The organism is Mycobacterium sp., assembly GCF_035640695.1.
In the GTDB taxonomy this organism is placed as follows: Bacteria; Actinomycetota; Actinomycetes; order Mycobacteriales; family Mycobacteriaceae; genus Mycobacterium.
Genome location: NZ_DASQVQ010000017.1, coordinates 1 through 50240, shown reverse-complemented (window position 1 = coordinate 50240; position 50240 = coordinate 1). Strand labels below are relative to the sequence as shown.

Below are 50240 nucleotides of genomic sequence, written 5' to 3'. Positions count from 1 at the left end.
ATTCCCTCGACTCCCAGCACGGTGGGGACCGACCAGCCGGGCAACGGCCTTGTTCGGGCGCCGGTGTCCATGTAGTTCACCCCAGCAACGCGAAGCCGCACGAGTGCTTCACCGGGGCCGGGCGTCGGATCGGGCATGTCGGTCCAGGTCATCACTTCCGGGCCGCCGTACTCGCCTATATAGATCGCGCGCATGAGGACCTCTCTCACTACGTAAGCAGCAATTCACGGAAATGGACTCGCAAGTCCAGAGAAATCGCACCCTAGATAGCCGACCATCCGCCGTCGATGCTCAAGGTCGCGCCGTGAATGTTGGCGGCGTCGTCGCTGGCCAAAAACACCACGGCTGCCGCGACTTCGGCCGGGGTGCTCGCGCGTCGGGATGGAATGCGCGCCAGTTGTGGAGCCAGGTAATCGGCTATTTGCGCGGTGCGCTCGGTCAGGCTGGGCCCGGGCGCCACGGTGTTGACGCGTACCCCGAGCGGGCCGTACTCGTCGGCCCACGATTTGGTCAATGAGTGCAGCGTGGCCTTGGTGGCGCTGTAGAGCGCCGAGCCGCCCATGCCGATCAGGCCGTTGATCGAGCCGATGTTGACGATGGCACCGGCGCCGCGCTCGGCCATCGCGGGCGCGATGATCCCGGTCAGCAGGAACGGCGCGGTGACGTTGACCGCGAATGCGTCACGCACCAGCTGTTCGGGCACGTCGGCGGTCGGTGTCGGGGCGAGCAGCATCGCGGCGTTATTGATCAGAATGTCGATCCTGTCGCCGGCGGCGGCGCTGGCCTGCGCCGCCAGCCGGTGCACCTCGGCGCTGCCCGCGCCGAGATCGGCCGAAACAAACACCGCGGAGCCGCCGCCGGAGGCGATGCGCGTGACGACATTGTTTCCGCGCGTGTGGTCGCGGCCACTGACCACGACGAACGCGCCCGCGTTGGCCAGTGCGACGGCGAAGGCCTCGCCCAGACCGCTCGTCGAACCCGTCACCAGCGCGGTCCGGCCGGCCAGACGGGTAGCATTTGGACTCATGAGTCCACATAATTCACGCATGAAAATGGACTCGCAAGTCCAAACTCTGACTGCGAAGGGACGCGCGACCCGGCAGCGGATCGTGGAGGGCGCGGCCGCCGAGATCCGCGCCCGCGGCGTCGCCATCGCCACCCTCGACGACGTCCGGTCGCGCACGCACACCAGCAAGAGCCAGCTGTTCCACTACTTCCCGGGCGGCAAGGAGCAGCTGCTGCTGGCGGTGGCCGAGCACGAGGCGCAGCGCGTGCTCAGCGACCAACAGCCCCACCTGTCGGCGTTGACGTCGTGGGCGGCCTGGCAGCGTTGGCGCGACACCGTCGTCGATCGCTACCGCCGGCAGGGTCAGCACTGCCCGCTGGCTGGATTGATGTCGGAGATCGGCCGCACGTCCCCCGCGGCGCAGTCCGTGACCGCGGCACTGATGCGGCAGTGGCACGTTGCCATCGCCACCGGCGTGCGCCAGATGCAACAACAACACAAGATCGCCGCGAGCATCAACGCCGACCGCGCAGCGGCGGCACTGTTAGCCGGAATCCAGGGCGGAGTCGGGATCATGCTGGCCACCGGCGACCTCGGCTATCTCGAAGCCGCGCTGGACCTAGGAATCGAATCCCTGCGACATTAGGAAGCTCTGGAACCCAAGCTGAATCACGGAGGGTAGATCGCGCTCATTGGCCTTAATCCAGGCATCCATCCCTAATTGGTACCCAATCAAACCACCCAATTGGAGCCTATGTACGTCCGATTTGGGTCATAGCGTGGGGTAAGTCAGGTGCCCGTGCCGACCGCCGCGCGTGCACTCCGCCTTGCACCGATTCATTACGCGGACGCGTTCGTGGTGGAAACCGGTCGACAAATCGGCGAACGCAGGCGTGGACTTCTCGAAGGTCAGCGACGTGATCCTCGGCCTCGACTGCCGATCGCTTGAGCGATAAGGCGGCCGCCGCTGGCGACCGCGCGTGCCATCGATTTCGCCGCGGCAGCGATCGACGAGGCCGAGTCGGCGGTGCTCGGCGCGATGTATGCGCGCGCCAACGCGGACGCGCTCGGTTCCTGGACGGGTGAGTGAGGCTGACCCCAACCGGCCAGCCGTTGTAGTGCGGCACCGCGATCGGCGTCGATCGCTGTCATCAAAGACATCGACCCCGGCCGTGAACCCGGCGATAGTGGTCGCAGAGCGTGACGCCACGGCACATACACGGCGCTCGATCACCAGAAGGGACAGACAGGCAAATGGCAGATAAGAAGACCGTGCGCGACGTGACGTACGACCTTCTGCGTTCGCTCGGGTTGACAACGGTGTTCGGCAACCCTGGCTCCACCGAAGAGACGTTCTTGAAGAACTTCCCCGACGACTTCACCTACGTACTGGGATTGCAGGAAGCGTCGGTGCTGGCCATGGCGGACGGGTTCGCGCAGTCGACGGGCAAGCCCGCATTGGTCAATGTGCACACGGCTGCCGGAACCGGCAACGCGATGGGCAGCCTGCTGGCCGCGCACAAGGGCAACACCCCCCTCATCGTCACGGCGGGTCAGCAGACGCGCGAAATGGTCTTGTGCGAACCGTATTTGACCAATCCTGACGAAAACGTATTGCCGCAGCCGTTGGTGAAGTGGGCCTATCAGCCTGCCCGCGCCGAGGATGTGCCCGCAGCGTTCATGCGTGCATACGCGATGGCTCTTCAGCCTCCGGCCGGGCCGGTCTTTCTCTCTATCCCGCTCGACGACTGGGAAAAGCCTGCGTTGGGTCCCGCGGTGGTCAGGACGGTGAGCCACCGGGTCGGCCCGGATAGCGACCGCCTGCACAGTTTTGCCGACCGCATCAACCGTGCGCAACGACCCCTGTTGGTGTTCGGCCCGGAAGTCGATCGCAGCGGCGCTTGGGAGGCCGGCGTGCTGTTCGCGGAAAAGGTCGGGGCGCCTGTGTACGGCAGCGCGCTTCCCGACAGGGTGGCGTTTCCCGAGGATCACCGTCTGTATCAGGGACCGCTGCCGATGACGATCGCCGGTGTCACGGAGATCTTGCGGGGTCACGACCTTGTCGTCGTGATTGGGGCGCAGGTCTTCCGGTACTACCCGTATGTTGCCGGCGAGTACTTGCCCGAGGGCACCGAATTGGTGCAGATCACGGCCGATCCGGCGGTGGCGGGAGCCGCGCCGGTCGGCGACAGCTTGCTCGGTGATGCCCTGTTGGCTTTGGAACAGCTCGTGGGCATGGTCGACGACCACGGTGACCGGTCAGTCCCAGCCAGGCAGGTGAGTAACTCTGCAGTTGACTCGGCGGTGTCGCCACCGCTGACGCCGGATGCGGTGTGGTCGGCGTTGAGCACCGTCAAACCTGCCGAGTCGCCCCTAGTCACCGAGTCGACATCGACGATGGCCCAACAGCTGCGCTGGCTGCCCACGACCCGCCCGGCCTCGTTTTTCGCCACCGCCAGTGGTGGTATCGGCTGGGGTGTGCCCGCGGCGGTGGGTATCGCGATGGGAGACCGCGCCCGCGGGGTCAAGCGCACGGTGGTGGCGACCATCGGCGACGGGTCGTTCCAATACTCGGTGCAGGCGATCTGGACCGCCGCCCAACATCGCCTGCCGGTCGTGTTCGTCGTGATGCGCAACGAGGAGTACTCGATCCTGAAATCGTTCGCGGTACTGGAGGAAACCCCAGGTGTGCCTGGCCTCGATCTGCCCGGACTCGATATCGCCACTATCGCGACGGGTTTCGGGTGCCGGGCAGTCAATGTCGACAGCACCGAGAAGCTGGCCCGCGAGTTCACCGCCGCGCTGGACGCCGACGGACCCACCGTGATCGTGGTGCCGACCAAACCGCAGCCAGCGCACCTGGGATGACCATCGGCCGGGGACATTTGGATTCGGCGTGGAGCTAGGCGACGTGCCAACCTCCTGGTCGTCGTCTTGTCGGGCCACCATGCCGTCACCAACGTCCGTGGTCGGTACACCTGGCGCAGCGGTCGAAGATGGAACCATCCTTCGTCGTGACCGCCGCTCGTTCAGTACCACCGCGACCGCGGTCGACAAGCCGGAGGAAGCCGCCGACGACCACCACGGCCATTCGCGCACCACTTAAGACTTGACTTATATAAGCCGTAGCTTTAGTTTGGCTGGGTGCATGCGTTCGACGTCCTGGGGGACCCGGTGCGCCGTCGGATTCTCGAACTGCTCGCCGACGGGGAGCTGTCCGCTGGCGCCGTCGCCGGCACCATCCAGGATGAGTTCGCGATCACCCAACCGGCAGTATCGCAACATCTGAAAGTGCTGCGGGACAACGGTTTCACCTCAGTGCGCCCGGAGGGACAGCGTCGGCTCTACGCCGTCAACGGCGCGGCGCTGCGCGATGTGGAGGAGTGGCTCAACGCGTTCCGCCGCTTCTGGACGCCACACCTCGACGCGCTCGGCACCGAAATCGCGCGCGGAAAACGACAACGACGAGGGGAGACAAGATGACCGAGATCGACGTCGATCATCAGATCAAGGCGGTTGCGCGAAACGTCGGAGCGCGCGTAATCAGCGCAGGGCACGCGCACGTCGTCACCATCAGCCAGTCGTACAACACCGACGCGGAAGACCTCTGGGATGCCGTCACCAACATCGAACGGATCCCGCGCTGGTTCCTACCAGTCACCGGTGACCTGAATGTCGGCGGCTCCTACCAGTTGGAGGGCCACGCACACGGCACGATCTTGACGTGCGACCCGCCGAAGAAATTCACCGCCACGTGGGAGTACGGCGGCAACGTCAGTTGGATCGACGTCAGCATCAGCGGTGAGGGTCTCGACCGGGTGCGGTTGGTAATCGAGCACACCATCGGCTCCGATGACGAGAACTGGCGCGAGTTCGGGCCGGGAGCGGTCGGGATCGGCTGGGATTCGATGGTTCTCGGGCTGGCCATTCACCTGGAGACCGGCGAGTCCATCGACCCGTCCTTCGGGCCGCAATGGACGGCCACCGACGACGGTCGTCGTTTCCTGAGGCTGTCCGGGGAGGCGTGGCACATGGCGAACGTCGATCGTGGCGAGGATCCGTCGCGGGCACGTGCGTTGACCGATGCATGCATCAAGGCGTACCTCGGTGAACCGATTAGCGCCGAATCTGCGCCGGGCACCTCGTAGCCGTGCGGTGTCCGCTATCGCTGTAATCCAACACCACCGGAACCGCGTCGGTGGACAAGCCCGAATACGAAGCCGACCACGACCACCACGGTCATCTGCGCTGAAGTTCGCGCAACGTTCGCGGGACAGCGGGACAGCGGGACGTTCCCGGGACCAGACGCAGAAGCCCCGAAATCGTTGGGGGCTTCTGCGTCCGCTCGGCAGGACGAGTCAGGCCGTGCGACGGATACCGCGCTTGAGCAACAGTTCCCGTTCCGATTCCGACAGGCCGCCCCAGATGCCGTAGGGCTCGGCGACAGCAAGGGCGTGCGCGCGGCATTGGGCCATCACCGGGCAGCGCCGGCACATTTCCTTCGCCCGCCTCTCGCGGGCCGCGCGGGCACGGCCGCGCTCGCCGTCGGGATGGAAGAACATCGCCGAGTCGACGCCCCGGCAAAGGCCGTGCATCTGCCAATCCCAGATGTCTGCGTTGGGGCCGGGTAGCTGTTGCGGCTGTGGCACTGGAAAACCCCTCTCTACGCGCCTATCTGGAGACCCAAGTGGGCGGTGAGTCGTGGAACCTATCCGAGAACATGTCGCCGATGACTACTCGTGCAGACAAGGTAGGGGTGTGGCGGAAATTGAGTCAATAGGGACGTTGTGTGCGGAACCGCATAACCGCAGTTCGAGAATTAACGTCACGTTCATTGTTTGGTCCCCGCCGCAGCGCTAAGCGTGGTATCTACCGAGTCGCCTCCGGTATTTCCGCAGTTCGCACCCGCCTGTGTCGCGGCCGTGTTTTCTCGCGTTCAGTAGGCAGTTGACGTCGCCTTAACGCAAGGACCACAAACTGTTAACGAATGTTCGTGGACCGGGCGTGGCGTGTCGGGCTGATAGCGTCGCGCGTGACATGAGCGGGTGGCTCGGCATGCCCGTTGACCGGAGACTCGCCGCGGCCGCGTTCGGCGACGATCCCGGCCGTTGGCCGCTGCCGGCCGCGTTCACGCCGATCGACACCTGGCTGCGCGCGGTCGCGGCCGGCGGGCAAGGCCAATACGGCTGCGCTCGCAGCGATTTGACCGTCCTGCGCCGACACGTCAGCTCTGGGCCGTTGGCGTCGCTGGCGCACAGCACCCATGCCTCGTTGCTGCGTCAGCTCGGCGGGCACGCCGTTGCCCGGGGCTGGGACGGGCGCGCGCGGGCGTTGGCGGCGGACGCGCAGTCGGTGGTCGACGCACTGGTCGGCTTGGCGGCCGATGCGTTGGGAATGATGCGGTTCGCGGCATCGGCGGCGTTGCTGGACCGGGCGCGCGCGGCGCTGGACGAAGCGCAGAACCCGCCGGATCGGCTGCCGATACGGCTGCAGTGGGTGACGGCCGAGCTGGCGATGGGCAGCGGCGACGGCGGCGCCGCCGTGCGCCATGCCGAGCGGGCATGCGAGCTGGCCGACGCGTCGGCCTCGGTGCGCCACCGCGTCAAGTCGGACGCAATACTGGCGGCCGCGCTCTGTGCCGCCGGCCGGGTGCAGCGGGCGCGCGCCGTGGCCGATGACGCGTTGCTCGTGACGGAGCGACTCGGCTTGCTCCCACTGCGGTGGGCGGTAGCCAGCTTGCTAGCCGACCTAGGCAGTGACACTATGCCCACCGATCGGCTCCGGGCCATCCGCGACGAATGCGCGGCGGAGCTGCGGCGGCGCGGCGGTGTTTGGTACCGCTGACCGCGGGCCGGTTGACATGGACTTCGACCGGCGATCGTTATTGTCAGGTGACCGCCGAGAGGCACTCGGCTACGTAACGTTGAGGACGCTTTCTTCGATGACAGTTTCGGGAGATCGACTCGATGCTGTCGTTGCTGGAGCAGTGGCCGGCGATCGGGAAGCGCTCCGCGAAGTGCTGGAGACCATTCGTCCAATCGTGGTTCGGTACTGCCGCGCAAGGGTCGGGACGGCGGAACGGAGCGGTCTGTCGGCTGACGATATTGCGCAGGAGGTTTGCTTGGCCGCCATGACGGCGTTGCCGCGCTACAAGGACCAGGGACGACCCTTCCTGGCCTTCGTATACGGCATCGCGGCCCACAAGGTCGCCGACGCCCATCGTGCGCTGGCCCGAAACCGCTCGGAGCCCACCGACGAAGTGCCCGAGCGCTTCGCTGCCGGTCCGGGGCCCGAGCAGATGGCCGTCGATGCCGAATCGAACGCCCGGATGGCCGCACTTCTCGAGGTGCTTCCGGAGAAGCAGCGCGAAATCCTGATCCTGCGCGTGGTCGTCGGACTGAGCGCCGAGGAGACCGCCGAGGCCACCGGCAGCACGCCCGGCGCCGTCCGCGTCGCCCAGCATCGTGCGCTGGCCCGACTGCGTGCCGAGCTCATCGGGGAGGGGCGTGGACATGCCTGACTTCCCCGATTTCGAATCGGGTCTGGACGCCGTGAGGCGTGCCGACCGCATCGTCGACGCGCTCGCCAGCGGGCGACGTGTCCCATCGTCAGATCCCGGAGACCTCGCCGTCGCGTCGCTGTTGGCGCACTGGCGTGACGACATCCGGCGTGGGCCGGTTCCTGAGCTGGTGTCCACCCGGGAGGCCGCCGCGGCGCTGCGTCGCGCTCAGCCGGTACAGGGGCGAACCAGATTCCTTTCGACCGTGGTCGGTGCGGTTGCCGCGGCGTTGTTGTCCGTCGGCGGCTTCGGCGCCATCGTCTACGATGCCCATCCGGGCGACACGCTGTACGGACTGCGCACCATGGTGTTCGGCGAGGCGCCCATGATGCGCAACGACCACGTCACGCTCGCCGCGCAGACCGAACTCGCCGAAGCTCAGCAGCTGATCACCGAGGGCAAGTGGCAGCAGGCCCAAGACAAGCTCGTTGCCGCCAGCACGACGGTGCAGGGCGTCGACGACGCCCAACGCAAGCAGCAACTCGTCGACCAGATGAACCAGCTCGCCGCCAAAGTCGAAGCGCGCGACCCGAATGCGACGCTGGCGCCCGGCGCGGCGCCGCCGGCCTTCCTGCCGGCGCCCGCGGTGATTCCGGGGCCGGCGGTCGTGCCAGGAGCACCCGCGTCGCCCGAAGCCACGACCCCGTCGAGCTCGACGACGACCACCGCCACCACGACGACTTCGCCGGTGCAGAGTCCGCCCCAGAGTCCGGCTCCGCCGGTGCAGGGGCCGGCGCTGCAGGGTCCCCCGGTGCAGGGTCCCCCGCCGCAGGGCCAACCCCCGGCGCAGGGTCCCCCGCAGCAGGGCCAACCCCCGGCGCAGGGTCCCCCCGCGCAGGGTCAGCCCCCCGCGCAGGGTCAGCCCCCGGGGCAGGGTGGATCGCCGCAGTCGAACACTCCCACGTCGACGTCGACCACGCCGCCGAAACCGCCGCCTCCGCCGGCCGATGTCGGGACCGCCGGCGTCGCCCCGGCGCCAGGCAACGCGGCAAATCCGCCAGGCAACGCGGCTAATCCGCCAGGCAACGCGGCTAATCCGCCCGGCGGCCAGGCTCCCGCCCTGGCCCCGCAGCGGGGGCATGGCCCGGCGAACGCCCTGCAGCCGGGCCAGGGCCCGGCGAACGCCCCGCCACCGGAGCAGCCCACCATGAGCACCCCGCCTGCTGCACCACGGATCAAGCAGCAAGGGGGCCCAAACGAAGTGATCACCAGCTCGGTGCCGAAACCGGGCTCGCGCGGCGACTAGTCAGCCGTTAGCGACCCTCAGCGGTAGTCCGGGTCCGATGTGGCCTCGTTCAGCGAAGCGTCGGCATAACCGCGGCAGTAATCCCAGGTCACGTACGCGTCGGGTTCCGGGTCGTATGCGGGCTCATGGGGGCGCACCGTCCCGTCGACCAACAGTTGCAACAGGTTCGCGCGCAGCATGTCCCAGTCGTGGTAGTGGTCCCGCTGGCACTCGTCGCAACACACCACCAGACCGCGGATACCCTTGTGCGCCAACAACGCCTCGTAGACCGCCAAGTCGGCCAGGTCGGCCTCTACCGCTGCCCGTTCCTGCGGGTCCAGCGGCTGGCCCGGCTCGATCTCATCGAGCGCCGCCGACGGGTCCAGCGGATCTTCCGCAAACGGGTCAGGTGGCAGACCCGGGGGGAGTTGGTCGCGCACGTCTCCACACTACGCAGCCGCACTGACATCTCGCCAGCGGTTGGCGGGCGTCCCGGCGGGTGGCGGAACGGCCGCGCGAGCGGCCCCGCAGGTTCGAAGAAATCGGTGTCGAAGCCGATAGGATGGTTTTAGATCTGCGCCGATGGAGGCCCCACCCATGTCGATTGCGGAAAGCGCCGCGCCGGTCAGCATTCCCGTGCCCACCGGCGGTGACGACCCGAACAAGATCGCAATGCTGGGCCTGACCTTCGACGATGTGCTGCTGCTTCCGGCGGCCTCCGACGTGGTGCCCGCCGCGGCCGACACCTCGAGCCAATTGACGAAGAAGATCCGGCTGCAGGTGCCGCTGGTGAGCTCGGCGATGGACACCGTGACCGAGGCCCGGATGGCGATCGCGATGGCCCGCGCAGGCGGCATGGGCGTGCTGCACCGCAACCTGCCCGTCGCCGATCAGGCCGGCCAGATCGAGATGGTGAAGCGGTCCGAAGCCGGCATGGTGACCGACCCGGTTACCTGCTCGCCGGACAACACGCTGGCCGAGGTCGACGCCATGTGTGCCCGCTTCCGAATTTCCGGCCTGCCCGTCGTCGACGACTCCGGCCAGCTCGTCGGCATCATCACCAACCGTGACATGCGCTTCGAGGTGGACCAGGCCAAGCGAGTCTCCGAGGTGATGACGAAGGCGCCGCTGATCACCGCCCGCGAAGGTGTGACCGCCGACGCGGCGCTGGGACTGTTGCGGCGCCACAAGATCGAGAAGCTGCCGATCGTCGACGGCCACGGCAAACTGACCGGGCTGATCACCGTCAAGGACTTCGTCAAGACGGAGCAGCATCCGAACGCCACCAAGGACAGCGACGGCCGGTTGCTTGTCGGCGCCGCCGTCGGCGTCGGCGACGACGCGTGGGACCGCGCGATGACGTTGGTCGACGCCGGTGTCGACGTGCTCATCGTGGACACCGCGCACGCGCACAACCGCCGGGTGCTCGACATGGTCGGCAAGCTCAAGGCCGAGGTCGGCGAGCGGGTGGAGGTGGTCGGCGGCAACGTCGCCACCCGCGCTGCGGCCGCCGCGCTGGTCGGGGCCGGCGCCGACGCGGTGAAGGTCGGCGTGGGCCCGGGATCCATTTGCACCACACGGGTGGTGGCCGGGGTGGGGGCGCCGCAGATCACCGCGATCCTCGAGGCCGTAGCGGTCTGTGCGCCCAAGGGTGTGCCCGTGATCGCCGACGGCGGCCTGCAATATTCCGGCGACATCGCCAAGGCCCTGGCCGCCGGCGCGTCGACGACGATGCTGGGTTCGCTGCTGGCCGGCACCGCGGAGGCTCCCGGCGAGCTGATCTTCGTCAACGGGAAGCAGTTCAAGAGCTACCGGGGCATGGGATCGCTGGGCGCGATGCAGGGCCGAGGCGGCGGCAAGTCCTATTCCAAGGACCGCTACTTCCAGGACGACGCGCTGTCGGAGGACAAGCTGGTGCCCGAGGGCATCGAGGGCCGGGTGCCGTTCCGCGGCCCGCTCTCGACGGTCATCCGCCAACTGACCGGCGGCCTGCGCGCGGCGATGGGCTACACCGGGTCGGCCACCATAGCGCAGCTGCAGCAGGCGCAGTTCGTCCGCATCACGCCGGCGGGTCTGAAGGAGAGTCACCCGCATGACATCACGATGACCGTCGAAGCCCCGAACTACTACACCCACTAGCGGAGGCGGGCCGTCGTGCGTGACATGGTCGAAATCGGCATGGGCCGCTCGGCGCGGCGCACCTATGAGCTCGACGACGTCAACATCGTGCCGTCCCGGCGCACCCGCTCGTCGCAGGACGTGTCGACGGCCTGGCAGCTCGACGCCTACCGGTTCGAGATCCCGGTGCTCGCGCATCCCACCGATGCGCTGGTGTCGCCGGAGTTCGCGATCGAGCTCGGCCGCGTCGGCGGCCTCGGGGTGCTCAACGGCGAAGGGCTGATCGGCCGGCACACCGATGTCGAGGGCAAGATCGCTCAGGTCATCGAGGCCGCCGAAAAGGAACCGGAGCCGTCGGCGGCGATCCGGCTGCTGCAGCAGCTGCACGCCGCGCCGCTCGATCCGGACCTGCTCGGCGCCGCCGTGGCCCGCATCCGCGACGCAGGTGTGGTCACGGCCGTGCGGGTCAGCCCGCAGAATGCGCGCTCGCTGACCCCGGCGCTGATCGCGGCAGGCATCGATCTGCTCGTCATCCAGGGCACGATCGTCTCGGCCGAGCGCGTTGCTCGCGACGGCGAACCACTCAACCTCAAGACCTTCATCTCCGAGCTCGATGTTCCCGTGGTCGCCGGCGGCGTGCTCGACCACCGCACCGCGCTGCACCTGATGCGCACCGGCGCCGCGGGCGTCATCGTCGGCTACGGCTCCACCACCGGCGTCACCACCACCGACGAGGTGCTGGGCATCAGCGTGCCGATGGCCACCGCGATCGCCGACGCCGCCGCGGCCCGCCGCGAATACCTCGACGAGACCGGCGGCCGGTATGTGCACGTGCTGGCCGACGGCGACATCCATACCTCCGGCGACCTGGCCAAGGCGATCGCGTGCGGGGCCGACGCGGCGGTGCTCGGCACGCCGCTGGCCGCCGCGGCCGAGGCGCTCGGCGGCGGCTGGTTCTGGCCCGCCGCGGCCGCGCACCCGTCGCTGCCGCGCGGCGCGCTGCTGCAGGTCGCGACCGGCGAGCGGCCGTCACTGCGCCAGGTGCTGACCGGACCGTCCGACGACCCGTTCGGCGCGCTGAACCTGGTCGGAGGGCTGCGCCGGTCGATGGCCAAGGCCGGCTACTGCGACCTCAAGGAGTTCCAGAAGGTCGGCCTGACCGTCGGCTCCTGACCCCGGCCCGTCGGCTCCTGACCCCGGCCCGACCCTCGGACCCCCGGCCCAACCGTCGACTCCCGACGACCCCGCGAGGTTAGCCGACCCTGTCTAGCAACTTACCCACCGGTAAGTTCATACTGGTTGGGTGGAGCCTGACTACGACGTCTTGATCATCGGTTCGGGTTTTGGGGGCAGCGTCACCGCGCTCCGGTTGACCGAGAAGGGTTATCGAGTCGGGGTCCTTGAAGCCGGTCGTCGATTCGAAGACCACGAGTTCGCCAAGACCTCGTGGAACCTGCGCAAATTCTTGTGGGCGCCGAGGCTCGGCATGTACGGCATCCAGCGTATTCACCTGCTGCGCAACGTGATGATCCTCGCCGGTGCCGGCGTGGGCGGCGGGTCGCTGAACTACGCCAATACGCTCTACGTGCCGCCGGAGCCGTTTTTCGCCGACCGGCAGTGGTCGCACATCACCAATTGGCGCGACGAGCTGATGCCGCACTACGACCAGGCGCAGCGCATGCTCGGCGTGGTGCGCAACCCGACGTTCACCGACGCCGACCGCATCGTCAAGGAAGTCGCCGATGAGATGGGTGTAGGCGACACGTTCGTGTCGACGCCCGTCGGGGTGTTTTTCGGGCCCGAGGGCCAGAAGACGCCCGGCAAGCGGGTGGCCGACCCGTACTTCGGCGGCGTCGGGCCGCAGCGCACCGGGTGCCTGGAATGCGGATCGTGCATGACCGGCTGCCGGTACGGCGCCAAGAACACGCTGGTGAAGAACTATCTTGGGTTGGCGGAAGCGTCTGGCGCACAGGTACTTCCGATGCGGACGGTCACGGGCTTCGAGCAGCGGCCCGACGGCAGCTGGCTCGTGCACACCGTGCGCACCGGACGCTGGCTTCGCAAGCAGAAGAAGTCGTACACGGCAACGCATTTGGTGCTGGCCGCGGGCACCTGGGGCACGCAGCGGCTGCTGTTCAAGATGCGCGACAACGGCAAGCTGCCCAAGCTCTCCGACCGGCTCGGCGTGCTGACCCGCACCAACTCCGAATCCATCGTCGGTGCCGGAAAGCTCGAGGTGTCACCGGATTTGGATCTGACGCACGGCGTGGCCATCACGTCGTCGATCCACCCCACATCCGACACGCACATTGAACCGGTGCGCTACGGCAAGGGCTCCAACGCGATGGGGCTGTTGCAGACGCTGATGACCGACGGTGAGGGCCCCGAGGGCACCGATGTGCCGCGCTGGAAGCAGCTTTTCATCAACGCCCGCAAGGATCCGCGCGGCACTCTGCGGCTGCTCAACGTGCACCGGTGGAGCGAGCGGACATTGATCGCGCTGGTGATGCAGCACCTGGACAACTCGATCACGACATTCACCAAGCGCGGGTCGTTCGGCCGGCGCCGGTATTCCAGCAAGCAAGGCCACGGCAAACCGAATCCGACCTGGATCCCGGTCGGCAACGAGGTGACCCGCCGCATCGCCAAGAAGATCGACGGCGTGGCGGGCGGCACCTGGGGTGAATTGTTCAACATCCCGCTGACCGCTCACTTCCTCGGCGGGGCGGCGATCGGCGACAGCCCCGAAACCGGCGTCATCGACCCGTATCAGCGGGTCTACGGCTACCCGACCCTTTCGGTGATGGACGGCGCTGCGATCTCGGCCAATCTGGGCGTCAACCCGTCGCTGTCGATCACGGCGCAGGCCGAGCGGGCGGCGTCGCTGTGGCCCAACAAGGGCGAGGCCGACCACCGGCCCGAGCAGGGCGAGGCCTACCGCAGGCTGGCTCCGATCGAGCCGAAGCATCCGGTGGTGCCCGCGGGCGCGCCGGGCGCGCTGCGCTGGCTGCCGATCGAACCGGTCAGCTCGGCGGGGTAGCCACCGCGATTACCCCGCGGGAGCCACCGCAATTACCCCGCGGGTAATCGACGCTCGCCACGACGCCGTCGAGTATTGACCCATGCCGACCCTTACCACGCACGATGGCACTAGCCTCTTTTTCACCGATCAGGGCGCGGGCCCCGGTGTGGTGTTCACCCATGCCTGGGCGCTGAACTCCGATCAGTGGCACTACGTCGTCGCCGGCCTGCTCGACGCGGGTTTACGCTGCGTCACCTATGACCGGCGCGGTCACGGCCGCTCGGATCGGCACGGCGGCGGCTGGGACATGGATCTGCTCGCCGATGATCTGGCCCGGCTCATCGAGCACCTGGACCTGAAAGACGTGCTACTGCTGGGTCATTCGACCGGATGCAGCGAGATCGTTCGGTACCTGACCCGGCACGGACGCGGCCGCGTAGCGCGTGCGGTGTTCCTCGCACCGATCTTGCCGCTGATGGTGAAGACGGCCGACAACCCGGACGGCATCGATCCTGCGCATGTCGACGCAGCCGTCGATCTGCTCAAGCGCGACGTGCCACAGTGGTGCGCCGACAACGCGCCGCGGTATTTCGGTGTGGGGCAGACGGTGTCGGCCGGCATGGCTGACTGGACCATGCGTCAGATCGTTGACACTCCGGTAAAGACTCTCGTCGACACGCTGAGAATGGGCTTTCAAACCGACTTTCGGGATGAGCTTCGCGCGGTCGACGTCCCCACTCTGCTGATACACGGCGACGCGGATGCGTCGGCGCCGATCGAGATCACCGGGCGCAAGACCGCGGCATTGCTACCCGACGCGAAGCTCATCGAACTGCCCGGCGTCGGTCACGGACTGTACATCACCCACGCGCAACAGATTGCCGACGAAGTCCGCCGCTTGACGCGCTAGCGCGGCCGACACGGGCTGGCGCTAGCCAGCCGACTCGGCACCCCCGGCGAGAACCCAGCCGTCAGCGCTGACCCAGCAGTTGCGCGGTTTCGCGGTGCAGCCGGCCGAAGTTGTAGTACGCGGCGCAGGCGCCCTCGGGCGACACCATGCACGTGCCGATCGGCGTTTCCGGTGTGCACGCCGTGCCGAAAACCTTGCATTCCCAAGGCTTTATGACGCCCTTGAGCACCTCGCCGCACTGGCACGCCTTGGGGTCGGCCACCCGCACGCCCGGCATTTCGAACTTCAGTTCCGCGTCGAAGTCGGCGTAATCGGGGTGAACCTTGAGCGCGCTTTGCGAGATGAACCCAAGGCCGCGCCATTCGAAATGCGGTCTCAGCTCGAACGTCTCGGCCATCAGTTTGAGCGCCGCAGTGTTGCCCTCCGGGCGCACCACCCGCGTGTACTGGTTTTCCACCACGCAGCGCCCGTCCCGGATCTGCCGCAGCAGCATATGCACCGACGCGAGGATGTCGAGCGGTTCGAATCCCGCTACCACCATGGGCTTTCCGTACACGTCGGGAACGAAGCGGTAGGGGCGCAGGCCGACGACCGTGGACACGTGGCCGGGCCCGAGGAACCCCGACAGCCGCAGATCGGGGGATTCCAGAATTGCCTTGATCGGCGGAACGATGGTGACGTGGTTGCAGAACACGCTGAAGTTCGTGACGCCGAGTGCGCGCGCCCGCACGAGGGTGACGGCAGTGGACGGCGCAGTGGTCTCGAAACCAACGGCGAAGAACACGACATGACGGTCGGGATTGTCGAGTGCAACCTTGAGCGCGTCGAGCGGCGAATACACGAACCGGACGTCCGCGCCGCGGGCCTTGGCCTCGATCAGGTTGCCGTTGGAACCCGGCACCCGCATCATGTCGCCGAACGTCGTGAAGATGATGCCCGGCTGCTCGGCCAGATACATCGCGTCGTCGACGCGGCCCATCGGGATCACGCAAACCGGACAACCCGGGCCGTGCACCAGCTCGACCGCTTCCGGCAGCAAGTGCTCGATGCCGTGGCGGTAGATGGTGTGCGTGTGCCCGCCGCACACCTCCATGAATTTGAACTCGTCGTCGCCGGCCAGCTCGGTGATCGATTTGACCAACGCGCGAGCCGCCGCGGGATCCCGGAATTCGTCGACGAACTTCATGCTTTCAACCTCGCTGCCTTTCAGGCGATTTCGGATGAATTGAATGCTTCGATCTCATTGACGTAGTCGGCGCCCATCTTCTGCACTTGATCCAGCGTCATTTGCGCTTCCATCTCGTCGATCTTGGCCATCGCGAAACCGACGTGTACGAGCACCCAGTCACCGACCCTGAGGTTGTCGTCGGCAAGCAGCCTCACGCTGATGTTTCGGCGTACGCCGTTGACGTCGACCTTGGCCAGATGCTGTTCGGCGTCGACGATGCCGACCACCTGACCCGGTATACCCAGGCACATCGTCGTTCTCCTTCCGATGATTGGCGGCTTGAGTCAACAGATCCGTGGCAGCGGGTCCCCGACGAGCATGTCGACGATGCGGCTGCCGCCGAATGACGTTCGAAGCGCTACGATTCCGTGCGGTTCGCGCACGATCTCGCCGACTATCGTGGCCCGCGATCCTTGCGGGTGGGCTCGCATCGCCTCGATCGCGGCATCGGCTTCGTCGGCGGCAACGATGGCCACGAACTTGCCCTCGTTGGCGACGTACAGCGGGTCGATGCCGAGCATGTCGGAGGCGCCAAGCACCTGCGGCAACACCGGCAGTTTGTCTTCGTCCAGGATCACCGCGAACGGCCTGGGCTTGGCGAGCTCGTTGCACACCGTGCCGACTCCGCCGCGAGTGGCATCGCGCATCCACCGGGTGGACGGCGCCGCCTCAAGCAGCGTCTCGACCAGCGAATTGACCGGCGCGGTGTCGGAGGAGATGTCGGCGTCGATGGCAAGATCGCCGCGGGCCAGCATCACCGCCATGCCGTGTTCGCCGATCGTGCCCGAGAGCAACACCTTGTCACCGGGCCGCACCGAATCCGGTGACAGCCGCCGGCCGTCGGGTACCACGCCGACGCCGGTGGTGCAGATGTAGACGCCGTCGGCGGCGCCCTTGCCGACGACCTTGGTGTCGCCGGTGACGATCTGGACGCCCGCGCGCAGCGCCGCTTCGCTCATGTCTGCGACTATCTCGCGCAACTCGGCGATCGGGAACCCCTCCTCGATCACGAAGCCCGCCGACAACCACCGCGCGCGAGCCCCCGAGACCGCGAGGTCGTTGACCGTGCCGTGTACCGCAAGGTGACCGATCGAACCGCCCGGAAAGCGCAGCGGCTGAACGACATACGAATCGGTGGAGAACGCCAGCCGATCGCCGGAGGGCGTCGCGAGCGCCGCTGCGTCGCCGAGCTGTTCGAGTTCTTCGTTACGGAACGCCTCGACGAACACCGCGTCAACGAGGGCGGCCGAGGACTTCCCGCCCGCGCCGTGGGCAAGCGTCACCACGTCCTCGAGCAGGCGCGGGCGCCGTTGCCTGAACTTGTCGATCCGCTCGAGCACGCGGTCTTCGCGTTCGGCGGCCGTGGCGGCATCGGTGGTACTCATGAAGCTCGCGCACCGTTGACCGGCCGGGTCATGTGTTCCTGCGCCACCGACCACAGCCGGTAGCCGAGCATCGCGTGACTCTCCTGGATGCGGTGGATGCTTTGCGAATGCACGGTGAAGCAGTAGTCGAGGTCTTCGGCGACGGCCATCCGTCCGCCGTCATGACCGGAGAACCCGATCGTCAGCAGCCCCCGCTGCTTGGCCTCGGTGATCGCTGTCATCAGGTCCTCGGAGTTGCCCGACGTCGACAGCGCGATCGCGACGTCTCGGTCTCGGGCGTGGGCGATGATCTGCCGTTTGAAGATCAGGTCGAACCCGACGTCGTTGCCCAGCGCGGTCACTACCGCATTGTCGGCGGCCAGCGACCACGCCGCGACCGGGCGTCCGCGCGCCGGACGGCTGAACAGCGACGCCAGCGTCGCGGCGTCGGTGGAACTGCCGCCGTTGCCCAGCGTGTAGAGCCTGCCGCCGCGCAGGAACCGTTCGGCCATCTTTGTTCCGGCTTCGGTGATTGCCGGCCCGTACTCGTCGAGGGACTCGCGCTGCAGCCGTGCGCTTTCGGCGGCCTTTCCGCGCGCCGACGCGGCGAGATCCTCCAGCAGGCTCGTGGCGTCGGTTTCCTCGGATTCGATGAACGGATACAGAAAGCCGGTGCTTTCCGACTCATGAGTGGTCATCGGTTCGCCTCTTCCGTTATGTCGTCCAGGCGCGTGATCGCCGCCCCCGCGTGCACCACCACGAGATCGTTCGGCGCTATTGGTCTGTCGGGGTCACCGAGGATGCTGACGTCCACCCACTCCTCGCCGTTGGCGGTGCGCACCAGTGCGGGGCCCATCGCCTCCGTCGGCGCGAGCACCACCTCGCCCAGCCGGCCCTCGTCACCGCACGTGACGCAGACGTCCTCGGCGCAGTCCTCCGCGGCGGGCTTCAACAGCCCGGGATGCTCGAAGCAGACGTGGGTGAGCTCCCACAGCAGGTGATAGAGCAGCACGAATCTGCCGGTCGCCGGCACCATCGGGTCGTCAGAGTCAATCCATAAGATGTGGTTCGCCGCGCCGGCGGGCGGCCGGGCCCCGGAGCCGATCCACAAGGTCAGCGCCCCCCACGCCGCTGCCCGGCGCATCGCATCGACCACTGCGGGCTGGTCCGCCGAGGCCACCGCCATCAGCAGATCGCCCGGTTGGGCGGCGACCCTGGCCTGCGCGACCGGGTCGGGTTCGACGAGCGCCACCGAGGGCAACGCCCGCTTGCCCATGATGACCGGATGCACGAATTCGACCGCGACGTGATGGGCGTGCGGCTCCCACTGCGGGGAAATCACCCAGAGTGTGGCGCCGTCATGAAATCGGCGGGCAAGATCCAGTGCCGCGGCCGCGAGGTCCGCGGACAGGTCGCGGTTGACGAACGGGGTTCCGACGTCTGCCGTAATCGTCATGCTCGAAACCTCCCTCCCGGGGCCGGTCGGTCGGGCCGGCCGACGCGGCACCGCTCTGGCGCGCGGCACCGATGCCCGGTCCATCGAGCGAAAGTCCCCCCGGTCGAGACCAAGCCGGTGGCGGACTCGATACCGCTGCTTTCTCCAGTCTGCTCCGGTTGCGGCGCGGAGTACACCATTTTGATCAAGCCAGATGGTTGACTTCTGAACATCAAAGATTGCGCGTAGACACGTAATCTCGGGGCGGCCTTGCCGCAAACCCGTCGCGCTTTAACGGATCGGCTCCCCGATCCCCAGCATGTTGCCCTCGCTGTCCCGGAACCAGGCAGCCTTCTCGCCGCGGCCCTTGCTTGGGTAGTTGCCCGCAACCTCGGCGATGCCGTCGATCGTTGTCAGCCCGACAAGATCGACGTCTTCGAACACGACGCCGCGCTTGCGCAATTCCGCCACGGCAGCCTCGACGTCGTCCACTTCGAAAGCCATTTGAGTGAACGTGCCCGTCGAAGCGCCGGCGGACTCGAACAACGCGAACTCACCGCTGGCGCAGCGGTAGCGGAGACCGCCGGGCCGCTGCTCGACGGGATCCAGCCCCAGCTTCTCGGCGTAGAAAGCGCGGGCGCGCTGCAAGTCGCGCGCCGGGAGTCTGGTTGCGACGCGGGCTGATTCAAGCATTCGTCAGTATCACCCTGGTGTTCGCTAGCTGTACTCGTAGCTGGCGATGGCCGTCACCTCGGCGCGGATTGACCCGTTAGGTGTTGTGGTAACGGTGTGGGAATGACTGATCCCGGAGAGCCGAAACGTCTCTAGGCTGGACTCCGCTTCGCGGACCTGTTCGTCGAGCAGTCTGGTTGCCGTCGCCAGCGCGGCATTCAGCGCCCCCGCCGGATCCGGGCCTGCCTTGATCGACACCGCGTGGAAGCTGGCGTGCGCCACCGTGTGTTCTCCTTGTTTCTGGTACCGCTGTGCTGGTCGCCATCACACCACAAGAGCGTCCATCACAGCACCTGATCGGCGGAGTCCGGTAGGCGGCGACAACTGCTGCGACAACTGGATTAACGAAGCGCGGTCAACTTTCTGATTCCATCTTAGGGTGCCGTCGTGCCCACCGCCGAGCGACCGCCGAGCGGTGGACGTGCGACGGCCCGATGTCGCGTTCACGGCAATGGTTGTTTGTGCGCAACCGATGCAGGATGATCCGATGATGGCTCCCGCGACGCGCCGGAATGCGCGGGTCGCGGCCGCCCACGTCGACGCGGTGATGCGTGCCTCTCGTGCCCTCGTCGGTATCGCCGCGGAATCGATCGCCGAGGTCGACGGTCAGGTCACCCTCCCGCAGCTGCGCGTCCTGGTAATGGTGTCAACAAGAGGTCCGCTGAACCTGGTCGCGGTGGCTTCCGGTCTGGGGGTCAGCGCGTCGAATGCCAGCCGAATTTGTGACCGGCTGCGCAATGCCGGGCTTCTCGACCGGCGTGATCTGCCGACCGATCGCCGCAATGTCACGCTGACTCTTACCGATGCCGGTCGATCGCTGGTCGACAAGGTGATGCGGCACCGGCGCACCGCGATCACCCGGGTGCTTCGCAACATGGACGCGGGCGAACGCGAACAACTCGCCGCTGCGCTCGGCAATTTTGCGGCGGCGGCCGGGGAAACGCTCGATGAACAGCCGCTCAGCCTGATCTAACCTCGAGGTCTTTGACACCAGGCCGAGTATGAAGCCCGGCACCGTTGGGTACTTCCTGCAGATGAATAGGATTCGGAAATGGGCCGTCCTGCTGGCCGTGGTGGCGGCTATGTCGGCGTGCTCCAACAACGCGACGCAAACAGGCAATTCGTCGCAGGCGAAGACTACTCCGCAAACGGCGCCGGCCCAGGCCGACGCCGCCAGAGGTTATGCCGACATCGTGGAACGACTCAGCCCGAGCGTCGTGACGGTGCAGACCGACAGCGGTCTCGGCAGCGGAGTGGTGTTGCGGCCCGACATCGTGGTCACCAATGAGCACGTCGTGGGGCGCCAACCCGACGTCGCGGTGGTCTTCGCCGACGGGGTCGGCACGCGCGGCCACGTAATGGCCACCGATACCGTGACCGATCTGGCCGTCGTGCGCACGGACCGCAAGAATCTGCCCGTGCCGGAGTATCGAAGCGAGCTGCCCAGACCGGGCGAAACCGCTCTGGCGATCGGCAGCCCGCTGGGCTTCCAGAACTCTGTCACCGCCGGCGTCATCTCCGGACTGCACCGCGACATCCCCGGTTCGGCGGCGCAGTCATCATCGTTGGTGGACCTGATCCAGACCGACGCCTCGATCTCGCCGGGAAACTCCGGTGGTGCGTTGCTGGACGCAAGCGGTCGGACCGTCGGCATCAGTGAGGCCTATATCCCACCCGCCGCGGGAGCAGTGTCGCTCGGCTTCGCGATCCCCTCGGCCACCGTGCTGGACGTGGCAAATCAACTGATCACGACCGGCAAGGCCACCCATCCTTACCTCGGCATCTCGACAAGTCAGGTCACCGCGGCGATTCAGCAGGCGCTCGGCGTGAACGTCGACCATGGCGCGCTGGTGCTCGGCGTGGATCAGGGGGCGCCGGCCGCGGCGGCCGGCTTGCGGCCGGGCGATGTAATCGTAGAGTTCGCCGGGAAACCCGTGCGCACCGTGGAGGACCTGTTGGGAACATTGCGGCAGGCCCAGCCCGGATCACAGCAGCCACTCGTCTTCGTGCGGGGGGGCCAGCAGCAACAGGTGTCGGTGACAGTCGGCTCGCATTCGAGCTGACCGCGCCGCGTCGTCACCCGATCCGGTCACTACCCGGCACGCACCCGCAACACCGGTGGCGTTCAACGCCCGCAATTGCCTTGGCATATAAGGCCTGCGGCGAGCATGAGCAGATTTTGCCAACCGGAATTGCTCAACGAGGTTCATCGGTAGCCGATATGGACCCGGTGCGGTGTAGTGTCCATCAGGATCCGCTATTTCGGGGGATAGGTAGGACTGCATGATGAGTTCACGTCGGTTGGCCCGTCGAATCGCGCTTGGTGTCGGCGCCAGTGCGCTCGTCGCGATGGGCTTGTTCACCGCGTCCTGCGGCAAACAGGGCCAGCCCGCCCCGTCGACAACCACGACCACCACGACGACAACGACCACTCCACCGCCCCCGCCGCCGCCGTCGCCGACGGAAAAGTCCATCAACCCCACAGGGGGGAACTTGTTCACCCCGACCCCGGTCCCGATCGAGCCGGCCCCCAGCCAGAACCCCCATCGCCGGGGTTCGCCCGTCGGCTAACGGTATAACGCGACGTCGGCTCCCGGCCGGTAAGCGGTGCACAGGCGTGATCGGTCTGCGGTTTCTGGTGCTGATCGTCGCCGGCGTCTTGATGCTCGCTTCGGACCTGCGGGCGGCGCAATCTCCGCACCGACCCCCGTCGGTGGGCGGTCCGCTGGCGTGGTTGTTGGCGAGCTCAACGGATCTCGGTCCGTCACGCGCCGGCCACGCACAGCTCACGGTGACCATGCGGGACTCGGCTCGCCCAGAGGCGCTGATGGGGTGGGCCAGTAGCCGAGGATTGTCGGTGCGCTGGCGGCCCGGCGAGGAGTGGGCGATCGTCGAGGGCGCGGCGCCGGATGTGGCCGACGCGTTCGGCGTGGCGGTGCACGACTACCGCGGCCGGCGGGGGCAGGTGTTCTACGCATCGCCGCAGCAGCCGGCGATCCCGGCGCCGGTGCGCGGCGCGGTCACCGACCTCGGACGGATTCTCGGCTACACCCCGCATCATCTGGCGCGCCCCGCGATCCATCCGCTCGACGTGCCGCCCCGAGGGCTGACCCCCGACGCGGTGCTGACCACCTACGACGCGAGTCCCCTTGCCGCCGCAGGCTTCACCGGCAAGGGACAGACCATGGTGTTCTTCGAGTTCGACGGCTACGACCAAGCCGACCTCGACCTGTACACCACCAAGGCCGGGCTGCCGCCGCTGAAACCGGTACTCGTCGGCGGCCAACCCGGCGATCCGCGCGGTGAGACGGTGATGGATCTCGAAGTTGCCCATGCGATCGCACCCGACGCGCAGAAAGTGGTCGTCAACGCGCTCACCACTGTCCAAGGCGATGGTTCCTACGAGAAGGTTGCCCGCCTGTTCGATTCCGTGGATCGCCAGTTTCCCGGCGCCGTCTGGAGTTTCTCGATCGGCTGGGGGTGCGACAAGCTGCTGACCGCCGCCGACCTCGCCCCGGTGCAGTCGGCGCTGAAATCCGCACAGGCTCACGGCGCTTCGGCGTTCGACGCGAGTGGAGACCTGGCCGGCCTGGAATGCAAGGGCGGCCAGGATTGGTCGTCGCCGCCGGGGGCGTCCGACGTGGGCCTGGATTCGGTTGCGTCGGTGCCGGGGATGACCAACGTCGGCGGGACGACCCTCTCGACCGATGCGCGCGGGCGGTGGCTGGCCGAGCAGGCCTGGTTCGACGTGCCGTTGTCCCAAGGCAGCGGCGGTGGTGTGTCGGCGCTGTTTTCCCGGCCGCAGTGGCAGAGCGGCGTTTCCATGGCGCGGGATTCCGCACACCGGTTGGCTCCCGATGTCTCCGCGGTCGCCGATCCGTTCACCGGTGTGCGGATCGTGTTCAACCAGCGCGTGGTCAGCGGTGGCGGCACGTCGCAAGCAGCGCCGATCTGGGCGGCGCTCACGGCGGTGATGAATCAGTTCCTGGCGGCCAACGGCGGCCACGCCATCGGAGACCTCAACCCGCTGCTGTATCGAGTGGCCGCGGGTGCGGCACGGCCCGCCTTCCACGACGTCGTCCTCGGCGCGAATGCCGTGGACTCCGCCGGTCCCGGTTACGACGCGGTCACCGGTCTGGGCACCCCCAGCACCGACAACCTTGTTCGCAATCTGCTCGACATCCAAAGGGGTTCCGGATGACCGACACCAACGCCGGATCCGAGAGTTGGGGCGACGTACCGACCATGGAATGCCGGGTGTGCGAGGTCGACGTTCCCGCCGGCGCATTCTGCGGGCTGTGCGGAGCACACCTGTCCCACCAGCGCGGAGACGGGCCGCAGTGGCTGCGGATCCGGGCCTACGGAGCGGCACCGGGTGAGCACGTGCTGCGACTCTCGGTGGTGAGTTCGCTGTTTCCGCACTTGCCGCAGCGTTCGCGCACGCCGTTCCGGGTGGGCCTGGCCATTGTGCTGTTGGCACTGGTCGTTTTCGCGCTGCTGCGGTGGCAGGCACCACTGATCGCGGTCAGCGCGCTCGGCTTGCCGCTGTTGTTCCAGCTGTACCTGCAAGAATCCGACGTCTATCACGACCTTCCGGTCCGCCTGTTGGCGCTCACCGCGGCGTTGGGTGTCGGGTTCGGTGTCGGCTGGGCACTGCTGACCGGCGGGATGGTCGCCCGCTCCTACGGGCTGGCGCTCGACGCCGGCATGACGTGGGAACGGGTGCTGCGTGACGGGCTGGCCATCCCGTTGGGCGGCGCGATCCTGATGCTGCTTCCCGCGGTGTTGGTGCGGGCGTTTCGTCCGCCGACGCGAGAGTCGCTGGACGGCTTCCTGATTGGCGGATTGAGTGCGATCAGCTTCACCACCGCAGCCACCCTGACCCGGTTGGCCCCGCAGTTCGCGACCGGGATGGTGGCGAGCGGCCGACCCGTGAGCCATCTCCTCGTGGAGGCGGGCATCCGAGGCGTCGCGGTGCCGTTGACCTCGGCGGCGGTGGGCGGCTTGATCGGGGCGGCGCTGTGGTTCACCGGTCGAGCCGACCCGTCTCACAATCACCGCCGCCGCGCGCTGGCCGCCCTTGGCGTTGGAGTCGTGGTCGTGTTGGCCGTGTACGTTGGGTTGGGCTTCATCGATCTCGTCCGGCTTCCCCAAGGACTTCAGCTGGGTCTACACCTGGTTGTCACGGTAATTGCATTGTTCGCCTTGCGAATTGGGTTGCACTTGGCCCTGATGCACGAAGCCCACGAACCGAGCACGGGTGAACCGTTGTTGTGTCCGCATTGTGGCCACGTCGTCCCGGACATGGCATTCTGCCCGAATTGCGGTGTGGCAACCCGCGCCTCATCGCGATCGTCACGAACCGCGCGTCGCCTCGCCCGCCCGACACCGACCGACACGCCGCCGGAGGGAGCATGACCGCGACCGCGTCGCCGGCTGCGACCGCGTTTCCCGGATATGCCGTACCAGCCGGGTCGTATGCGGCGCCGCCCGTGCGCCACACCTCCCACACCCGGATGTTCCTGATCCTGGGTACGGGTTTGGCCCTGGTGGTCGTCGCGATGGTCGCCGTTTCGGCGTTGGTCACTCCGCGGTCCACGCGGTACGTGTGCCCGCCGAACTGCGGGAGCCCACCGGTCGGCGAACCGGTGCAAACGAATCCACGCTTCACCGCGGGCAACGGCGACTTCTCGGTGTCCTACCCCGGCGAGGGATCGGCGTACAAGGCCACGATGAATCCGAACGGCGTGACCCTGGATTTTCTCCGCGGCGACAAGGGCACCCTGCAACTGTTCGGCGAGCCGGCAGGCAACCGGACACCACAACAGATCGCCGCGGACTTGATCAAGCGGAATTACCCCGACGCGACCACCGCCTATCAGATTCCCAACGCGATGGTCGGTTATCAAGCCGGGTACGGGGAAGCCGCGGACGCCTATCCGCAAGGTGCGTCAACCAAGTACGCGCACACCCGCGTGCTGGTCATGGTCGCGGTGAAGAACGGGCTCGCGCTGATCGCCGCCGCCACCGGGCCGTATCACCAGTTCGGCCCGGACTTCGGCAGCGGTCGGCCGTCGGCGGCCAACCTCCAACTCGCATTGGACATGGGCAAGTACGTCAACAGTTTTGCGTGGCGCGGCGATCCGCCCCGGTGACCACTCGCACCCAGCGGCTCACGCGACAATGACGCCCGGCCGAAAGGTCAAGCGTTACCGGCCGTGGCCGCCGCCACCGTGGCCGCCGTGGTCGCCGCCACCGTGGAAGCCGTAGCCGCCGAAGTAATCGCCCTCCGCGTAAGGGTATTGAGGACCGAAGCCGACCGGAGGGCTCGAGTCGAGCTGCGCATTGTCGCACACCGTCGCGGTGCCGGTGTTTGTGCAGCCCGGCGCGGAAGCAGCCGCCATGGCGGCGGGCGCCGTGGCGATCGCCGCAGCAGCAGCCGCGCCGACCACCGCTGCAACCAAGCGAATCTTGATGGTCATTGGATTCTCATTAAATAGTTGGGTTGCTTACTATTTAAGAATCGCTCGGCAAACATGACGCGTCATCGATGCTGACACCCGTTGACAGGTGTCGTTACCTGGTGCTCGTGTGTACCTGCCAGCGGGCAGCGGCGCGAGTCAGGCCGTCCCCGATTGAGTGGTGACCATCCAGGGCACGCCGAAGCGATCGGTGAGGATGCCCAGGCGCGAAGCGAACGGCGTTGCCGCCATCGGCACCTGGATCTGGCCGCCGTCGCCCAACGCGGCGAATAGCTTCTCGGCTTGCGCGTCGTCGGACGCCGTCAGCGACAGCGAGAACCCAGCGAACTGGGGCTGACCCTGCACCGGACCGTCGGAGGCCAGCACCACCGTGTCGCCGATGCGAAGTACCGCGTGCGCGACTTTCCCCGCGGCCGCCGGCGGCGACGGTGAACCGGGTATGTCGCCGAAGCGCGCGACGACCATGGCGTCCGCTGCGATCGCATCCCGGTAGTAATTCAGTGCCTCTTCGCAGCGTCCCTGGAAATACAGGTAGGGCTCAACCCGCACCACAACACCTCCTCGGTGAGGGCAGCGTAGCGTCAGGGATCACGGCCTGTTTTGTACAGAAACGACAGCTGCGCATCGCCGCGCGCGATTTGCGCCGGCGTCTGACCGATGAGCATCTTCACCGATCGGCTCAAATGCGCCTGATCGAAGTAGCCGGCCTCATGCACCGCATCCAGGATGGGCATGCCGGCACGGAGCAGATTGGTTGCCTGACGGGCACGTTCGATGCGCCGCAACATCCCGTGGGTCATGCCGGTGGCCCGTTGGAAGTGGCGCTGGACCGACCGCGACGTCAACCCCGCAGGCTCGTCCCGCACGATCGCCGTCACCGCGGGATCCTTCGCAATCACCCCACGCCCGGCCAGGCCGGCCACCAGGGCCTCCGCGTTGTCGAAATCCAGCAATTCCCAAGAGGAATCGCCCAGGTGAAACCAGCCGTCGGTCACCGGCAGAGTCACGTCGGCATGGTCCAACATTCGCCCGGTGGGCAGCATCGGCAGATAGACGCCGAGCCGGAAACGGACCGCGACCCACTCGCCACCCGCCGGGCAAAATATCGGCGTGGCCCGCGTCTCCGGTCCTCGCAGCGTCACCACGCTCATGCCGGCAAGGCGGGTGAGAACCAACTCCAGATTCGCCGCGGCGACCGAAAGAAACGGGCCGCCCTGATTGCCGCGACAGCGCCAAACCCGCTCGATGAACGGCGAGTCCGACTGCCGGTCCTGGAAAGTCATGAACATTCTCAGCGCCCCCACCAAGGGGCTCAGGTCCGCGCCCCGTCCACAGCGTAGTGCGATGCGTGCCGACTGCTACCGGTCGCGCTGCTTGCTTCGCGCTTCCGCACCGGTCTCGCCGGCATCGATGGCATCGTCGGGTTCGGTCTCGCCGACGTAGGTGCCCTCGTCGCCGCCCTTGCCCGCGCGCGATGCGGCGACGCTGGAGTCGTCCATGCCCTCGAGATCTTCGTCCTTAGGTACGCTCACTTTTCTGCCTCCTGCGAGCCGTCTACCCATGACGGCAGCGCCGAAACACGGCCAAAGCCCAGGCTCGCCGGCGGCCACTAGACTCGAGGGCCGTGGCCGAACCTGCAGACCTTGATGTGGCCGGGGCCCCGCCCGCGCGTCCTGTGCTGGTGGTCGACTTCGGCGCACAGTACGCACAACTGATCGCCCGCCGGGTCCGTGAGGCCAGGGTGTACTCGGAGGTCATCCCGCATTCGGCCACCCTCGAAGAGATCAAGGCGAAGGATCCGCAGGCCATCGTGCTGTCCGGCGGGCCGGCCAGCGTGTACGAGGACGGTGCGCCACAGCTCGACCCTGCCCTGTTCGACCTCGGGGTGCCGGTGTTCGGCATCTGCTATGGCTTCCAGGCGATGGCCCAGGCCCTCGGCGGCACCGTGGCGCATACCGGCACCAGCGAGTACGGCCGCACAGAACTGAAAGTGGTTGGCGGCGAACTACATTCGGGCTTGCCGACGAGGCAGCAGGTGTGGATGAGCCACGGTGACGCGGTGACCTCGGCGCCGCACGGGTTCGACGTCGTTGCCGGCAGCTCGGGCGCCCCGGTGGCCGCTTTCGAGGACCGCGCCCGCCGCTTGGCCGGCGTGCAGTATCACCCCGAGGTGCTGCACTCGCCGCACGGCCAGCAGGTGCTGAGCCGCTTTTTGCATGAGTTCGCCGGTATCGGGTCGACGTGGACACCGGCCAACATCGCCGACGCGCTCGTCGAGCAGGTGCGTGAGCAGATCGGCGACGGCCGGGCGATCTGCGGCTTGTCGGGTGGGGTGGACTCGGCCGTTGCCGCCGCGCTCGTGCAGCGCGCGATCGGGGACCGGCTGACGTGCGTGTTCGTCGACCACGGCCTGCTGCGGGCCGGTGAACGCGCCCAAGTGGAGCGCGATTTCGTCGCGGCCACCGGCGCACGGCTGGTCACCGTCGATGTGGCCGACAGGTTCCTCGAGGCGCTTTCGGGGGTGACTTATCCGGAGGGCAAACGCAAGATCATCGGCCGCGAGTTCATCCGCGCCTTTGAGGGCGCGGTGCGAGACTTGATGGGCGACAACGCTTCCGGGGCCGACTCCGAGATCAAATTCCTGGTGCAGGGCACGCTGTACCCGGACGTGGTGGAATCCGGTGGCGGCGCGGGCGCCGCGAACATCAAGAGTCACCACAACGTCGGTGGTCTGCCCGCCGACCTGAACTTCACCCTGGTCGAGCCGCTGCGGCTGCTGTTCAAGGACGAGGTGCGCGCCGTCGGCCGCGAGCTCGGGCTGCCCGAGGAAATCGTTTCCCGCCAACCGTTTCCGGGACCCGGGCTGGGAATCCGAATCGTCGGGGAAGTCACTGCGCAGCGGCTGGAAATATTGCGGCGGGCGGACTGGATCGTCCGCGAGGAGCTCACCGCGGCCGGGCTCGACAACCAGATCTGGCAATGCCCGGTCGTGCTGCTGGCCGATATCCGTTCGGTGGGTGTGCAGGGCGACGGACGAACCTACGGCCACCCGATAGTGCTGCGGCCGGTGTCGAGCGAGGACGCAATGACCGCCGACTGGACGCGGGTGCCCTACGACGTGTTGGAACGCATCTCGACCCGGATAACCAACGACGTGCCCGAGGTCAACCGGGTCGTGCTGGACGTCACCAGCAAGCCGCCCGGCACCATCGAGTGGGAGTGACGCCCCACCTTCTGAGACCTTCTGACCGTCTTGACGATGTCGGTGGGTGGGTGTTTACTCGGCGTATCGAACATACGTTCGTATGGAGGTACGACGATGACGGCAGCGGTGGCCATGGACAAGCACCGGGGAAATCACCGGCTTGACCGCGCTGAGCAGCTGAAAGTGCTGCGCCGCAAGATCGCGGCGGTGTCCGGGAAGACTAGCCGTGGGCACTCGGCGCCGCACCGCGCCGAGGCGCTGCTGCCCGCGTCGGAATCTTTGCTGCCGATCCCCGAATCGGTCGCTGAGCAGCTGCCGGTCGGGTTGCCACGCGGCGCGGTCGTGGTCGCATCCGGGGCCAGATCGCTGCCGCTGGGTGTGGTGGCGGCGGTGACGGCCGCAGGCGGACACGCCGCCGTCGTCGGGCAGCCCGATGCCGGCCTGCTGGCCGCTGTGGAAATGGGCGCCGACCTGACCCGGCTGGCCTTGGTCCCCGATCCCGGCACCGATCCGGTCGAGGTGGCCGCGGTGCTGCTGGACGGGATGGATCTTGTCGTGCTCGACCTGGCCGGCAGGTCGGTGCCGCTGTCCCGGGCCAGGGCCGTGACGGCGCGCGCCCGTAACAAGAGCTGCACCCTGCTGATCACCGGCGGCGACTGGCAGGGGGCGGCGATGCGATTGGCGGCCGAGGTCAGCGGCTACGAGATCACCGGTGGTCCCGGGCTCGGCCGTATCAGCAAGGTTCGGCTGACCATCAGAAGCGGCCGTTCGCGACTGGCGATTGCCCTCTGATGTCATGGCTTCCCGCGTATTGGCCCTTTGGTGCATGGATTGGCCCGCGGTCGCCGCGGCCACCGCCGCCGACCTGCCCGCCACCGCACCGGTCGCGGTCACGCTGGCCAACCGGGTGATCGCCTGCTCGGCGGCTGCCCGGGCGGCCGGGGTGCGGCGTGGCCTGCGCCGGCGCGAATCGCAGGCACGCTGCCCCGAGCTCCACGTCGTGACCGCCGATACCGGTCGCGATGCGCGGTTCTTCGAGGCGGTGACGGCCGCGGTGGACGACATCGTGCCGCGCGCCGAGGTGTTGCGGCCGGGGCTGCTGGCCTTGCCGGTCCGCGGGGCGGCCCGCTATTTCGGATCCGAGGCTGCCGCGACCGAGCGGCTGATCGACGCGGTCTCGTCGACGGGGGCCGAATGCCAGGCCGGGATCGCCGACCAATTGCCCACGGCCGTCTATGCCGCCCGGGCCGGCCGCATCGTCGATCCCGGCCAGGACGCGGCGTTTCTGTCGAATCTGTCGATCCGAGAACTGGCCAGCGAGCCGAGCCTCTCCGGCGATGGCCGTGTCGACCTAGCGGATCTTTTGTGGCGCTTGGGGATTCGAACCGTCGGCCAGTTCGCGGCGTTGTCGCGCACCGACGTGGCTTCGCGGTTCGGCGCCGACGCGGTGGTCGCGCATCGGTTCGCCCGCGGCGAGCCGGAACGCGCGCCGTCCGGGCGTGAACCGCCACCGGAACTCGACGCCGTGCTGCGCTGCGATCCGCCGATCGATCGGGTGGACGCCGCAGCGTTCGCCGGCCGCTCGCTGGCCGGCCAGTTGCATCAGACGCTGATGTCGGCAGGCGTCGGCTGTACTCGACTGGCGATCCACGCTGTCACCGCCAACGGCGAAGAGCTGAGCCGAGTTTGGCGCTGCGCCGAACCTCTGACCGAGGACGCCACCGCCGACCGGGTGCGCTGGCAGCTGGACGGTTGGCTGAACAAGCGGGTCGGGCGGGGGAGAGCGAAGCGACCCGGGGAAATCTCGGTCGACGACAGGCCCACCGCGCCGGTGACAATGCTACGACTGCAGCCGGTGGAGCTGGCGTCGGCGGAGGCGCTGCAATTGCCGCTGTGGGGCGGCCTCGGCGAGGAAGACCGGTTGCGGGCACGCCGCGCCCTGGTGCGGGTGCAGGGTCTGCTCGGGCCCGAGGCGGTGCAGGTGCCCTTGCTCAGCGGCGGCCGGGGCCCCGCCGAGCGCATCACATTGACCCCGCTCGGCGACGAACCGGTCCCGCACGCCGATCCGCGACAACCGTGGCCCGGCCAACTGCCCGAACCGTCGCCGACGGTGTTGCTCGACGATCCCGTGGAAGTCCTTGATGCCCAAGGCAACCCGGTGCGGATCACGAGCAGAGGACTGTTTTCTGCCGATCCGGCGCGACTGGTCGCCTCGAATCGTGACGGGGTATTGCGGTGGTGGGCGGGTCCGTGGCCGGTCGACGAGCGATGGTGGGACTCCGGGCAGGCGACGGGCCGCACCGCCAGGGTGCAGGTGCTGGTGGACGGGGATCCCGGCCAGGCGCTGCTGCTGTGTTATCGCCGCAGCCGCTGGTACCTGGAAGGCGTCTACGAATAATCAAGGCCCGGCGTCACCAACCCGGGCGGATAAGTGCGGCTAGCGGGGGCCGCTGATTGATGTTGGCGGTAAGGCCCCGGGCCAGCCGCGCTGGCAGTCTTGCTTTGGTGCCGGATAAAACCCAGTCTTCGAGTTGGCAAGACCGCGCATCGTGATGTCAATCGCAACCCAACAATTCCCAAACCCAAGGAGTTCGGCCGTGAGCAACGTTCCTGCGATCCAACTCAATGACGGCGCGCGCATCCCGCAGCTGGGCTTCGGCGTGTTTCAGATCGACCCCGGCGACACCGCCGACGCGGTCAAGACCGCGCTGGAGATCGGTTACCGCCATATCGACACAGCCCAGATGTACCGCAACGAGCGCGGCGTCGGGCAGGGCATTCGCGACGCCGGCCTCGACCGCGGTGAGGTGTACATCACCAGCAAGCTCAACAACGGCTTCCACCGGCCCGACGACGCACGCCGCGCGTTCGACGAAACACTGAAGGCGCTGGGCTCCGACTACGTCGACTTGTTCCTCATCCACTGGCCACTGCCGACCCGCTACGGCGGTGACTTTGTGTCAACCTGGCAGACGCTCGAGGAGTTCAACAAGGACGGCCGGGCCCGCAGCATCGGCGTGTCGAACTTCCAGATCGCCCACCTGCAGCAGCTGGCGGCCGAAACCGACACCACCCCGGCGGTCAACCAGATCGAGGTGCACCCCTACTTCACCAATGACGAGGTCCGTGCGTACGGCTCCGAACACGGCATCGCGACCGAGGCCTGGTCTCCGATCGCGCAGGGCGCGGTGCTCGATGACCCGGTCGTGCGGCGCATCGCCGATGCGGTCGGTCGCACACCGGCCCAGGTGGTGCTGCGCTGGCACATCCAACGTGGCGACATCGTCTTCCCGAAATCGGTTACGCCCCAGCGCATGGGGGAGAACTTCGCGCTCTTCGACTTCGAACTGGGTGGTTCGGATATGGACGCGTTGACCTCGCTGGACAAGGGTGAGGTCGGTCGTCGCGGCCCGAATCCCGACGAGTTCGACCACATCCCAGGCTAGTTCAGGCCTCGCCGACGTCGCGCATCACCGACGGCATCGCGATCGCGGTGAGTGCGCCGGCCCAATAGTCTGCAACGTACAAGCGTTCACCGTCGCTGCTGAGGGCCAGCGCTTCCGGATGGCCACCAACGTCGACGGTGGTCACTACCGAGTTGGTGATCGTGTCGACAACCGCGACGGCGTGCCGACCGAAGTCCGTTACATAGGCGAGCTTTGCGTCGTCGCTGAAATGCAGGCGCCGCGGCAGGTCTCCGACCGCAATCGTGTCGGTCGCGCTGACGTCGAATTCGACAACGGCCAGCGAGTGCAGCCCGGTGACGTACACCTGCCGGCAGTCCGGCGTCACCGCGGCCGCCAGCGGAGCATCCGACAGGAAGAGCGACGTGACGTTTCGTCGCACGGGGTCCAGCGCCGTGATTGCGTTGGTGTCGTAGTGCGTGATGAAGATGCGCGAACCATCCGGACTGACCGTTACGCCGCTCGGCGACCGGGGCACGGCGATGGTGTCCACGACGGTGTTACTGGCCGTGTCGATCACCGAAACCCAGCCCGAGTAGTACTGGCTGTAGGAGCTGTGCGCCGATGTCGCAACGTACAGACGGCTTCCGTCGGGACTGAGGTCCATGCCGGTGGGATAGTTTTGCACCGGCGCGGTCGTCACCGTTGCGTCGTTCGCGTCGATCACCGAAATCCAGCTGTCGCGACCGTCGCTCAGCTCCTGGTGCGCCGAATACATGCGCTTTCCGTCGGGGCTGACCACTTCGGCAATGCTCGGGCTGTTCGCCACGATCCGGCAGGTGTTGTCGGTCGTGTTGATGATGGACACCGATCCGTCATAGCCGGTGACGTACAGGAATGACCCATCGGCGCTGAGGATCATTCGTTTCGGGTCGTGGCCGACGCCGATGGTGGCAACGATGTGGTGCATGCCGGAGATCACCATGACCGACTCGCCTGCGGCTACGTAGACATTGCGGGGGCCGACCACCAGGTCGCACACGCGGGCTCCCAGCGGGATCGTCGTAACGGCCGCACCGTCGCCGGCGGCCGGGTCAATGGGCGACATGATTCACCATTCCGTAATAGTCTGCGTTCCGAGCGCCGGCCCACTTGCCTTGACCATCAACAACACTCGGTGTCGAACGTCTGCACCGCTATGCGATTACCTTTGCACTTTCTGTGCCGGCAGTCGTCGATGCTGGCGCCCAAACGCGGTTGGGGGCAGCTTCAATCGGTCATGCCCGCTAGCCCGAAAAACACGTCGGTCAGCACGTTCCCCGGGCCCGCGATGACCGGTGCCGGCGATGTGTCTCAGCGGTTGACGGGGATGGTGATATGCAGCGAAGTTCCGCTGCCCGGCGGACTCACCATCTCGATTTGGCCGCCGAGGGACTCGACCCGGTCCTTGAGTCCGATCAGCCCCGATCCCTTGCCGGCATCGGCTCCTCCGATGCCGTCGTCGCGTATCGAGAGGTATAGGTTGTCATCGTCGCTCCACGCGGACGCGGTCACCTCGGCGGCCTGGGAATGTTTGGCGGCGTTGGTCAGCGCCTCGGCGACGACGTAGTAGGCCGCCACCTCGACGGGATCAGCGAATCGTCCGCTGATCCTGACATCGAGGCTTACCGGGACGGGGCAGCGGCGGGCCAACGTCTTCAGTGCGGGACCGAGGCCGCCCTTGGACAGAATCGCGGGATGGATCCCGCGCGAAATCTTGTGCAGATCGTCTGAAACGGCGGTTAACCCGGCCATGATCTCGGTCAGCTGCCGCTTGTGGTCCGACAGTTCCGGCGGCACCGAGTCCTCGGCCATGCGCAGTTGCAACCCGAGCGAAACCAGTCGTTGTTGTGCCCCGTCGTGCAGGTCGCGTTCCAGCCGGCGTCGTGCCTCGTCCGCCGCCGCCACGATCCGCGCGCGTGACGCAATCAGCGCTGCGCGGGTCGTCGCCGCGGCGATCCCGGTCGCCACCAAGTCGGCGAACTCGGCGACGCGTTCCTCGATGTCGGCAGGCAACCGCTGCGGTTGCGATGACCCGACGACTGCCATTCCCCATAACTGCTCGTCGACCACGATCGGGGCGCCGGCCCGGCTACGCACGCCCATCGCGCTCAGGCGTGCCGCCAGCGAGCCCGTGGCGGCGCCGTAGTCATCCATGCGCGCTGGGCGTCCGGTATGCAACACCATCGCGGCGACGTTCTCGCCCTCCAGTGTGACGTGCTCGCCAACCGGAAGGTGTGGCTCTCCAGGTTCGGCATAGCACGACACGATCACCGCGCCGCCGTCGGGCTTGTACCGAAACACCTCCGCGTTCTCGACGTTCATGCACCGGGCCATCTCCTCGGCGACCGCAGATAACACCACCGATTGACTGACTCCGCGCGCGACCAGCGTCGCCACCCGCCGCAGTGCGGACTGCTGGGTTGCCAGCACGCCGAGGCTGTCCCGGCTGTCCTGCAATTGAGCGCGCGCATCCGCGTTGGCGATCGCGGTGGCGACCAGATCGGCGAAGTCGCCGACGCGTACCTCGGTGTCCGGCGGCACCGGCTGGCCTGTCGAGGAACCTATCGCGGCCATTCCCCAAACCCGGCCGTCGACGATGATCGGTGCTCCGATCGTGCAACCCAGACCCATCTCCCGTAGTCGCGCCGCGATCGACCCGCCGGCGTTTTCCATGTCGAAGCTGTCGAGCCGGGCCGGACGACCGGTTTTGAGTACCCTTGTCGCGATGTTGTCGCCTTCCAAGGTGTGTCGCTCGCCGACGACCGGCTTGAACGGCATCTCGGGGTCGACGTCAGAGAGCGCGACCACGACCACCTCGTCGCCTTCGAACCGGTTGACGGACGCATTGTGGGCGTCGAGGCATCGAGGCATTTCATCGGCGACGGCGGAAAACACCTCTGTCGGGCTGGCCCCGCGAGCGACCAACGTGGCGACCCGCCGCAAGGCGGTCTGCTGCCCCGCGAGCGCGGCCAGTTCGTCTCGGCTGTCCTGCAATTCGGCTCGGATGGCCCGGGCGAGGCCGGCGAACAGGTTCACGCACAGCGCCACCACCAAGAAGATGCCGACCGCCACGGCGTCTTGCAGACGAAACGACGTCAACCCACCAGCGGGCCAATTGCGGCAGTAGGCGAAGGCCAACGCGCTGGCCACCGACACGGTAGCCGAGACCCGTGGCCCCCACACCGACGAAACCGCCAACACGCCGAGCAGATAAATGGTGCCGAATGTTTCATTGGGATCAATCCGCATGAGCAGCAGCACCAGAAGCGTTTCGATGGCAATGGCCGCCGCGCCAACCGCGAGCCCGGCGGCCGGCGCGGGGCCGGCAGGCCGCAGCAACAGCTTGTGCACAGCGGCGCGATCGGCCGCCGCGCCTACCCTCGCATCGGAGGCGTAGCCGCCATTGGCTGGCCGCCGGATCGACGCCCAGCCCGCCAGGCGTGACCGATTCATCGCTAAAGGAAAGCTCACATCAAACCCGGGGCAACACGCAACCTGCTAAATCTGTCGCCGACAACGGCAGATCAAAGTTCGATCAGACCTGGCGCCATGAGGGCTTGGTCGGGTCGACCAACTGGATGTCGACCGGGCCGAGACCCGAGATCGCGATCACCGCCGGATCGGCTTGTCCTTGTGGTACGCCGTCGTAATGCGGCGTGTGCGCGGTGCGTTTGACGTATCCTCCCGGTCCCACCGCCACCGCGTCCTGCGGCCGGAAGTCGGGCCCGCTGTTGACCCACCACGTGCCGAAGACGACAACGCAAATGCGATCGGTTGCATACATGTGCGGCGCGCTGAACCAGCCTGGGCGCCATCGCATCATGACGAGGTACGGGCCGGGCTTGTTGAGATCCCCATAAAGCGTCGCCATTTCGCCACTTGCTGGCGGAATGTCGCCCCACGGTGCGAAGGCAATGTGCTCGTAGGGCAGTACGAAGGTTTCGTTGGGATCGGGTCCGCCGCCGTTTCCGGACACGGGTCCGGTGCTGGACACGGGTCTGTTGCCGGGCTGTTGGGCGTGAGACATACACCCGGCCGCGGCCAACACGAGCGGAGCCCACAGCACCGAGCGCCGGCTCAGGTCCAACTCGCTCATGCGATCCCCTTCCGTAACTCACCCGTGCGGGCGGCCGCACCCCTGCGTTCACAGGATGACTTGTCGGCCAACCGATGTCTGCACGGCTGGCCTCCACGACTCGCGGGTGCCAGTTTCAATCTCTGCTTGCTGCCAGCAGGAGTCCCCGGGTCCGCAATGATTTCCCGCTAGCGTGGATGCGGGCGGCTGTCGGCGTGGCCGACACTGGGCTCGTGCTGGTGAATGAGCGATTGCGCTGCGTAATCGTCGACGACAACGCAGATTTCCTTGACGCGGCTGTACGGCTGCTCGAGTGTCAAGGAATCAGTGTCGTCGCCGTGGCGCGGTCGACCTCGGACGCGGTGCACGATGTTGAAGCACTGCAGCCCGACGTCACACTGGTCGACATCAACCTCGGCGAGGAGGATGGCTTCGACCTCATCGAGCAACTTCACCGCAACTTGCCGACCGCGGCCGCGGCGGCGATATTGATCTCCACTCATGCCGAGCAAGACGTCGCCGAATTGGTCAAGACCAGTTCGGCGGTGGCATATCTGCCCAAATCCGCTTTGTGCGGTAGCGCCATCCGCGAGATCCTCGCACTGGTCGGATAGCGCGCGCCCGACACGGCTGGCGCCCAAATTCCCGGACACGACGTTGCGGCAGCAGGCCGTACGCCCAACTCACGGTCATAATAGTGAACGTTGAGTTTAATATTTAACGGGATGGTGGTCGTGTGGGAACGGATCAGGCTCGGGGCCGCCCTGGCCGGCCGCGCAGCCAGCAGTCCCGGGCGGCCGTGTTGCGCGCGACGTCGGAATTGATCGATGAGGTCGGCCTGCGCGCGATGACCACCGACGAGATCGCAAACCGTGGTCGGGTCAGTAAGGCGACCATCTACAAGTGGTGGCCGAACAAGTACGCCGTCGCGCTGGAAGCCCTCCTGTCCCAGATGGCGATCGAATCGGCCGATCCGGACACCGGCAGCGCCCGGCAGGACTTCCGCCTGGCGCTGCGGGGTCTGGTCCACTTCTACCGCCGCAAGAGCGGGCAGGCCTTCGCCCAACTCATCGGCGAGGCGCAGTTCGATCGGCAGATACGTGCCGAGTTGCGTGACCGCCTCATTGGTGCCCGCCGCCAACTCGTGCGGGCCATCTGGGATCGTGGCGTCGCGCGCGGGGAGTTGCGCGCCGACGTCGATGCCGAGGTAGCGATAGACCTCATATTCGGTCCGGCGATTTACCGGTTGATCGCAGGTCACGGGCCGCTCGATGACGACAGCGCCGACCAGATCGTGGACGCCGCGATGCGTGGCCTCGGCCGCTGAGACCGAACTCACATCATCGGCCGGGATAAACCGGGATCAAAAGCGCGCGATCCAGCGCTAGCTTATTCGGAAACTAGACGTTCAGTTTTGGATAGGAGTAACACATGACCACTGGCACCGTCCCGCTTACCGGCGCACCCGAGGCGACCGCGCGAGCGACTCGCCACCCGACGACCCGCAAGCTGGTCGTCGAGTTCGTCGGGACGTTTTTCCTCGTCTTGACCGTCGGCGCCAGTGTGCGCAGCGGCGCCGCGCTGGCCCCGCTCGCCATCGGGGCCGCGCTCATGGTGATGGTCTATGCCGGCGGGCACATCTCCGGGGGGCACTACAACCCGGCGGTAACCGTGGCCGCGCTCGTCCGCGGCCGCATCGGCATGGCCGACGCGGTGGGGTACTGGATCAGCCAACTCGCGGCCGGACTAGTCGCGGCGCTGGTGGTGCGCGCAACCGTGACCGCATCGAACGCCGCCGCCGTGTCGCCGCAGGGTCACACGCTGGCGAGTGCGTTGCTGCTGGAACTGTTGTTCACCTTCGCGTTGGCCTATGTCGTGCTCAACGTCGCTACCAGCAAGGACCACCCGGACAACTCGTTCTACGGACTGGCCATCGGTTTCACCGTGCTGGTCGGTGCCGTTGCCGTGGGCGGTATCTCGGGCGGCGTGTTCAATCCAGCCGTCCTGATCGGAGGTGGCGTCATGGGCCTGTTCGCCTGGTCGACGCTGACCTACCTGGTGCCGCAGCTGGTCGCCGGCGTGGCGGCAGGCCTGGTGTTTCGGGCGCTCAACCCCGACGACAAGTGACAAGGTAGAGATCGCGGCGCATACTCCGCGGCGAGGCGCACGGAACCCCTCTCCGGCGCTTCGCCGCGGTCCGGGCCGGAAAGAAGCTGAACATGCAGAGTTACCAGGGGTTCCATCCCGATCTGGCCAACAACCAGGTGCACCACGTCCGGGTTCTGAGTTCAGACACCGCCCAAACCGAGGGCATGCGCCGATTCGCCGCGATCAGCGGCGCCTCGGTAGGCGCGGAGAAACTGTGGATGGGTGAGACCCATGTCGCGCCAATGACCGTGTCGGGCGATCACCACCACGGCGAGTCCGAGACCGCCATCTATGTTCGACGTGGGCACCCGGTGTTCGTTTTTCACAACGGCGAGCGTGAAGTGCGGGTCGCCGCCGGCCCCGGCGACTACGTCTTCGTCCCCCCGTACGTGCCGCACCGGGAGGAAAATCCCGACCCGGATGAGACCGCCGAGATAGTGATCGCCCGCAGCACGCAGGAAGCGATCGTGGTGAATCTCCCACGGCTGTATCCGACCTAATCGCACCGGTTGGCCCGCCCGCGGCCCACCGCGGTCCACGAGAGCTACCCAAGCCGGCTGGCGAATGGGCCGACCCGCGCGATGTAGCGATCGAAGAACTCCGCCGGGTCTGCGTCTATCCCGACGTGCGCGTTGGGTTTTCGGGCCCAGCGCCGGCCCGACCAGTCGGCGATCGTCATGCCCCGGGTCAGCGTGCCCGCCAGTTCCACGTCGACGGTCGCCGTGCGCGTCCGCACTAGATCGGGGTCAAGCGCCACCGCCGCGGCAAACGGGTCGTGCAGATGCGCCTGATACCCCTCGCCCTCGTCGAAGTGGAATTCGAAGTAGAACCGCATCGCGTCCTCCAGCACCCTGATCAGCGGATTGGACGCCGTCGATCTGGTGCCCCGCGGGTCGAGCGCGTTCATCGGCGATGTCGACGAGTTCGCTGCGGCCGCCAACCGCCCGAGGATGGCCGGCGTCAGTACGATGGTCTCGGTCAAGTTCAGCCCGCATACGATCGGGAAGTCTTGCGCCCCTTCCGAACTCCACGCGGTGAAAACCTCGGTCGCCGCCTCTGGGTCAACGCTGATGTTCCACTCGGCCACCGGCGTGGTATTGCCGCGGTAGTCGAACGAGCCGCCCATGATCACCAGCCGCCGCAGCAGCGACGGCAGCTCCGGTTCGGCGCGAAGCGCCAGCGCCAGGTTGGTCAGCGGCCCGGTCACCAAGCCGATCAACTCTCCCGGGTGGCCGCGTGCCGCCCTGACCCACGCCTGGGCGGCATCGTGGGCGGTGAGCCGCCGGTCGCTGGGCGGCAGCTGCGCGTACCCCAGTCCCGCGGGGCCGTGGGTGTCCTCCGCGGTGCGCAGCGTTCCGGCAAGCGGTTGCTCGGCACCCTTGGACACCGGAACACGTGTCACCCGGCACAACTCCAGCAGTCCCAGGTTGTTCTCGCAAACCTGTTGTACCGGAACATTTCCCGCGGTTGACGCGATGCCGACCAGATTGGCGTCCGTGCTGGCGAACAGGTACAACAGCGCGAAGGCGTCGTCGACGCCGGTGTCCACGTCGGCGAAGATCGGCAGCGGCGTGGACTGGTCGGCCGCCGCGGTCACGCTGTCACCCTACGATCGCGGGCCTACCAGTGCACGCCCGGAAGCAGCCGCACCGCGCACTTGACCGGCCGCGGCACGCGAAGCGGGCGAACGGCGCGAGCCGGGCGGCGCACCGGACGTCGGCGCGCGGCCGACCGTCGGAAAGCCGTGTCCGCAGGCGGTAATCCACGGGCGGCCGCCGAATCCGGGTAACCCAGATACAGCTGATGCAGAATCCGCCGGGACAGCTTAGGGGCGAAGTAGTTGCCGGCCTCGGCCAGCGTGCCCATCGGAGTGTCGATGCGGGCCGGTTTCTCGACGAGCGCGCGGACCACCATCGCCGCGGCGTGCTCGGCACTGATCGGCGGCATCGGGTTCAGCCGCCGCGACGGCGCGATCATCGGCGTCTTTACCAGCGGCATGTGGATGGTCGTGAAACTAATGTGGTCCGAAAGGGTTTCGGTCGAGACAACGTCGGCGAACGCGTCCAGCGCGGCCTTCGTCGGAATGTAGGCACTGTATTTGGGATTGCGCGCCAGCGAGCCGGCGCTCGACACGTTCACCACGTGGCCGAAGCGGCGCTGCCGCCAGTGCGGCAGCAGCGCGAGCACCATGCGCACCGCCCCGAAGTAGTTGACCGCCATCGTGCGCTCGTAATCGTGCAGCCGATCGGTGGAGTTGGCCACCGAACGCCGGATCGACCGGCCGGCGCTGTTCACCAGGTAGTCGACGTGGTCGAACCGGCCGAGGATGTCCTTGACGGTGTGTTCGACCGACGCGGAATCGGTCACGTCGCAGCTGAATGCGTGCGCGTCGCCGCCGCGAGCGCGGATCTCGGCGACCAGCTCGTCGAGCGCTTCGGCGCTGCGGGCCAGCGCGAACACGGTGGCGCCCCGTCGGGCGACGGCCAGTGCCGCCGCACGTCCGATGCCGCTGGACGCGCCGGTGATGATGACATGCCGGCCGACCAGCGGCCCGGTGGGATCGTCCCGACGGGCCCGGTCCGGATTCAGGTGCTCGGCCCAGTACCGCCACAGCCTCGGTGCGTAGGCCGCGAAATCCGGTACCGCGATTCCGCTGCCGCCCAACGCGGCTCGGGTCTCGTCTGCGACGAGCGTCGGTGCCAGGTCCACGACGTCGAAGATCTCGGCGGGAATGCCGAGTTGGGTCGCCACCATGTTGCGCAACACCTTTGCCCGACCGGTGGCCTGCAACACCGGAGTGGCCATCGTTCGGGGCAACGCGGCGCGCAGCGGCGGTAGGCCCGCCGCCCCGGAGATCCCGCGATAGATGCCCCGCAGCCCGATGTTGCGCGGCGCGGTCAGGTGGAATGTCTGGCCGTCGCGGCCCGGCGCGTGCATCAGCTCGACGATCGCGTCGACGACATAGTCCGCCGGAACGATGTTGGTGCGGCCGCTGTCGGGTAGCACGATTGGCGTGACCGACGGAAGCTTGGCCAGCTTGGCGAAGACTCCGAAGAAGAAGTACGGGCCATCGATCTTGTCCATCTCGCCGGTGCGCGAATCGCCGACGACGACCGCGGGCCGGTAGATCCGGTAGCGCAGTCCCGGCCGCGAGCGCACCAGCAATTCGGCCTCGAACTTGGTCTGGTGATACGGCGTGGGCAGGCTCTGGCCGACGTCGAAATCGGCCTCGGTGTATTCGCCGCGGAAGTCGCCGGCCACCGCGATCGACGACACGTGATGCATGGTGGCGTCCAGTCGCAGCGCCAGCCCGATCACCGCGCGGGTGCCCCCCACGTTGGTTTTCCGCTGCTCGGCGTCGCCGGCGGTGATGTCGTAGACGGCGCCGCAGTGCACCACATGCTCGACGCCCGCGAGCTCGGCCAGCGCGTCGGCGGGCAACCCCAGGTTCGGCTCGGTGAGGTCGCCGACCAGCGGCTTGACCCGCGGTCCCCAGTCGGCGGCCAGGCGCTCGAACCGGTGCAGCGACCGCCGTCGCACCAACACGCCGATCTCGTCGTCCGGCCGCGATGCCAGCAGCGCGGCGACGATGCGACGGCCGATAAACCCGGTACCGCCGGTAACGACATAGCGCATGCCGTCATGCTCGTCGCTCACCGGACGAAGGTCAACCGAATCGCTTCCCTACCCGACGGCGGCGCCGACGAGATGGCCGATGCCGAAGGTGATTGCCATCGCCAGCGCGCCGCCGACCGTCACACGCAGCGCTGCCCGCCGCGGGTTGGCGCCACCGAGTCGGGCACTGACCCAACCGGCGATGGCCAACGCGATCAGGACCGCGACCACGGTGACCGGTATCCGGGCCGGTGCGGGCGGCAGCAGTATCGCAAGCAGCGGCAGCAGTGCGCCAAGCGTGAATGACACCGCCGAGGAGAGGGCCGCTTGCCATGGGTTGGTCAGCTCGCCGGGGTCGATCCCGTACTCCACCTCCGCGTGTGCGGCGATGGGATCGTGGGCGCTGAGTTCCTCGGCCACCTTTCGGGCGGTTTGTGGTGACAGTCCCCTCGATTGCAAGCTGGCGGTCAATTCTTCGAGCGCGGCGTCCGGCTCCCGGGTGAGCTGGGTGCGTTCCTTGTCCAGCAGCGCCCGCTCGGAGTCGCGTTGGGTACTCACCGATACGTACTCGCCGACGGCCATCGACAGGGCGCCGGCCGCGAGCCCGGCGATGCCCGCGGTGAAGATCGGGCCTCTTGCCGCGCTGGCTGCCGCGACGCCGACCACGATGCCGGCAACCGACACGATGCCGTCGTCGGCACCCAGGACGCCGGCGCGAAGCCAATTCAGCTTGTTGGCGAGGGATCCGATCTCTGCTGGTGGCGGCGTGGACACAGTCGCGAGGCTAGCCGTCGATCGGCACCGCCACGCCCCCTTCCGCCGTCGAACTTGTGTTCGATAAGCTGGTCCGGTGAGTTGGTTCACCGGACCGCCGAGCTGGGGCGAGTTGGAGCGGGTGCTCGACGGCAAGCCTCGCCGCGCCGGCATGCCGCTGTCGGAACCACCGATCGATGGCGGCGACAGCCCGGCTTTCTCGCGTAAGCGCGGTGCGTACCTTCCGCCCGATGACCGACGGCCGACGGGCACCTCGGTCCCGTACGCCGAACTGCACGCGCATTCGGCGTACAGCTTCCTCGACGGCGCCAGCACGCCGGAGGAACTGGTCGAGGAGGCCGTGCGGCTGGACCTGCGCGCGATCGCGCTGACCGACCACGACGGTCTGTACGGCGTGGTGCGCTTCGCCGAGGCGGCCCAGGAGCTCGACATGCACACGGTGTTCGGCGCCGAGCTGTCGCTGGGCGGCGGCGCTGCCCGCACCGAGGAGGCCGACCCACCGGGACCGCATCTTTTGGTATTGGCCCGCGGCGCCGAGGGCTACCGCCGGCTGTCGCGGCAACTGTCAGCCGCGCACCTGGCCGGCGGTGCGAAGGGCAAGCCGCGCTACGACTACGACGCACTGACCGAAGCCGGCGGCGGACACTGGCACATCCTCACCGGATGCCGCAAAGGTCACGTGCGCCTGGCTCTCGCCGACGGCGGACCCGATGCGGCCGCCGACGCGCTGGCCGACCTGGTGGACCGGTTCGGCCGTGACCGGGTCAACATCGAGCTGACCCATCATGGGCATCCGCTCGACGACGAACACAACGCCGCGCTGGCCCAGCTGGCCCCCCGCTTCGGCGTCGGCGTCGTCGCCACCACGGCCGCTCACTTCGCGGAGCCGTCAAGAGGCCGGCTGGCCATGGCGATGGGCGCGATCCGGGCCAGGCACTCGCTGGACGAGGCCGCCGGATACCTCGCGCCGCTGGGTGGTTCGCATCTGCGTTCCGGCGCGGAGATGACGCGGCTGTTCGCGCACTGCCCCGAGGTGGTGACGGCCTCGGCCGAGCTCGGCGAGCAGTGCGCGTTCGGCTTGGCGCTCATCGCGCCGCAACTGCCGCCGTTCGACGTGCCCAGCGGGCACACCGAGGACAGCTGGCTGCGGCAACTGGTGTTGCAAGGCGCGCGGAACCGCTACGGGCCGCCCGAGGGGGCGCCCCGTGCCTACCAGCAGATCGAGCATGAGCTGAAAGTCATTGAGCAGCTGCAGTTTCCGGGCTATTTCCTAGTGGTTCACGACATCACTCGGTTCTGCAACCAGAACGGCATCCTGGCCCAGGGCAGGGGATCGGCGGCCAACTCGGCGGTCTGCTACGCCCTCGGGGTGACCAACGTCGATCCGATCGCCAACGAGCTGTTGTTCGAGCGGTTCCTGTCACCTGCCCGCGATGGGCCGCCCGACATCGACATCGACATCGAGTCGGATCTGCGCGAGAAGGTCATCCAGTACGTCTATGACCGCTATGGCCGTGACTACGCCGCGCAAGTGGCCAATGTCATCACCTACCGCGGCCGCAGCGCGGTGCGCGACATGGCTCGCGCGCTCGGGTTTTCCCAGGGGCAGCAGGACGCCTGGAGCAAGCAGATCAGCCAGTGGAATGGGCTGGCCGATTCGGCCGACGTGGAGGGCATTCCCGAGCAGGTGATCGACCTGGCCAATCAGATCCACAACCTGCCTCGGCATCTGGGCATTCACTCGGGCGGCATGGTGATCTGCGACCGGCCCATCGCCGACGTGTGCCCGGTGGAATGGGCCCGCATGGAAAACCGCAGCGTGCTGCAATGGGATAAAGACGACTGCGCCGCAATAGGTTTGGTGAAGTTCGACCTGCTGGGCCTTGGCATGCTCTCGGCGCTGCACTACGCGATCGACCTGGTGGCCGAGCACAAGGGCATCGACGTCGACCTGGCCAAGCTCAACCTCTCCGAACCCGCGGTCTACGAAATGCTGCAACGCGCCGATTCGGTGGGAGTGTTCCAGGTCGAATCGCGCGCGCAGATGGCCACGCTGCCCCGGCTGCGGCCACGCGAGTTCTACGACCTCGTGGTGGAGGTCGCGATCATCCGGCCCGGCCCGATCCAGGGCGGCTCGGTGCACCCGTACATCCGGCGGCGCAACGACGTCGACGAGGTGGTCTACGAACACCCGTCGATGAAGCCCGCCTTGCGAAAGACCTTGGGAGTTCCGCTGTTCCAGGAACAACTGATGCAGTTGGCCGTCGACTGCGCCGGGTTTTCCGCCGCCGAGGCCGATCAGCTGCGCCGCGCGATGGGATCCAAGCGGTCCACCCAGCGGATGCGACGGCTAAAGGGCCGGTTTTACGACGGCATGCGCGAACTGCACGGTATCACCGGCGAGGTCGCCGACCGGATCTACGAAAAGCTGGAAGCATTCGCCAATTTCGGTTTCCCGGAAAGCCATGCCCTTAGCTTCGCGTCGCTGGTGTTCTACTCGTCGTGGTTCAAGCTGCACCACCCGGCGGCCTTCTGCGCCGCGCTGCTGCGGGCGCAGCCGATGGGCTTCTATTCGCCGCAGTCGCTGGTGGCCGACGCCCGCAGGCACGGCGTCACCGTGCACGGGCCAGACGTCAACGCCAGCCTGGCGCACGCCACGCTGGAAAACGCCGGGGAAGAGGTGCGGCTGGGCTTGGGCGCCGTCCGCCACATCGGCGACGAGCTGGCCGAGCGGATCGTCGAGGAGCGAAAGACCAACGGCGCCTACACTTCTCTGCTTGACCTGACCGGCAGGATGCAACTGAGTGTGCCGCAGACCGAGGCACTGGCCACCGCCGGGGCACTGGGCTGCTTCGGGATCACCCGCCGTGAGGCGCTGTGGGCCGCGGGTGCGGCCGCCACCCAGCGGCCCGACCGGCTGCCGGGCGTGGGCTCGTCGTCGCACGTCCCCGCGCTGCCCGGGATGAGCGAGCTGGAACTGACCGCCGCCGACGTGTGGGCAACCGGCATCTCCCCGGACACCTACCCGACCCAGTTCATCCGCGGCGACCTCGACTCGCTCGGTGTCATTCCGGCCGACCAGCTGCTGTCGGTGCCCGACGGAACCCGGGTGCTCGTCGCCGGTGCGGTGACCCATCGGCAGCGGCCCGGAACCGCGGGCGGGGTGACGTTCATCAACCTCGAGGACGAGACCGGGATGGTCAACGTCCTGTGCACGCCCGGAGTGTGGGCCCGGCACCGCAGGCTGGCCCAGACGGCGCCCGCCCTGCTGATTCGCGGTCAGCTGCAGAACGCCAGCGGGGCCGTCACCGTGGTCGCCGAGCGGCTCGGCCGGGTCACGCTCAGCGTCGCCTCGCGCTCGCGCGACTTCCGATAGTCATCGCGACTCCCGATGGCTATTCGGCGGCAGGCGTCGTCCACACCCTGTCGATGCTGATCTTCAGCCGGGTGCTGTACGCGGCCAGAAACTCCTCGCTGAACCCCAAGCTCAGGGCGTAGTCGTGGTACTTGGCCCGCTGCTGCTCGTCGCCGAGCGGATCCGTATCGACCGCGTCGACCCTTGCCTCACCGCCGACGACGACGATGCCGGAGCCGTTGCCGTCGGAGTCCAGGTTCAGGCTCACCCGCGGCCGGGCCCGAATATGCCTCACTTTCGCGGCATCCGGCATCGAATACACCGTCACCTCCTTGCCGTCGAAGTAGAACCACACCAGGCGGGGGACGGGCTGGCCCGATTTCGCCACCGTGGTCAGCCACGCGTAGCGGTCGGATTCGAGCCGGCTGGAAACCTCTTGCGTGAATTCGGTTGTCATAGCGCCGAATGTAGTCTCGATTCATGACGCTGAACCTGTCCGTCGACGAAGTCCTCACCACCACCCGATCGGTGCGCAAGCGCCTCGATTTCGAGCGGCCGGTGCCCAAAGAGGTACTGCTCGAATGTCTGGAGCTGGCGATCCAGGCGCCGACGGGTTCCAACCAGCAGGGCTGGCAGTGGGTTTTCGTCGACGACCCTGACAAGAAGAAGGCGCTCGCCGACATTTACCGCAAAAACTTCACCGGCTACCGCGGGATGCCCGCGCCGGAGTACGCCGAGGACGACCCGCGCGCCGAGCAGCGGGCCCGCGTGGTCTCGTCGGCCGAATATCTCGCCGAGCACATGCACGAGGCGCCGTGGCTGCTGGTGCCCTGCCTGGAAGGACGAGTCGACGAGGCGCCGCAGCTGTCCGCGTCGTTCTGGGGATCGCTGATCCCCGCGGCCTGGAGTTACATGCTGGCGCTGCGCTCGCGCGGACTGGGATCGGCTTACACCACGCTGCACCTGCTCGGCGACGGCGAAAAGCAGGCCGCGGAAATCCTCGGTATCCCGTTCGAGAAGTACAGCCAGGCCGGCCTGTTCCCGATCGCCTACACCAAGGGCACCGATTTTCGTCCGGCCAAGCGGCTGCGGGTCGACCAGATCGTGCACTGGAACAGCTGGTAAATCGCGGCACAGCGGACCGACCCCGGAGTCCACGAAACAGGGTCAAGCAAACAACGGATACGGTACGTTGGCCACGCACCGAAATCTGAGGTCACCCAATGTCGCCATCTGCATCCGCTACCCGCGCAAACCGAACGACCCGGACGCCGACCGGGAGATTCACCGCGGATCTCCTCAAGGTCGGTGTCGACAGTCTCGGCGGCGTCGTTCAGGACACAGTCATTGAGCGCGTTCGACGTCGTAATGGGGCGGCTGACCCCGTCACGCGCTTCAATCCCTTCAAGCGGCAAACGATTGTCGACCCCTATCCGGAATATGAGCAACTTCTCGCTGGACCACCCGTGCGCTACAACCCCCGGTTGGGAATATGGATCGTCCCACGATTCGCCGACGTGCGTGCTGGGCTGCGCGACCATGAGCGACTGTCCTCCGGGCAAAGCCAGAGCCGCTTCCGCGTCGCGTTGCCGATGATGATCGCCAAGGACCCACCCGACCACACGCGGCTGCGCCAACTGGTTTCTCGCGCCTTCACACCGCGGGCACTCGCGGTCTGGCAGGCGTTGGTCGAGCAGATCGCCGACCATCTCGTCGAGCGCATGATCACCATGCCGGATCCAGACGGGGTACGCGACCTGGCTCAGCTGTTGCCCACCCGCCTTATCGCCGAGATGTTCGCAATTCCCGAAGCCGACCACGCGCGGTTCCGCGACTGGTCCACCGCCCTGATCGACGGCTCATTCGTGGAGGTCGGCCGACGAACCGTCGGCGTGGTACAGCGGATGGTCCGGGCCACGTTTGCTATGCGCCAGTATGTGCGGCCGCTCATCGAGCAACGGCGCCGGGACCCCGGCAGTGACCTGATCTCGCTGATGACGCTGTCCGAGGACGACGACAGCCTCGGCAACGACGAAGTGTTCTGGGGCGTCGTCATGCTCATCGTGGCCGGTAACGAGACCACCACAAACCTGCTCGCCGGGCTCCTGCATACGTTCGCTCTCCGGCCCGACATATACGAGACCCTCCGCGATCAGCCCGGGCTCATTCCGGCGGCCATTGAGGAGCAGCTGCGTATGGAGTCACCAGTCCAAGGCTTCTACCGCACCGCGACGGTTGACTATCCCGTCGAGCACTACGTCATTCCGCGACAGTCGCGAGTGCTGCTTCTGTTCGGCGCCGCAAATCGCGACCCCCGCCACTTCGATCAACCGAATTCGTTCCGCCTCGATCGGGATCCGGCCGAACACCTCTCGTTTGGCGGCGGCATCCACTATTGCCTCGGCGCTCACCTGTCACGCCTGGAAGCGCGGCAGGTCGTCAGCCATCTCACCCAGCGAGTCGCCGCGGTCGAACTCGCGGGACCGCCACGTCGGCTCCACAACGCCACCATGCACGGCTTCACCCGGCTTCCGCTCCGCCTCGTGCCTGCCTAACTGTTTGGACCCTTAGTTGGCAGGCGCGTTTTCCGGCTCGTCCGCCGGCGCATTCGCTCGACTACAGTCAAGACAATGCCGTCAGTTCTAGTCACCGGTGCGTCGCGCGGCATCGGCCGATCGATCAGCACACGCCTGGCCGACCGCGGCTGGACGGTGGTCGCCGGCGTGCGTAGGGAGCAGGACGGCGCCGAAGTCGTCGCGCACAATCCCGAGCGCATATCGTCGGTGATCCTCGATATAACTGACGCCAAACAAATTGCAGCACTGGATGATTCACTCAACGAGCGGCTCGACGCGGTAGTCAACAACGCTGGTGTCGTAGTCCCTGGACCCCTGGAAGCGGTCCGCCCGGAAGAATTCCGCCGCCAATTCGAGGTCAATGTGACCGGTCACTTCGCGGTGACCCAGGCTCTTTTGCCGCGACTACGCCAATCGCACGGCCGTATCGTGTTCATTTCCAGTCTCAATGGCCGGATATCCGTCCCGCTCTTGGGCGCATATTGCGCGTCGAAGTTCGCGCTCGAAGCGGCCGCCGACGCGCTGCGAATGGAGCTTGCGCCGTGGCACATTCCCGTCATCGTCGTGCAACCCACGCAGACCGACACCGACATGTTGCGCACCGCCGACGAGATGGTCGAGCAGACCGTGGCCACGATGACGCCGGAATATCGTGATCTGTACGCCAAACACATTGTCGGCATGAAGAAGTTTCTTCGGCGTTTCCGACCATCCGCGGTGCCGGCCGATGACGTCGCCGCAGCCGTAGAGGAGGCGCTCACCGTACGCAAACCCCGCGCCCGCTACGTCATCGGGTTCGGATTTCCAAAGCTCCAGGCGGCGGCCGTCCCGAACCTGCCGTCCGCGGCGCGCGACCGGCTACTCCGGCGATTGGGCAGCCAGCCGTGACGAGTTCGTCTGGTGTCGTGAGTCGTTAATTCGTTGGCAGTAATTGCCGATGCTGGCGAGGATTTGATCGGCGGTTT

Annotated in this window: 49 protein-coding genes and 1 pseudogene; 28 read left to right on the top strand and 22 right to left on the bottom strand. The window is 67.2% G+C overall.

All coding sequences use genetic code 11. The features are described from left to right. Positions 1 to 194 (bottom strand): annotated as a pseudogene (locus VE759_RS02460) (quinone oxidoreductase); the annotation flags it as partial. Between the two features lie 68 nt (positions 195 to 262). Next, positions 263 to 1027 (bottom strand): SDR family NAD(P)-dependent oxidoreductase, encoded by a 765-nt coding sequence (locus VE759_RS02455; RefSeq protein ID WP_324927888.1) that lies wholly within the window; start codon positions 1025 to 1027, stop codon positions 263 to 265. Positions 1028 to 1052: 25 nt separating this feature from the next. On the opposite strand from VE759_RS02455, the gene VE759_RS02450 reads away from it, so the two are divergent. From VE759_RS02450 to VE759_RS02435, 4 genes are all read left to right on the top strand, one after another. Continuing rightward, positions 1053 to 1652, top strand: coding sequence for a helix-turn-helix domain-containing protein (locus tag VE759_RS02450; protein ID WP_324927896.1), 600 nt, complete (start codon positions 1053 to 1055; stop codon positions 1650 to 1652). Between the two features lie 608 nt (positions 1653 to 2260). Next, entirely contained in the window at positions 2261 to 3874 is a 1614-nt protein-coding gene (gene mdlC, locus VE759_RS02445) for a benzoylformate decarboxylase (RefSeq protein ID WP_324927886.1), read from the top strand. 276 nt (positions 3875 to 4150) lie between these two features. Beyond that, positions 4151 to 4489, top strand: coding sequence for a metalloregulator ArsR/SmtB family transcription factor (locus tag VE759_RS02440; protein ID WP_324927884.1), 339 nt, complete (start codon positions 4151 to 4153; stop codon positions 4487 to 4489). After that, on the top strand, positions 4486 to 5154 hold the full coding sequence (locus tag VE759_RS02435) for an SRPBCC family protein (protein WP_324927882.1): 669 nt from the start codon (positions 4486 to 4488) through the stop codon (positions 5152 to 5154). The genes VE759_RS02440 and VE759_RS02435 overlap by 4 nt, the downstream gene beginning before the upstream one ends. A gap of 210 nt (positions 5155 to 5364) precedes the next feature. Here the strand turns inward: VE759_RS02435 and VE759_RS02430 are convergent, their stop codons facing one another. Continuing rightward, positions 5365 to 5655 (bottom strand): WhiB family transcriptional regulator, encoded by a 291-nt coding sequence (locus tag VE759_RS02430; RefSeq protein ID WP_324927880.1) that lies wholly within the window; start codon positions 5653 to 5655, stop codon positions 5365 to 5367. Positions 5656 to 6061: 406 nt separating this feature from the next. Between VE759_RS02430 and VE759_RS02425 the strand changes: the two genes are divergently transcribed. The 3 genes from VE759_RS02425 to VE759_RS02415 all read left to right on the top strand — a co-directional run bounded on the left by VE759_RS02425 (position 6062) and on the right by VE759_RS02415 (position 8811). Continuing rightward, positions 6062 to 6850 carry a hypothetical protein gene (locus tag VE759_RS02425; protein WP_324927878.1) on the top strand — a complete coding sequence of 263 codons (789 nt, stop codon included), beginning with the start codon at positions 6062 to 6064 and terminating at the stop codon, positions 6848 to 6850. Between the two features lie 97 nt (positions 6851 to 6947). Further along, positions 6948 to 7526, top strand: a complete 579-nt coding sequence (locus VE759_RS02420; protein ID WP_324927876.1) for a sigma-70 family RNA polymerase sigma factor — start codon at positions 6948 to 6950, stop codon at positions 7524 to 7526. Continuing rightward, positions 7519 to 8811, top strand: a complete 1293-nt coding sequence (locus tag VE759_RS02415; protein WP_324927874.1) for an anti-sigma-D factor RsdA — start codon at positions 7519 to 7521, stop codon at positions 8809 to 8811. Before VE759_RS02420 ends, VE759_RS02415 begins: the two co-directional genes overlap by 8 nt. A 17-nt stretch (positions 8812 to 8828) precedes the next feature. Here the strand turns inward: VE759_RS02415 and VE759_RS02410 are convergent, their stop codons facing one another. Further along, positions 8829 to 9230, bottom strand: coding sequence for a DUF5319 domain-containing protein (locus VE759_RS02410; RefSeq protein ID WP_324927873.1), 402 nt, complete (start codon positions 9228 to 9230; stop codon positions 8829 to 8831). A gap of 157 nt (positions 9231 to 9387) precedes the next feature. Here VE759_RS02410 and guaB point away from each other — a divergent pair, with 157 nt between their 5' ends. The 4 genes from guaB to VE759_RS02390 all read left to right on the top strand — a co-directional run bounded on the left by guaB (position 9388) and on the right by VE759_RS02390 (position 14840). Next, entirely contained in the window at positions 9388 to 10929 is a 1542-nt protein-coding gene (guaB, locus tag VE759_RS02405; RefSeq protein ID WP_324927871.1) for an IMP dehydrogenase, read from the top strand. A 24-nt stretch (positions 10930 to 10953) separates the two neighbouring features. Continuing rightward, the gene (locus tag VE759_RS02400) at positions 10954 to 12081 is read left to right on the top strand and encodes a GuaB3 family IMP dehydrogenase-related protein (protein WP_324927894.1); all 1128 of its coding nucleotides are present in this window, start codon (positions 10954 to 10956) and stop codon (positions 12079 to 12081) included. 130 nt (positions 12082 to 12211) lie between these two features. Continuing rightward, positions 12212 to 13948, top strand: coding sequence for a GMC family oxidoreductase (locus tag VE759_RS02395; protein ID WP_324927869.1), 1737 nt, complete (start codon positions 12212 to 12214; stop codon positions 13946 to 13948). Positions 13949 to 14030: 82 nt separating this feature from the next. Next, positions 14031 to 14840 carry an alpha/beta hydrolase gene (locus VE759_RS02390; protein ID WP_324927867.1) on the top strand — a complete coding sequence of 270 codons (810 nt, stop codon included), beginning with the start codon at positions 14031 to 14033 and terminating at the stop codon, positions 14838 to 14840. A gap of 61 nt (positions 14841 to 14901) precedes the next feature. Here the strand turns inward: VE759_RS02390 and hypD are convergent, their stop codons facing one another. From hypD to VE759_RS02355, 7 genes are all read right to left on the bottom strand, one after another. Beyond that, positions 14902 to 16026 carry a hydrogenase formation protein HypD gene (gene hypD, locus VE759_RS02385; RefSeq protein WP_324927865.1) on the bottom strand — a complete coding sequence of 375 codons (1125 nt, stop codon included), beginning with the start codon at positions 16024 to 16026 and terminating at the stop codon, positions 14902 to 14904. A 20-nt stretch (positions 16027 to 16046) separates the two neighbouring features. Further along, on the bottom strand, positions 16047 to 16319 hold the full coding sequence (locus VE759_RS02380; protein WP_324927863.1) for a HypC/HybG/HupF family hydrogenase formation chaperone: 273 nt from the start codon (positions 16317 to 16319) through the stop codon (positions 16047 to 16049). A 33-nt stretch (positions 16320 to 16352) separates the two neighbouring features. Next, positions 16353 to 17453, bottom strand: coding sequence for a hydrogenase expression/formation protein HypE (gene hypE, locus VE759_RS02375; protein ID WP_324927861.1), 1101 nt, complete (start codon positions 17451 to 17453; stop codon positions 16353 to 16355). After that, positions 17450 to 18130, bottom strand: coding sequence for an SIS domain-containing protein (locus tag VE759_RS02370; protein WP_324927859.1), 681 nt, complete (start codon positions 18128 to 18130; stop codon positions 17450 to 17452). Before VE759_RS02370 ends, hypE begins: the two co-directional genes overlap by 4 nt. Then, positions 18127 to 18888: a hydrogenase assembly protein HupF gene (locus VE759_RS02365; RefSeq protein WP_324927857.1), complete on the bottom strand. Its 762-nt coding sequence runs from the start codon at positions 18886 to 18888 to the stop codon at positions 18127 to 18129. Before VE759_RS02365 ends, VE759_RS02370 begins: the two co-directional genes overlap by 4 nt. 270 nt (positions 18889 to 19158) lie before the next feature. Next, the gene (locus VE759_RS02360) at positions 19159 to 19560 is read right to left on the bottom strand and encodes a VOC family protein (protein ID WP_324927855.1); all 402 of its coding nucleotides are present in this window, start codon (positions 19558 to 19560) and stop codon (positions 19159 to 19161) included. A 24-nt stretch (positions 19561 to 19584) separates the two neighbouring features. Next, positions 19585 to 19821 (bottom strand): hypothetical protein, encoded by a 237-nt coding sequence (locus tag VE759_RS02355; protein ID WP_324927853.1) that lies wholly within the window; start codon positions 19819 to 19821, stop codon positions 19585 to 19587. A gap of 265 nt (positions 19822 to 20086) precedes the next feature. Here VE759_RS02355 and VE759_RS02350 point away from each other — a divergent pair, with 265 nt between their 5' ends. The 5 genes from VE759_RS02350 to VE759_RS02330 all read left to right on the top strand — a co-directional run bounded on the left by VE759_RS02350 (position 20087) and on the right by VE759_RS02330 (position 25754). Next, the gene (locus VE759_RS02350; protein ID WP_324927851.1) at positions 20087 to 20572 is read left to right on the top strand and encodes a MarR family transcriptional regulator; all 486 of its coding nucleotides are present in this window, start codon (positions 20087 to 20089) and stop codon (positions 20570 to 20572) included. 28 nt (positions 20573 to 20600) lie between these two features. Continuing rightward, on the top strand, positions 20601 to 21662 hold the full coding sequence (locus VE759_RS02345; protein WP_324927849.1) for a S1C family serine protease: 1062 nt from the start codon (positions 20601 to 20603) through the stop codon (positions 21660 to 21662). Positions 21663 to 22261: 599 nt separating this feature from the next. Further along, entirely contained in the window at positions 22262 to 23800 is a 1539-nt protein-coding gene (locus VE759_RS02340; protein ID WP_324927892.1) for a S53 family peptidase, read from the top strand. After that, on the top strand, positions 23797 to 25017 hold the full coding sequence (locus tag VE759_RS02335; RefSeq protein ID WP_324927847.1) for a zinc ribbon domain-containing protein: 1221 nt from the start codon (positions 23797 to 23799) through the stop codon (positions 25015 to 25017). Before VE759_RS02340 ends, VE759_RS02335 begins: the two co-directional genes overlap by 4 nt. Next, positions 25014 to 25754, top strand: a complete 741-nt coding sequence (locus VE759_RS02330) for a hypothetical protein (protein ID WP_324927845.1) — start codon at positions 25014 to 25016, stop codon at positions 25752 to 25754. Before VE759_RS02335 ends, VE759_RS02330 begins: the two co-directional genes overlap by 4 nt. Positions 25755 to 25808: 54 nt before the next feature. Here the strand turns inward: VE759_RS02330 and VE759_RS02325 are convergent, their stop codons facing one another. The 4 genes from VE759_RS02325 to VE759_RS02310 all read right to left on the bottom strand — a co-directional run bounded on the left by VE759_RS02325 (position 25809) and on the right by VE759_RS02310 (position 27613). Further along, on the bottom strand, positions 25809 to 26081 hold the full coding sequence (locus VE759_RS02325; RefSeq protein ID WP_324927843.1) for a hypothetical protein: 273 nt from the start codon (positions 26079 to 26081) through the stop codon (positions 25809 to 25811). Positions 26082 to 26219: 138 nt separating this feature from the next. Next, positions 26220 to 26630, bottom strand: a complete 411-nt coding sequence (locus tag VE759_RS02320) for a VOC family protein (RefSeq protein ID WP_324927842.1) — start codon at positions 26628 to 26630, stop codon at positions 26220 to 26222. Between the two features lie 32 nt (positions 26631 to 26662). Then, complete coding sequence (locus tag VE759_RS02315; RefSeq protein ID WP_324927840.1) at positions 26663 to 27364, bottom strand: helix-turn-helix domain-containing protein; 702 nt, start codon at positions 27362 to 27364, stop codon at positions 26663 to 26665. Positions 27365 to 27439: 75 nt separating this feature from the next. Further along, positions 27440 to 27613, bottom strand: a complete 174-nt coding sequence (locus VE759_RS02310; RefSeq protein WP_324927898.1) for a hypothetical protein — start codon at positions 27611 to 27613, stop codon at positions 27440 to 27442. A 92-nt stretch (positions 27614 to 27705) separates the two neighbouring features. Here VE759_RS02310 and guaA point away from each other — a divergent pair, with 92 nt between their 5' ends. From guaA to VE759_RS02290, 4 genes are all read left to right on the top strand, one after another. Then, entirely contained in the window at positions 27706 to 29304 is a 1599-nt protein-coding gene (gene guaA / locus VE759_RS02305) for a glutamine-hydrolyzing GMP synthase (RefSeq protein WP_324927838.1), read from the top strand. Positions 29305 to 29400: 96 nt separating this feature from the next. After that, the gene (locus tag VE759_RS02300; protein ID WP_324927836.1) at positions 29401 to 30078 is read left to right on the top strand and encodes a hypothetical protein; all 678 of its coding nucleotides are present in this window, start codon (positions 29401 to 29403) and stop codon (positions 30076 to 30078) included. Between the two features lie 4 nt (positions 30079 to 30082). Further along, positions 30083 to 31684: a DNA polymerase Y family protein gene (locus tag VE759_RS02295; protein WP_324927834.1), complete on the top strand. Its 1602-nt coding sequence runs from the start codon at positions 30083 to 30085 to the stop codon at positions 31682 to 31684. 199 nt (positions 31685 to 31883) lie between these two features. Beyond that, positions 31884 to 32732, top strand: coding sequence for an aldo/keto reductase (locus VE759_RS02290; protein WP_324927832.1), 849 nt, complete (start codon positions 31884 to 31886; stop codon positions 32730 to 32732). Between the two features lies 1 nt (position 32733). Here the strand turns inward: VE759_RS02290 and VE759_RS02285 are convergent, their stop codons facing one another. From VE759_RS02285 to VE759_RS02275, 3 genes are all read right to left on the bottom strand, one after another. After that, on the bottom strand, positions 32734 to 33798 hold the full coding sequence (locus tag VE759_RS02285) for a YncE family protein (RefSeq protein WP_324927829.1): 1065 nt from the start codon (positions 33796 to 33798) through the stop codon (positions 32734 to 32736). Positions 33799 to 34043: 245 nt separating this feature from the next. Beyond that, entirely contained in the window at positions 34044 to 36185 is a 2142-nt protein-coding gene (locus VE759_RS02280; RefSeq protein ID WP_324927828.1) for a GAF domain-containing sensor histidine kinase, read from the bottom strand. A gap of 82 nt (positions 36186 to 36267) precedes the next feature. Next, on the bottom strand, positions 36268 to 36828 hold the full coding sequence (locus tag VE759_RS02275) for a tat pathway signal sequence (RefSeq protein ID WP_324927826.1): 561 nt from the start codon (positions 36826 to 36828) through the stop codon (positions 36268 to 36270). 176 nt (positions 36829 to 37004) lie between these two features. Between VE759_RS02275 and VE759_RS02270 the strand changes: the two genes are divergently transcribed. The 4 genes from VE759_RS02270 to VE759_RS02255 all read left to right on the top strand — a co-directional run bounded on the left by VE759_RS02270 (position 37005) and on the right by VE759_RS02255 (position 39455). Next, the gene (locus VE759_RS02270; RefSeq protein WP_324927824.1) at positions 37005 to 37421 is read left to right on the top strand and encodes a response regulator; all 417 of its coding nucleotides are present in this window, start codon (positions 37005 to 37007) and stop codon (positions 37419 to 37421) included. A 122-nt stretch (positions 37422 to 37543) separates the two neighbouring features. Then, positions 37544 to 38134: a TetR/AcrR family transcriptional regulator gene (locus VE759_RS02265; protein ID WP_324927822.1), complete on the top strand. Its 591-nt coding sequence runs from the start codon at positions 37544 to 37546 to the stop codon at positions 38132 to 38134. A gap of 104 nt (positions 38135 to 38238) precedes the next feature. Continuing rightward, a complete protein-coding gene (locus VE759_RS02260) occupies positions 38239 to 38934 on the top strand; it encodes an MIP/aquaporin family protein (RefSeq protein WP_324927820.1) in 696 nt (231 codons plus the stop codon). Positions 38935 to 39026: 92 nt separating this feature from the next. After that, positions 39027 to 39455, top strand: a complete 429-nt coding sequence (locus VE759_RS02255; RefSeq protein WP_324927818.1) for a cupin domain-containing protein — start codon at positions 39027 to 39029, stop codon at positions 39453 to 39455. 44 nt (positions 39456 to 39499) lie between these two features. On the opposite strand, the gene VE759_RS02250 is transcribed toward VE759_RS02255, so the two are convergent. Genes VE759_RS02250 through VE759_RS02240 form a run of 3 tightly spaced genes read right to left on the bottom strand, consistent with a single transcriptional unit; the run spans position 39500 to position 43344 of the window. Continuing rightward, a complete protein-coding gene (locus tag VE759_RS02250) occupies positions 39500 to 40552 on the bottom strand; it encodes a nucleoside hydrolase (RefSeq protein ID WP_324927816.1) in 1053 nt (350 codons plus the stop codon). Positions 40553 to 40575: 23 nt separating this feature from the next. Beyond that, positions 40576 to 42591 carry an SDR family oxidoreductase gene (locus VE759_RS02245; protein WP_324927890.1) on the bottom strand — a complete coding sequence of 672 codons (2016 nt, stop codon included), beginning with the start codon at positions 42589 to 42591 and terminating at the stop codon, positions 40576 to 40578. A gap of 48 nt (positions 42592 to 42639) precedes the next feature. Beyond that, complete coding sequence (locus VE759_RS02240; RefSeq protein ID WP_324927814.1) at positions 42640 to 43344, bottom strand: VIT family protein; 705 nt, start codon at positions 43342 to 43344, stop codon at positions 42640 to 42642. A gap of 76 nt (positions 43345 to 43420) precedes the next feature. Between VE759_RS02240 and VE759_RS02235 the strand changes: the two genes are divergently transcribed. Next, the gene (locus tag VE759_RS02235; RefSeq protein WP_324927812.1) at positions 43421 to 46720 is read left to right on the top strand and encodes an error-prone DNA polymerase; all 3300 of its coding nucleotides are present in this window, start codon (positions 43421 to 43423) and stop codon (positions 46718 to 46720) included. A 19-nt stretch (positions 46721 to 46739) separates the two neighbouring features. Here VE759_RS02235 and VE759_RS02230 read toward each other — a convergent pair whose 3' ends face one another. Then, entirely contained in the window at positions 46740 to 47156 is a 417-nt protein-coding gene (locus VE759_RS02230; protein WP_324927810.1) for a TIGR03667 family PPOX class F420-dependent oxidoreductase, read from the bottom strand. A gap of 23 nt (positions 47157 to 47179) precedes the next feature. On the opposite strand from VE759_RS02230, the gene VE759_RS02225 reads away from it, so the two are divergent. The 3 genes from VE759_RS02225 to VE759_RS02215 all read left to right on the top strand — a co-directional run bounded on the left by VE759_RS02225 (position 47180) and on the right by VE759_RS02215 (position 50163). Then, positions 47180 to 47824: a nitroreductase family protein gene (locus tag VE759_RS02225; RefSeq protein ID WP_324927808.1), complete on the top strand. Its 645-nt coding sequence runs from the start codon at positions 47180 to 47182 to the stop codon at positions 47822 to 47824. A gap of 359 nt (positions 47825 to 48183) precedes the next feature. Continuing rightward, positions 48184 to 49254: a cytochrome P450 gene (locus VE759_RS02220; RefSeq protein ID WP_324927806.1), complete on the top strand. Its 1071-nt coding sequence runs from the start codon at positions 48184 to 48186 to the stop codon at positions 49252 to 49254. Positions 49255 to 49329: 75 nt separating this feature from the next. Next, a complete protein-coding gene (locus VE759_RS02215) occupies positions 49330 to 50163 on the top strand; it encodes an SDR family NAD(P)-dependent oxidoreductase (protein ID WP_324927804.1) in 834 nt (277 codons plus the stop codon). Positions 50164 to 50240: the final 77 nt, after the last annotated feature.

Excerpts from the sequence above, each read along its gene's own strand:
- VE759_RS02455 (WP_324927888.1), bottom strand. The coding sequence starts at position 1,027 with ATGAGTCCAAATGCTACCCGTCTGGCCGGCCGGACCGCGCTGGTGACG.
- VE759_RS02450 (WP_324927896.1), top strand. The coding sequence starts at position 1,053 with ATGGACTCGCAAGTCCAAACTCTGACTGCGAAGGGACGCGCGACCCGG.
- mdlC (WP_324927886.1), top strand. The coding sequence starts at position 2,261 with ATGGCAGATAAGAAGACCGTGCGCGACGTGACGTACGACCTTCTGCGT.
- VE759_RS02435 (WP_324927882.1), top strand. The coding sequence starts at position 4,486 with ATGACCGAGATCGACGTCGATCATCAGATCAAGGCGGTTGCGCGAAAC.
- VE759_RS02425 (WP_324927878.1), top strand. The coding sequence starts at position 6,062 with ATGCCCGTTGACCGGAGACTCGCCGCGGCCGCGTTCGGCGACGATCCC.
- VE759_RS02420 (WP_324927876.1), top strand. The coding sequence starts at position 6,948 with ATGACAGTTTCGGGAGATCGACTCGATGCTGTCGTTGCTGGAGCAGTG.
- VE759_RS02415 (WP_324927874.1), top strand. The coding sequence starts at position 7,519 with ATGCCTGACTTCCCCGATTTCGAATCGGGTCTGGACGCCGTGAGGCGT.
- guaB (WP_324927871.1), top strand. The coding sequence starts at position 9,388 with ATGTCGATTGCGGAAAGCGCCGCGCCGGTCAGCATTCCCGTGCCCACC.
- VE759_RS02400 (WP_324927894.1), top strand. The coding sequence starts at position 10,954 with ATGGTCGAAATCGGCATGGGCCGCTCGGCGCGGCGCACCTATGAGCTC.
- VE759_RS02390 (WP_324927867.1), top strand. The coding sequence starts at position 14,031 with ATGCCGACCCTTACCACGCACGATGGCACTAGCCTCTTTTTCACCGAT.
- hypD (WP_324927865.1), bottom strand. The coding sequence starts at position 16,026 with ATGAAGTTCGTCGACGAATTCCGGGATCCCGCGGCGGCTCGCGCGTTG.
- VE759_RS02380 (WP_324927863.1), bottom strand. The coding sequence starts at position 16,319 with ATGTGCCTGGGTATACCGGGTCAGGTGGTCGGCATCGTCGACGCCGAA.
- hypE (WP_324927861.1), bottom strand. The coding sequence starts at position 17,453 with ATGAGTACCACCGATGCCGCCACGGCCGCCGAACGCGAAGACCGCGTG.
- VE759_RS02370 (WP_324927859.1), bottom strand. The coding sequence starts at position 18,130 with ATGACCACTCATGAGTCGGAAAGCACCGGCTTTCTGTATCCGTTCATC.
- VE759_RS02365 (WP_324927857.1), bottom strand. The coding sequence starts at position 18,888 with ATGACGATTACGGCAGACGTCGGAACCCCGTTCGTCAACCGCGACCTG.
- VE759_RS02360 (WP_324927855.1), bottom strand. The coding sequence starts at position 19,560 with ATGCTTGAATCAGCCCGCGTCGCAACCAGACTCCCGGCGCGCGACTTG.
- VE759_RS02350 (WP_324927851.1), top strand. The coding sequence starts at position 20,087 with ATGATGGCTCCCGCGACGCGCCGGAATGCGCGGGTCGCGGCCGCCCAC.
- VE759_RS02345 (WP_324927849.1), top strand. The coding sequence starts at position 20,601 with ATGAAGCCCGGCACCGTTGGGTACTTCCTGCAGATGAATAGGATTCGG.
- VE759_RS02340 (WP_324927892.1), top strand. The coding sequence starts at position 22,262 with ATGCTCGCTTCGGACCTGCGGGCGGCGCAATCTCCGCACCGACCCCCG.
- VE759_RS02335 (WP_324927847.1), top strand. The coding sequence starts at position 23,797 with ATGACCGACACCAACGCCGGATCCGAGAGTTGGGGCGACGTACCGACC.
- VE759_RS02330 (WP_324927845.1), top strand. The coding sequence starts at position 25,014 with ATGACCGCGACCGCGTCGCCGGCTGCGACCGCGTTTCCCGGATATGCC.
- VE759_RS02325 (WP_324927843.1), bottom strand. The coding sequence starts at position 26,081 with ATGACCATCAAGATTCGCTTGGTTGCAGCGGTGGTCGGCGCGGCTGCT.
- VE759_RS02315 (WP_324927840.1), bottom strand. The coding sequence starts at position 27,364 with ATGACTTTCCAGGACCGGCAGTCGGACTCGCCGTTCATCGAGCGGGTT.
- VE759_RS02300 (WP_324927836.1), top strand. The coding sequence starts at position 29,401 with ATGACGGCAGCGGTGGCCATGGACAAGCACCGGGGAAATCACCGGCTT.
- VE759_RS02295 (WP_324927834.1), top strand. The coding sequence starts at position 30,083 with ATGGCTTCCCGCGTATTGGCCCTTTGGTGCATGGATTGGCCCGCGGTC.
- VE759_RS02285 (WP_324927829.1), bottom strand. The coding sequence starts at position 33,798 with ATGTCGCCCATTGACCCGGCCGCCGGCGACGGTGCGGCCGTTACGACG.
- VE759_RS02280 (WP_324927828.1), bottom strand. The coding sequence starts at position 36,185 with ATGAATCGGTCACGCCTGGCGGGCTGGGCGTCGATCCGGCGGCCAGCC.
- VE759_RS02275 (WP_324927826.1), bottom strand. The coding sequence starts at position 36,828 with ATGAGCGAGTTGGACCTGAGCCGGCGCTCGGTGCTGTGGGCTCCGCTC.
- VE759_RS02270 (WP_324927824.1), top strand. The coding sequence starts at position 37,005 with ATGCGGGCGGCTGTCGGCGTGGCCGACACTGGGCTCGTGCTGGTGAAT.
- VE759_RS02260 (WP_324927820.1), top strand. The coding sequence starts at position 38,239 with ATGACCACTGGCACCGTCCCGCTTACCGGCGCACCCGAGGCGACCGCG.
- VE759_RS02255 (WP_324927818.1), top strand. The coding sequence starts at position 39,027 with ATGCAGAGTTACCAGGGGTTCCATCCCGATCTGGCCAACAACCAGGTG.
- VE759_RS02245 (WP_324927890.1), bottom strand. The coding sequence starts at position 42,591 with ATGCGCTATGTCGTTACCGGCGGTACCGGGTTTATCGGCCGTCGCATC.
- VE759_RS02230 (WP_324927810.1), bottom strand. The coding sequence starts at position 47,156 with ATGACAACCGAATTCACGCAAGAGGTTTCCAGCCGGCTCGAATCCGAC.
- VE759_RS02225 (WP_324927808.1), top strand. The coding sequence starts at position 47,180 with ATGACGCTGAACCTGTCCGTCGACGAAGTCCTCACCACCACCCGATCG.
- VE759_RS02215 (WP_324927804.1), top strand. The coding sequence starts at position 49,330 with ATGCCGTCAGTTCTAGTCACCGGTGCGTCGCGCGGCATCGGCCGATCG.